This is a genomic window from Deltaproteobacteria bacterium PRO3 (genome assembly GCA_030263375.1).
Classification (GTDB): domain Bacteria; phylum UBA10199; class UBA10199; order DSSB01; family DSSB01; genus DSSB01.
On record SZOV01000016.1, the window covers coordinates 1 to 44,393 of the forward strand.

The 44,393-nt window shown below is 64.9% G+C and carries 41 protein-coding genes, 2 pseudogenes and 1 riboswitch; of the genes and pseudogenes, 14 read left to right on the forward strand and 29 right to left on the reverse strand.

Annotated features, from left to right (window positions below; translation table 11 throughout):
* Positions 1–6: 6 nt before the first annotated feature.
* Entirely contained in the window at positions 7–1,386 is a 1,380-nt protein-coding gene (locus tag FBR05_04450) for a hypothetical protein (protein MDL1871436.1), read from the reverse strand.
* Positions 1,106–3,346, reverse strand: coding sequence for a DUF11 domain-containing protein (locus FBR05_04455; GenBank protein ID MDL1871437.1), 2,241 nt, complete (start codon positions 3,344–3,346; stop codon positions 1,106–1,108). The genes FBR05_04450 and FBR05_04455 overlap by 281 nt, the downstream gene beginning before the upstream one ends.
* A 228-nt stretch (positions 3,347–3,574) precedes the next feature.
* Between FBR05_04455 and FBR05_04460 the strand changes: the two genes are divergently transcribed.
* Positions 3,575–4,060, forward strand: coding sequence for a flavin reductase family protein (locus FBR05_04460; GenBank protein MDL1871438.1), 486 nt, complete (start codon positions 3,575–3,577; stop codon positions 4,058–4,060).
* Positions 4,061–4,072: 12 nt separating this feature from the next.
* Here the strand turns inward: FBR05_04460 and FBR05_04465 are convergent, their stop codons facing one another.
* Entirely contained in the window at positions 4,073–4,312 is a 240-nt protein-coding gene (locus FBR05_04465) for a hypothetical protein (protein ID MDL1871439.1), read from the reverse strand.
* A 119-nt stretch (positions 4,313–4,431) separates the two neighbouring features.
* Positions 4,432–5,595, reverse strand: coding sequence for an A/G-specific adenine glycosylase (gene mutY / locus FBR05_04470; protein MDL1871440.1), 1,164 nt, complete (start codon positions 5,593–5,595; stop codon positions 4,432–4,434).
* On the opposite strand from mutY, the gene FBR05_04475 reads away from it, so the two are divergent.
* Positions 5,560–6,273 (forward strand): amidotransferase, encoded by a 714-nt coding sequence (locus FBR05_04475; protein ID MDL1871441.1) that lies wholly within the window; start codon positions 5,560–5,562, stop codon positions 6,271–6,273. The genes mutY and FBR05_04475 overlap by 36 nt on opposite strands.
* 138 nt (positions 6,274–6,411) lie before the next feature.
* Here the strand turns inward: FBR05_04475 and FBR05_04480 are convergent.
* Positions 6,412–6,488 (reverse strand): annotated as a pseudogene (locus FBR05_04480) (polymer-forming cytoskeletal protein).
* On the opposite strand from FBR05_04480, the gene FBR05_04485 reads away from it, so the two are divergent.
* Positions 6,485–7,570, forward strand: a complete 1,086-nt coding sequence (locus FBR05_04485; protein ID MDL1871442.1) for a PQQ-dependent sugar dehydrogenase — start codon at positions 6,485–6,487, stop codon at positions 7,568–7,570. The pseudogene FBR05_04480 and the gene FBR05_04485 overlap by 4 nt on opposite strands.
* Positions 7,571–7,706: 136 nt before the next feature.
* On the opposite strand, the gene FBR05_04490 is transcribed toward FBR05_04485, so the two are convergent.
* Positions 7,707–8,681, reverse strand: coding sequence for a slipin family protein (locus FBR05_04490; protein ID MDL1871443.1), 975 nt, complete (start codon positions 8,679–8,681; stop codon positions 7,707–7,709).
* A gap of 65 nt (positions 8,682–8,746) precedes the next feature.
* Here FBR05_04490 and FBR05_04495 point away from each other — a divergent pair, with 65 nt between their 5' ends.
* Positions 8,747–9,391, forward strand: coding sequence for a hypothetical protein (locus FBR05_04495; GenBank protein ID MDL1871444.1), 645 nt, complete (start codon positions 8,747–8,749; stop codon positions 9,389–9,391).
* On the opposite strand, the gene FBR05_04500 is transcribed toward FBR05_04495, so the two are convergent.
* The 3 genes from FBR05_04500 to FBR05_04510 all read right to left on the reverse strand — a co-directional run bounded on the left by FBR05_04500 (position 9,366) and on the right by FBR05_04510 (position 14,128).
* Positions 9,366–12,506 (reverse strand): efflux RND transporter permease subunit, encoded by a 3,141-nt coding sequence (locus FBR05_04500; protein ID MDL1871445.1) that lies wholly within the window; start codon positions 12,504–12,506, stop codon positions 9,366–9,368. The two genes, FBR05_04495 and FBR05_04500, sit on opposite strands and share 26 nt — an antisense overlap.
* Positions 12,507–12,518: 12 nt before the next feature.
* The gene (locus FBR05_04505) at positions 12,519–13,784 is read right to left on the reverse strand and encodes a hypothetical protein (protein ID MDL1871446.1); all 1,266 of its coding nucleotides are present in this window, start codon (positions 13,782–13,784) and stop codon (positions 12,519–12,521) included.
* Positions 13,785–13,849: 65 nt separating this feature from the next.
* On the reverse strand, positions 13,850–14,128 hold the full coding sequence (locus FBR05_04510) for a hypothetical protein (GenBank protein ID MDL1871447.1): 279 nt from the start codon (positions 14,126–14,128) through the stop codon (positions 13,850–13,852).
* A gap of 296 nt (positions 14,129–14,424) precedes the next feature.
* On the opposite strand from FBR05_04510, the pseudogene FBR05_04515 reads away from it, so the two are divergent.
* The 6 genes and pseudogenes from FBR05_04515 (at position 14,425) to FBR05_04540 (ending at position 17,609) form a co-directional block, all read left to right on the forward strand.
* Positions 14,425–14,559, forward strand: a pseudogene (locus tag FBR05_04515) (DUF305 domain-containing protein).
* A 160-nt stretch (positions 14,560–14,719) separates the two neighbouring features.
* On the forward strand, positions 14,720–15,715 hold the full coding sequence (locus FBR05_04520; protein MDL1871448.1) for a transporter: 996 nt from the start codon (positions 14,720–14,722) through the stop codon (positions 15,713–15,715).
* Positions 15,716–15,754: 39 nt separating this feature from the next.
* Complete coding sequence (locus FBR05_04525) at positions 15,755–16,564, forward strand: hypothetical protein (GenBank protein MDL1871449.1); 810 nt, start codon at positions 15,755–15,757, stop codon at positions 16,562–16,564.
* 131 nt (positions 16,565–16,695) lie between these two features.
* Entirely contained in the window at positions 16,696–16,896 is a 201-nt protein-coding gene (locus tag FBR05_04530; protein ID MDL1871450.1) for a type II toxin-antitoxin system VapB family antitoxin, read from the forward strand.
* Positions 16,893–17,303, forward strand: coding sequence for a PIN domain nuclease (locus tag FBR05_04535; GenBank protein MDL1871451.1), 411 nt, complete (start codon positions 16,893–16,895; stop codon positions 17,301–17,303). Before FBR05_04530 ends, FBR05_04535 begins: the two co-directional genes overlap by 4 nt.
* A gap of 63 nt (positions 17,304–17,366) precedes the next feature.
* Entirely contained in the window at positions 17,367–17,609 is a 243-nt protein-coding gene (locus tag FBR05_04540) for a galactosyldiacylglycerol synthase (protein ID MDL1871452.1), read from the forward strand.
* A gap of 10 nt (positions 17,610–17,619) precedes the next feature.
* Here FBR05_04540 and FBR05_04545 read toward each other — a convergent pair whose 3' ends face one another.
* Genes FBR05_04545 through FBR05_04555 form a run of 3 tightly spaced genes read right to left on the reverse strand, consistent with a single transcriptional unit; the run spans position 17,620 to position 20,065 of the window.
* On the reverse strand, positions 17,620–17,958 hold the full coding sequence (locus tag FBR05_04545) for a P-II family nitrogen regulator (protein ID MDL1871453.1): 339 nt from the start codon (positions 17,956–17,958) through the stop codon (positions 17,620–17,622).
* 26 nt (positions 17,959–17,984) lie between these two features.
* Positions 17,985–19,283 carry a patatin-like phospholipase family protein gene (locus tag FBR05_04550; GenBank protein MDL1871454.1) on the reverse strand — a complete coding sequence of 433 codons (1,299 nt, stop codon included), beginning with the start codon at positions 19,281–19,283 and terminating at the stop codon, positions 17,985–17,987.
* Between the two features lie 53 nt (positions 19,284–19,336).
* Positions 19,337–20,065 carry an MBL fold metallo-hydrolase gene (locus FBR05_04555; GenBank protein ID MDL1871455.1) on the reverse strand — a complete coding sequence of 243 codons (729 nt, stop codon included), beginning with the start codon at positions 20,063–20,065 and terminating at the stop codon, positions 19,337–19,339.
* Between the two features lie 126 nt (positions 20,066–20,191).
* On the opposite strand from FBR05_04555, the gene FBR05_04560 reads away from it, so the two are divergent.
* Positions 20,192–22,123, forward strand: coding sequence for a hypothetical protein (locus FBR05_04560; GenBank protein MDL1871456.1), 1,932 nt, complete (start codon positions 20,192–20,194; stop codon positions 22,121–22,123).
* On the opposite strand, the gene FBR05_04565 is transcribed toward FBR05_04560, so the two are convergent.
* The 3 genes from FBR05_04565 to gshB all read right to left on the reverse strand — a co-directional run bounded on the left by FBR05_04565 (position 22,084) and on the right by gshB (position 24,820).
* Complete coding sequence (locus FBR05_04565; protein ID MDL1871457.1) at positions 22,084–23,022, reverse strand: RluA family pseudouridine synthase; 939 nt, start codon at positions 23,020–23,022, stop codon at positions 22,084–22,086. The genes FBR05_04560 and FBR05_04565 overlap by 40 nt on opposite strands.
* A 3-nt stretch (positions 23,023–23,025) precedes the next feature.
* A complete protein-coding gene (locus FBR05_04570; GenBank protein ID MDL1871458.1) occupies positions 23,026–23,544 on the reverse strand; it encodes a hypothetical protein in 519 nt (172 codons plus the stop codon).
* 148 nt (positions 23,545–23,692) lie between these two features.
* Positions 23,693–24,820 (reverse strand): glutathione synthase, encoded by a 1,128-nt coding sequence (gene gshB / locus FBR05_04575; GenBank protein ID MDL1871459.1) that lies wholly within the window; start codon positions 24,818–24,820, stop codon positions 23,693–23,695.
* On the opposite strand from gshB, the gene FBR05_04580 reads away from it, so the two are divergent.
* Positions 24,678–25,637, forward strand: a complete 960-nt coding sequence (locus tag FBR05_04580) for an RluA family pseudouridine synthase (protein MDL1871460.1) — start codon at positions 24,678–24,680, stop codon at positions 25,635–25,637. The genes gshB and FBR05_04580 overlap by 143 nt on opposite strands.
* On the opposite strand, the gene FBR05_04585 is transcribed toward FBR05_04580, so the two are convergent.
* The 6 genes from FBR05_04585 to FBR05_04610 form a co-directional block, all read right to left on the reverse strand.
* The gene (locus FBR05_04585) at positions 25,634–26,815 is read right to left on the reverse strand and encodes a methyltransferase domain-containing protein (GenBank protein MDL1871461.1); all 1,182 of its coding nucleotides are present in this window, start codon (positions 26,813–26,815) and stop codon (positions 25,634–25,636) included. The two genes, FBR05_04580 and FBR05_04585, sit on opposite strands and share 4 nt — an antisense overlap.
* 127 nt (positions 26,816–26,942) lie before the next feature.
* Complete coding sequence (locus FBR05_04590) at positions 26,943–27,779, reverse strand: energy transducer TonB (GenBank protein ID MDL1871462.1); 837 nt, start codon at positions 27,777–27,779, stop codon at positions 26,943–26,945.
* Between the two features lie 111 nt (positions 27,780–27,890).
* Positions 27,891–28,676 carry an ABC transporter ATP-binding protein gene (locus tag FBR05_04595; GenBank protein ID MDL1871463.1) on the reverse strand — a complete coding sequence of 262 codons (786 nt, stop codon included), beginning with the start codon at positions 28,674–28,676 and terminating at the stop codon, positions 27,891–27,893.
* Positions 28,670–29,680 carry an iron ABC transporter permease gene (locus tag FBR05_04600; protein ID MDL1871464.1) on the reverse strand — a complete coding sequence of 337 codons (1,011 nt, stop codon included), beginning with the start codon at positions 29,678–29,680 and terminating at the stop codon, positions 28,670–28,672. The genes FBR05_04595 and FBR05_04600 overlap by 7 nt, the downstream gene beginning before the upstream one ends.
* A gap of 257 nt (positions 29,681–29,937) precedes the next feature.
* Positions 29,938–31,761 (reverse strand): ABC-F family ATP-binding cassette domain-containing protein, encoded by a 1,824-nt coding sequence (locus FBR05_04605; GenBank protein ID MDL1871465.1) that lies wholly within the window; start codon positions 31,759–31,761, stop codon positions 29,938–29,940.
* A 141-nt stretch (positions 31,762–31,902) separates the two neighbouring features.
* Positions 31,903–31,977, forward strand: a riboswitch (cyclic di-GMP riboswitch).
* A 67-nt stretch (positions 31,978–32,044) separates the two neighbouring features.
* Complete coding sequence (locus tag FBR05_04610; GenBank protein ID MDL1871466.1) at positions 32,045–32,980, reverse strand: MerR family transcriptional regulator; 936 nt, start codon at positions 32,978–32,980, stop codon at positions 32,045–32,047.
* Positions 32,981–33,197: 217 nt separating this feature from the next.
* Here FBR05_04610 and FBR05_04615 point away from each other — a divergent pair, with 217 nt between their 5' ends.
* Positions 33,198–33,716 (forward strand): fasciclin domain-containing protein, encoded by a 519-nt coding sequence (locus FBR05_04615; protein MDL1871467.1) that lies wholly within the window; start codon positions 33,198–33,200, stop codon positions 33,714–33,716.
* A gap of 336 nt (positions 33,717–34,052) precedes the next feature.
* Entirely contained in the window at positions 34,053–35,564 is a 1,512-nt protein-coding gene (locus tag FBR05_04620; GenBank protein MDL1871468.1) for a hypothetical protein, read from the forward strand.
* A gap of 19 nt (positions 35,565–35,583) precedes the next feature.
* Here FBR05_04620 and FBR05_04625 read toward each other — a convergent pair whose 3' ends face one another.
* The 8 genes from FBR05_04625 to FBR05_04660 form a co-directional block, all read right to left on the reverse strand.
* Complete coding sequence (locus FBR05_04625) at positions 35,584–37,455, reverse strand: ABC transporter ATP-binding protein (GenBank protein MDL1871469.1); 1,872 nt, start codon at positions 37,453–37,455, stop codon at positions 35,584–35,586.
* Between the two features lie 33 nt (positions 37,456–37,488).
* The gene (locus tag FBR05_04630; GenBank protein ID MDL1871470.1) at positions 37,489–38,925 is read right to left on the reverse strand and encodes a hypothetical protein; all 1,437 of its coding nucleotides are present in this window, start codon (positions 38,923–38,925) and stop codon (positions 37,489–37,491) included.
* A gap of 62 nt (positions 38,926–38,987) precedes the next feature.
* Positions 38,988–39,734 carry a TerC family protein gene (locus tag FBR05_04635; GenBank protein ID MDL1871471.1) on the reverse strand — a complete coding sequence of 249 codons (747 nt, stop codon included), beginning with the start codon at positions 39,732–39,734 and terminating at the stop codon, positions 38,988–38,990.
* Positions 39,735–39,785: 51 nt separating this feature from the next.
* A complete protein-coding gene (locus FBR05_04640) occupies positions 39,786–40,160 on the reverse strand; it encodes a hypothetical protein (GenBank protein MDL1871472.1) in 375 nt (124 codons plus the stop codon).
* Positions 40,157–41,071 (reverse strand): hypothetical protein, encoded by a 915-nt coding sequence (locus FBR05_04645; protein ID MDL1871473.1) that lies wholly within the window; start codon positions 41,069–41,071, stop codon positions 40,157–40,159. The genes FBR05_04640 and FBR05_04645 overlap by 4 nt, the downstream gene beginning before the upstream one ends.
* Before the next feature lies 1 nt (position 41,072).
* Complete coding sequence (locus tag FBR05_04650) at positions 41,073–41,858, reverse strand: tetratricopeptide repeat protein (protein ID MDL1871474.1); 786 nt, start codon at positions 41,856–41,858, stop codon at positions 41,073–41,075.
* A gap of 401 nt (positions 41,859–42,259) precedes the next feature.
* A complete protein-coding gene (locus FBR05_04655) occupies positions 42,260–43,687 on the reverse strand; it encodes a hypothetical protein (protein ID MDL1871475.1) in 1,428 nt (475 codons plus the stop codon).
* A gap of 20 nt (positions 43,688–43,707) precedes the next feature.
* Positions 43,708–44,244 carry a hypothetical protein gene (locus FBR05_04660; protein MDL1871476.1) on the reverse strand — a complete coding sequence of 179 codons (537 nt, stop codon included), beginning with the start codon at positions 44,242–44,244 and terminating at the stop codon, positions 43,708–43,710.
* Positions 44,245–44,393: the final 149 nt, after the last annotated feature.

The following is a 44,393-nucleotide window of genomic DNA, read 5'->3' on the forward strand; positions in this document are numbered from 1 at the left end:
TCGCCCCTACAATTTCTCGAGGAAAACCTTTCCGTGGCCTCCAGCTGCAAAGACCTTTTTGGGGTTCTCCCACGCGCTCAAGGCCACCGTCGCCAGGCCGATCCACCCGCCGTACCTCGGCGATTCCGCCGCCGAAGTCAACATCCCGACCTTTTTATCGCCTTGAAACACTTCTACGGGCAAGGGCCCGGAAAAAGCCTGGTCGAGCCGCACCCGGGTCAGCTTGCGGTTGACGTGGCCGCGGCTCTGCACCCGGGCGGTGGTCTCTTGGCCGAGATAGCAGCCCTTGTTGAAGCTGGTCGCCCGCTCGTCGAGGCCGACCTCGGCGACCAGGTTGTCCTCGCCCATGTCCACGCCCAACCTGGGGAGGCCCAGCTCGAGGCGCCGGAGCTCGAGCGCCTCGGGAGCGGCCTCGTCCAACTCGTCCGCCGCGCGCCAGGCGGAGATCTGCTCGCGCAGCATCGAGGCCGTCGCGGCGGGGGCCAGGAGGTCCCAGCGCTCCGGATCGTCGACGTGGGGAAAAAGCAAGACCTCGGCCTCGCCCCAGCGGGCGCGCGCGACGGTCCGGGCCTCGGGCGCGAGCGTCAGCCCGCAGCGGGACTCCAACAAGGCCCTGGTCTTGGGTCCCGCCAGGGCGAAATGGGCGAACTCCCCATCGATCCGCTTCAGGGTCGCGTTGGCGAACATCAAGTAGGTGGCCAAATGGGCCTCGGTCTTTGCGCCGTAACCCCGTGGGAAGAGCAGGAGGATCCGCTCGGGCAGGTTGAGCGCTCGGACCGTGCTGACCAGTTTTCCTTTTTGGGTGAGAAAGGCGGCGGCGGTCGTGCGGTCGACCGCCAAATTCTTGATGTCCTGGGTGACGTAGGCATTGAGGAAATTTTTGCGGTCGGCGCCGCTCAGCTCGTAGAGCTCTTCCTGGTTTTCTTCCCAGGCGAGGGTCCGCGCCGTCGGCGAGGCCTCGATGGGGATCCTGGTTTCGGCGCTTGGCATCGCGACACCTATATAATGATCCCTGGGGCCGGTCAATCCGCGGACTGCAAGGGTGTTGGCGCGAAAAAAAAGGGCGCCTCCGGCGAGGCGCCCTAAGGATTTCCTAGAGGCGGAATTATTCCGCGAATCGGCTCCGGCGCAGCCGCCAGGCTGCGACGAGCAAGGCCGCCGCACCCAAGGCCGTCCAGGCCCCGTATCGCGAGGGCGTCGCGGGGGATACCGCGCAACCGCCTCCGGAGAGATCGGGGTTGGCCGGTCCGACGCTGACGAGCACCGAGGAGGTGTTGTTGGCCGGGTCAGGATCCTGCTCCGAGCCCTGGACCGTGGCGGTGTTCTCGACGTCGCCTTCCTCGTTCGCCGCGACGATGATTTCCACGACGAAGGAATCCCCGGCATCGAGTTCGGCTAAGGTGCAGGTGACGGTGTTGCCGGCGGAGCTGCAGTCCGCCTGATCGGAGCCGACCGAGACCAAAGCGAGTTCCGCCGGGACGGCGTCCGAGACCTCGATGTCGAAGTTTTTGCCGGGGCCGTTGTTGGTGATCGTGAGCGTGTAGGAGAATTCGTCGCCCGTGTCGACTTGGGCGGCGCTGGCCGTCTTGACGATCTCGAGATCCGACGAACCCAGCTCGAAAGCGCCGATGTCGCAGCGCGGGCCGCTGGGACGGATCTGGCCGCGCTGGTCGGTGGTGACCGCGGAGCCGTTGCCGTCGACGCAACCTGCGGGGTCGCCGCCGTCGATCGCCGGGCTGCCGGCGAGCAGGGCGCGAGTTTGGGTGGGTCCGCCGTTGTCGGCTAGCGGGCCGAGCAGGGGATCAACGCCGTAGAGATCGGTCGAGGCCGGGTCGCCCTGCGGGGGCGTAATGGTGCAGTCCGCGTCGGAACCGATGATGTTGTAGCCGTCGGAGGTAATGGGCCCACCGAAGCAATCCGGCCCCATCCCGGCGTTGGCCGTGTTTTGGGCGAGGATGCTGTTGCGGAGGGTGAGGGTGCCCGAATTGAAAAGACCGCCGCCGCTGCCGGATCCGTTGTTGTCGGAGTCGGCCTGGTTGTCGACGATCGTGACATTGCTGAATTGGGCATCGCTCGCGCCGACGTAGACGCCGCCGCCGTCGAAGAGGGCCAAATTTCCGCTCACGGTAATATTGGTGAAATCGACGTTGGTACCGCTCGCGAAAACTCCCGCCTGAACGTCGGCACTGTTCCCGTCGACCACGGAGTTGAGGAGGACGACGTTGCTGGCGGAAAGGTAAAGGCCGCCGCCGGAACCGCCGCCCTGGATGGAGTTTCCGGAGGCGGTGGCGTCATTCACCGTGACGTTGCTGCCGCTGATAAAGGCACCGCCGCCGGAACCACCGCCGGGCATTTGATTTCCGGTGACCGTCAGGCCGGAAACGGTGATGTTGCTGCCGCTGAAAAAAACGCCGCCGCCGGTGCCGCCGTTGTCGACAGTGTTGGTATTGGCGGTCAGGTCGGTGGCGATGAGGGAGCTGGCGCCAAAAAACACCCCGCCGCCGGAGCCGCCGTTGGTGAGGGTGTTGTTGGAGGCCTCCACTTGGCTGAGCGCGATGGGGCTTCCGCCGCTGCAAAAGAGGCCGCCGCCGGAACCGCTGTCCATGGTGTTTCCGTTGAACTGCGACTCGGTCGCCTCCAGCGTTCCCCCCGCGGAGAAAAACAATCCCCCTCCGGTTCCGCTGTTGGTGACGGTGTTGCCGTTCACGGTGCTGTTGCGGATGTTCAGGCCGCCGCCGCTGCTGAAAAAAACGCCGCCGCCCGGACCATTATCCAGGGTGTTGCCGTCGATGTTGGAATTTTCGATCGTGGCGGGAGAAGAGAGGTAGAGGCCGCCCCCGCTGGTTACGGCTTGGTTGCCTGTGATCTCGCAATCGGAGACCGTGACCAGGTATCCGTTGCTGGGCACGTAGATCCCGCCGCCGTCGCCGGCGCTTCCGTTCTGGACGGTCAAGCCGCTGAAGGTGAGGACCCCGCCCGCCCCGCCGGCTTCGAGGATGCGGTCGTTGAGTGCCGGCTGGACCCCGTTAATGATGGTGACCCCGGGGCCTTGGCCTTGAAGGATCACGCCGAAATCCACGTCGAGGTCGCCGCTTTCGGGATTGCCGGCCTCGGGGATGCTTAAGTCGTAGGTGCCGGCATCCAGTTGAATGGTGTCGAGATCGGGCAAGGCGTTGGCGGCCAGCACCGCCTCGCGCAGGGAGCAGGAGCCCCCGGTATTGCAGCCGTTGGGGGCCGGCAGGGGGGCCGGGTCATCGAATCGGTTGACCACGAAGGTCGCGGCCTGGGCCGCGCCGCCGATCATCATAGGCAGTGCCAGTGCCGCTAGGGATAATTTCCACCGCATGAGGAGCCTCCGAAATAAGGTTTTAGGTAGGGATCGGAACGAGCGGATATTAAGACCGGGAAAGACCCGCGGTCAAAGGATTGTTGGAGAATTTTCTGGCCTTTTCAAGGGAGGGGAGAGATCCTTAAAATGGAAGCGATACGGGTTGATAAAGGTTGTAAAATCGTTGCCAGTGCCCGGATAAAATAGAATCACGTCGCTTTTCAAAACCTTGAGAGGAGCGCATTTATGTCGGAACCCACTCCTAAAGACAAAATCGGCCAGGCCCTGGGACGCATCGCCAGCGGGGTCGCCGTCCTCACCACGCAAGACAAGGACATGCCCGGCGCCATGCTGGCCTCGTGGTTCCAGCAGGTGAGCTTCGAGCCTCCGATGGTCTCCTTCGCCGTGAAGCGGGGCCGTCCGGTGGCCGAGATGATCCAGCACTCCAAGAAGCTCGCCCTCAACATCCTGCACACCGGGCAGAAGGACATGCTATCCCATTTCGGCCGCGGCTTCGAGCCGGGCCAGGATCCCTTCTCCGGCATCAAGACCGAGCGGCAATCGCTGGGCGTGCCCATCCTGAAAAACTGCCTCTGCTTCCTGGAATGCGAGCTGCGCCACCAGTACGACGCGGGCGACCACCAGATCTTCGTCGCCGAGGTGGTGAACGCCAGCAACGAGGAAGAGGGGCAGCCGATGGTGCACATCCGCCGCAGCGGTTTCAATTATTAGGCAATGGTTCGGCTAGGATTGCGGCCGAAACAGTTTGGAGAAGGCCGGACGCGGCGTTTCGGCCACCCGGCGCGCGGGGTCTTCGCCGGAAACGTAGCGGGAGCGGCCGTTTTCCGTCGCGGCGGCCTCGCCGGTAGCGGGGCCTGCGGAGTCATTCGAAAAAATCAGCGATTCAAAGGGAAGGCTCTCCGAACCCAGGACGGAACCCGGCCGGATCTCGGGATGGGCGGGATGGGGGACTTTATGGGTCATAGACGACACACCTTTGGAGGCCCTCGATTCGGGGGGAATCCCAGGCCTCTGTACTCATTTTCGGCCCTTTTCCCCACGAGAGTTGCGACCCTGCCACAGCCCCGCCCGGAAAGTCCATCCTAGATTAGCTTTGCCGCCGCCAAGACCTTGCGGTCGAAATTGGGCAGGGCGGCCCCCGCCAGTTCCTTTTTCGTGAAAAATCGCGCCTCCTCGTAGGGACCCGCAGCCTTGAGGCGGCCCCGGGCCTCCCCGCTCCAGGCCCAGGTGGTGATGCGGTGCTGGGTGATCGCGTGGGTGGTGGCGGGCAGGGCTTGGGGCCGGAGGAGGGCCAGGCCCAGGTGGCTTCGCAGGCACTCGCCCAGCGCGGTCTCGGTGGCCGGCGCCTCGGCACAATACTCGTGGGGCAGGCCCCAGAGGCCCTGGAACCAGCGGGCGGCGCGGGGCTTGACCAGCAGGACCGACCCGCCCCGCAGGGCAACGGCCGCCGCGCGTTGCAGCCTCAGCGTCTTTTGCGGCGGGGGACTCTCGGGAAAGGCCTCGGGCTCGCCGTCGCCGCGGGCCGCGCAGAGGCCTTGGACGGGACAGCGCTCGCAGGAGGGCAGGGCGACGCGGCAGAGGGTCGCGCCCAGTTCCATCAGGGCCTGGTTGAAGTCGCCCGGGTGCTCGGGGTCGACCAGGTCGGCGGCGAGGGCCCAAATTTCCTTCTGCAGGCGTGCATCCTTCGCATGGCCCTTCCGCGCGAAGACCCGCGAGAGGACACGGACGACGTTGCCGTCGACCAAGGGGCTGGGCCGCTGGAAGGCGATGGAGGCGATGGCGCCCGCGGTGTAGGGCCCGATGCCGGGGAGTTCCCGCAGGGCCTCGGGGTCGTCGGGGAGCCTCCCGCCGTGGCGCTCGGCCACGGCCCGCGCGCCGCGCTGCAAGAGCTTGGCGCGTCGGTAGTAGCCCAGGCCGGCCCATAGGGCCAAGACATCCTCTTCCTCGGCGCGGGCGAGGGCGGCGATCGTCGGGAACTTTTTCAAGAATCGTTCGTAGTAGGGAATGACGGTGGCGACCTGGGTCTGCTGCAGCATGATCTCGCTCACCCAGATGGCGTAGGGGTCGCGGCTGCGGCGCCAGGGGAGATCGCGCTTGTATTTTTGGTACCAATCGAGGAGTTTTTTGCGGAAGTTTTTTTGAAACGTAGCGTCCATCTCGGGCGACCCCTGTAGGGGCCGTTCGCGAACGGCCCCTACGGACTTGGCTCTATGCCAAAGCTCCTGATCTTTCAACACGTCCCTCATGAAGGCCTCGGCGCCTTCGAGGCGGCCTTCCGCGAGGCGGGCCTCGAGCTGCAAACGATCGAATCCTGGCGCGAGGACCTAAGCCGCCTCCAAATTGCCCCCGGCGCCTACGACGGCGTCGTCGTGATGGGCGGACCGATGAGCGCCAACGACGCGGGACGGCTTCCCTTCATCCGTGAGGAGCTTCGCTTGATCGAGGAGACGCTCCAGGCGGATCTGCCCTTTCTGGGCGTCTGCCTGGGCTCCCAGCTCTTGGCGAAGGCCTTAGGCATGCGGGTCTATCCCGGGGCGCAAAAAGAGATCGGCTGGTATCCCCTCTGGACGCGCCCCGAGGCCCGGGGCGACCCGCTCTTCGGCGATTTTCCGCCGCGCCTTGAGATGTTCCAGTGGCACGGCGAGACCTTCGAGCTGCCCTCGGGCGCCCAGCTCCTGGCCTCCTCCGAGCTCTTCCTCCACCAGGCCTTTCGCTACGGGGACAAGGCCTACGGCCTGCAATTCCACGCCGAGATGACGCCCGCGATGATCGCGGAGTGGCATCGCGAGGGCCGCGCCGAGATCGCCGCCGCGGGCCTGGAGGAGAAGTGGCGCGATATCGAGGCCTTGACGGCGCGGCATATCGGTGTTTTGAATCGCTGCGCCCGACAAACGGCGCGGGGCTTTGCCTCGCTCGTGAAATAGCTTAACCTTTCGCCCGGCGCTCCGCGCGAAACAAATTGAGGTAATTATGCGCAATCGATGGAAATACGTCGCGACCTGTCTTCTGACCGCGGGCTCGCTCGCCCTGGGGGCCTGCGGCTCCGGCGGCACCGCCGACAACGGTGGCGGGGGTGGCGGAGGGGGTGGTGGGGGCGGAGGCGGTGGCGGCGGCGGGGGCGGCACCACGACGCAGGTGGTTTTCACCGAGGTGGGCGTGCCCTTGGCCTTCGATTTGATCGACCTGGAATTCCTGCCGGGGCGGGGCGGCGAGGCGATTATCATCACCTGGGGCAACGACGGCACGGGCACGGTCTACTATCTCCGCTCCGACCTGACGCCGCTCTCGCAGACCGTCTCGATCAGCGTCGGGACGGGCAACGAACAGGGCCTACTCAACGTGGCGGCGGATCCGGACTACGCGCAAAACGGCTATGTCTATTTTTACTACACCCTCCCCGATGGCAGCGGAAACCGCGTCGTCCGCCGGCAGGTGAACGTCAATGTCGCCGGCGATACTTTTTCCCTGGGCGCTGAGGATGTTCTCGCTACCTTCCTGAAGAGTGAGGTCAGCAATCCCGGAGAAAACCATAACGGCGGCAGCATGGTCTTCGGCGAATCCAAAAACCTCTTCGTCGGGGTTGGAGATGGGGCCGGCGATCTTAACGAGGCCGTTAGTCAGGATCCCGGCAATCCCCTCGGCAAGATCCACAGGATTCGCTTCGACCGCAGCAACCCGTCGGCGCCGACTCCGATCGCCGAAGACACGGTCTACGCCCTGGGACTCCGCAATCCCTTTACCTTGGTGGTGGATGACGAAGGCGACTTGTTCATGGGGGACGTCGGGGCCGGAGGTTTCGAGGAGATCAACTGCCTCTACTTCGCCGGCGAAAACTACGGCTGGCCGAACTGTGAGGGTCCCTGCGTGCCCAATAACCCGAGCTTCGTCAACCCCATCCACGGCTATCGCCACGGCGACAACACCTTCAACGACCAAGATCCCGAAGACAACAGCTCGGGCGGCGAGTCCATCATGGTCGCGGCCTACTACACCGGGGATCAGTACGGCGGGGTTTTTACCAACAAGCTGATCTACAACGAATTCTTCAAGGGCTGGGTTCGCCTGCTGACCCTGAACATCTTCGACCAGGTCACGGCGGACGAGCACATCGGCCACATCGAGGGCCTGACCGGGTTGCAGGAGAATCCCGCGGACGGCCTGCTCTACGGCGTCACGCTGTTCGGCGGCAACCGGATCGTGCGCATGGATTTGGCGCAGTAATCCCTCGACCAGACCGTGATTAAAAAGGCCGCTGCCATCAAGGGCAGCGGCCTTTTTCTTGACGTCGCAGTAGCGGAAAATAATAAGGGCCGCCCCCTTCCACGCGGGAGCGGCCCGAGATGACTTGCTTTTCGAATTATCCGGCCTGCTTCTTGAAAGCCTGCCCGGCGAACTTGGCCAGCTCCATGAGCTCGATGGGCACCGCCAAGACCACCGTGTTGGACGCGGTCGGCCCCAGGCCATCGATGGTCTGAAGGGTGCGCAGCTGCATGGCGCCGGGGCTGGTGGCCATCGTCGTGGCGGCGGCGGCCAGGTTGAGCGCAGCCTCCTTGTCGCCTTCGGCCTTGGTGATCGTCGCGCGCTTCTCGCGCTCGGCGCTGGCCTGACGGCTCATCATCTTCTTCAATTCTTCCGGCATGTCGATGTCCTGCAGCTTGATCGTGTCGACGTCCAGGCCCCAGGCCGCGGCCTGGGACTCGACCGCCTTGCCGATCTGGTCGCTGATTCGCTGGCGCTCGGAGAGCAGCTCGTCCAGGGTCATCTCGCCGATGATGTCGCGGAGCACGGTGAGGGCGTACTGCATCATGGCGACGCGGTAGTTCTGTACCTTGATGATGGCGTCCTCGACCTTGCTGACCTTGAAGTAGACGACGCCGTTGATCGAGACCGGCACGTTGTCGCGGGTGATGACCTGTTGCGCCGGGATGTCCATGGTCAGGATGCGGGTGTCGACGAAGATGGCGGTGTCGAGGATGGGCACGATGAAGAAAAGGCCGGGCCCCTTGGTGCTGGAGTATTTGCCCAGGCGCAGGATGACGGCCCGCTCCCACTGGTAGGCGATCTTGATGGCGATGGCCAGGAAGAGGGCGATGAAGAAGGCCCCGACGCCCAGTAGGCCGCCCAGGGCGGGATGCACCGCGGCGCCCACCGCCACGGCGATCAGTTCGCCGATGACCAAAAAGATGATGAAAAATAGGAAATTGACGGCCTTCATGAGGACCTCCGCCTGAATTGAATGTGAAGAGCCCGGATCGGCGCGAAAAATATCAGCAGGCGGCGTCGAGACCAAGGGAAATCTGCGAACCTGGTGTTCGCCCCTACAGCCTAACATTTCAGGTTTTTCCCAAGTCCCAAGGCGTAGTAAGATAAGCCCCAACCTAAGACAGGGAGCCCCCCATGAAGACCTCTTGCCTCCGATTTCTCTCGTTTTTTTCGATCCTGCTCGCCGCTTCAGCGCTTCACGCCGAGACTCTGCGCGGGATCGTCCGCAACGTCAATTACGGCAGCCACAGCTTCGGGCTGGACGTCCCGCCCGTCACCCGGGTCTACGTCACCGGAGGCACCCGCTTCAGCACCCTGCAGGGGAAGGCGACCTTCCAGGACATCAAGGAGGGCGACAGCGTGGAGGTCGAAGGACGCTCGGGAGGCCCCGGCGTCTTCACCGCCACCAGCGTCAAGGCGACCGGCAACCTGGCGCCGGTCAAGGACCTCGCCAGCAACGAAATCAATATCGAGCTCAACCAAAGCTTCTTGATCGGAGTGAACCAGACTGCCGTGGTGAGAGACACCTCGAAGCCCCTCAAGCTCCAGACCACCGAGTTCATCAACACGCTGTGCAAGGGCGGCTACGACTGCGGCGGCGAAGGCGAGGTCGGCATGCGCATCAAGGTCAGTCAGGCGGGCGAGGAGAACGAGATCATCCTCACCAGCAAAAACCACCGCAAGCCGACCAGCCCGGTCAAAGTCCAGCTCTTCGGCTACGAGATCCAGCTGATCGAGGCGGGCGAAGACGTGGTCATGTTGGTCGTGCGGCGCGGTTGAGCTTGCCGCGATCCAACAACGAGTAGGCCGCCGGCAGGAGCAGCAGGGTGAGCAGCGTCGACGAGATCACCCCGCCGATCACCACCGTCGCCAAGGGTCTTTGCACCTCCGCCCCGATGCCCCGCGAGAGCATCATCGGCAAAAACCCGAAGACATCCACGAGGGCCGTCATCAAGACCGGCCGCAGTCGCAGCAGGGCCCCCTGCCGCGCCAACTCCTTTCCGCCGAGACCTCCGCCGCCCAGCTGATGGTAGGTGCTGATCAGCACCACTCCGTTCAGGATCGCGATGCCGGAGAGGGCGATGAAGCCGACCCCCGCCGAGATGCTGAAGGGCATGTCGCGCAGGTAAAGCGCCAAGACGCCGCCGACCAAGGCGAAGGGCACTCCGGTGAAGATGAGGAGGGTCTGCGTCGCGCTGCGAAACACCACGTAGATCATGACGAAGATGAGGGCCAGGACGATGGGGCTCAAGACCATGAGGCGGTTGCGGGCCTGCTGCAGGTTTTTGAAATTTCCGCCCCACTCGAAATACATCCCCTCCGGCAAGGGGAGCCGCTCGCGCAGGACCCGCTGGGCCTCCAGGACGAAGCCCTCCGTGTCCCGGTCGCGGGGGTTGACCAGGATGGCGGTGCGCCGCCGACCGTTTTCGCGAAAGATGGTAGCGAAGCCCTCCACTTCGGCGACTTCGGCCAGCTCGTCCAGGCGAAGCGTGAGGTTGGGGCCCACCTCGACGGGGATGCGCTTCAAGGTCGCGACGTCGGAGCGGCTCGCCTCATCCAGGCGCAGGACGATCGGGAAGCGCCGCACCCCCTCGAAGAAATATCCCAGCTCCTTGCCGCCCAAGGCCGTCTCCACCGCCTCCAGGACCACGCCGGTGGAAAGCCCCATCGCCTCGAGCGTCGCGCGCCGCGGTCGGATCTGCAGGACCGGCGAGGTGTCGGACATCTCCGCCTCGACGTCGCCGGCGCCCGGGATCTCCTTGAGCAGTTCCTCCGCCTTCGCGGAGAGCTCCAGGAGCTGATTTAAGTCGTCACCGAAGAGCTTCACCGCCACGTCGGAGCGGGTCCCTTCGAGCAGCTCGTTGAAGCGCATCTGGATGGGTTGGGTGAGGATCGCGTCCTGCCCGGGGATCTCCGTCTGGAGCTTGGCGACGACGGCCTCGGCCAGCTCGTCCTTGGTCCGGCGCCTGCCGTCGACTTTGGGCCATTCCTTCGACTCCTTCAGCATGAGGAAGGTGTCGGCCAGGTAGATCCCCATCGGGTCGGTGGCCGCCTCGGCGGTGCCGATCCGCGAGAAGACGCGTTTCACCTCCGGAAATTCGCGGATGATCTTTTCGGAACGAGCCTGCATTTCCACCGCGGCGTCCACGCCGATGTTGGCGTCGCGGTGGAGCATGATCACGATCGAGCCCTCGTTGAGCTGCGGGACGAATTCGGAGCCCATCCGCAGGAAGAGCCACAGGGCCAGTCCGACCAGGATCGCGCCGAACGCCAGGACGGGGCCGCGAAAGCGCAGCGAGAAGTCCAGCAGCGGACGGTACAGCGCCTGGAAGCCGCGCATCAGCCAAGGTTGGCGCTCGTGGGGCGAGCCCTTCAGCAGGAGGCTCGCCAGGGCGGGGGCGGTGGTGAAGGAGAAGATCAGGGCCCCCAGGATGGCGAAGGCGAAGGCGGCGGCCATCGGTTGGAACATCTTCCCCTCGATCCCGCCCAGGGCGAAGATCGGGATGAAGACGACCAGGATGACCAGCTCGCCGAAGCCGGCGGAGCGGCGCGTCTCGACGGTGGCGGTAAGCACGGTGTCGCGGACCTCGGCCCGGGTCAGCGCCGCGCCTTTCTCGAGGGCGCGCGCGTGGGTGCGGCGCACGCAGTTCTCCAGCACGATCACCGCGCCGTCGACGATGATGCCGAAGTCGAGGGCCCCGAGGCTCATGAGGTTTCCGGAGATCCCGAAGTAGTTCATCAGGATGAAGGTGAATAACAACGACAACGGGATCATGGCGGCGGTGATGAGGGCCGCGCGCAGGTTGCCGACCATCAGCAAGAGCACGGCGACTACCAAGAGCGCCCCGGAACCGAGATTTTTCAGGACGGTCCTAAGCGTGGCGTCGACCAGCTCGGAGCGGTCGTACAGCGTTTCGATCCGGATGCCGGGAGGGAGGACCTTGCGGATTTCCTCGACCTGTGCGTCGACCGCGCGGGCCACCTTGCGGCTGTTGTCCCCCGCCATCAAATAGACCATTCCCAGGATCGCCTCGCGGCCGTCCACCAGGGCCGCCCCGACCCGCAGCGGGTAGCCCAGCTCGACCTTGGCGATGTCGCCTAGCTTCACGGTTTTGAGATTGCTCAGCGTGAGGACCGGCACCTGCGCGATGTCCTCGGGGCTCTGGAAGAGGCCCAGGGCTTGAATGATCAGCTGCCGCCCGTCTTGCTGGATGTAGCCGCCGCCGGCGTTGCGGTTGGCGGCGGCGAGGGCCTTTTCGATCTCGTCGAAACCGATACCCAGCTCGGACATCCTCTGGATGTCGGGTTGGACGTGGAATTGCTTTTCGTAGCCGCCCGTCGTGTCGACGCCGGCCACTCCCTTGACCGTCAGCAGCCGCGGTCGGATCAGCCATTCCTGCAGGGCGCGCAGCTCCATCAGCTGGCGGCGCCGGGCTTCGCCGGTTTCGACTTTTTCGGCCTCCACCGTGTAGAAGTAGATCTCGCCCAGTCCCGTCGTGATCGGGCCCAGGCGGGGCTGGAGTCCGGGAGGCAGGCCGGGCAGGACCGTTTGCAGGCGTTCGGCCACCTGCTGCCGCGCCTGGTAGATGTCGGTGCCGTCTTCAAAATTCACGGTCACCTGGGAGAGGCCGAATTTGGTGAGCGAGCGGAGGTGCGTCACGCTGGAGATGCCGTTCATCGCCGCCTCGATCGGCGCGGTGACGTAGCGCTCGCTCTCCTCGGGCGCGAGGCCTTCCACCATGGTGTTGACCGTGACCTGGACGTTTGTGATGTCCGGCAGGGCGTCCACCGAGAGGCGTGTGTAAGCCAGACCGCCGGCGGCGAGGAAGATCGCGGTCAGTACCAGGACGACGACCTGGTTTTTGACGGAAAATTTGACGATGCCTTCGATCATGTTTCGCTCCGTTCAGATTTTTTCCGCGAAGGCGCGGCCTTCGAGGATGTAGAGCCGCCACAGCGCCTCGAGGGCGGCAAGCTCCTGCTCGTGATAGGTTTGGGCGACGTCGTTGATCTGGCGGTGGATCTCGATCACCAGCGTGCTCGGCACCAGGCCCTTTTCGAAAAAGGCCTCGACCTGGGCGTGCCGCGGGCCCAGCGCCGCGGGCGAGGGCGTCTGCGCGAGGGCCTTGCGGGCCGCGCGGTAGCGCGAGAGCCAGCTTTCGCGGTCGACGGCCTGCCTGCCGCGCTCCGCGGCCAAGGCGCTTTCGGCGCGGATTTTTTCGGCCTGAGCGTAGGCTTGGCCCCCGGCGTTGCGGTTGAGGACGGGGAGGGGTAGGGCGAAATGCAGGCCGCCCGTGGTCTTGGTCGCGTGGGAGAGGGATTCGGTCTCGAGGGTGGGGCCGAGGCGCAGGTCCGGCCAGGCCTCGGATCGGGCGAGGCGGGCCTTCGCCTCCGCTTCCTCCCGCGCGGCCTCGGCCTTCTCCAGCGCCGCGTTGCTCGGCGGCCCGCCGGCCGCGGGTCCGTCGAAGGCGGTCCAGCGCCGCGGAGCGGGCGGCAAGAACCTTTCGACATCTTCCAAGGGATGCCTCGTGGCGATCCGAAGGGCGCCCAGCAGGTTGAATTTATCTTGAGTCAGCCGGCTTCTCCTCAGCTTGTAGTCTTCGCCGGCCAGTTCGAAGGAGGCCAGCGAGACCTCTTGCTCCGGCGTGAGGAAGGGCCGCCCCCGATAGAGCCGGAGGATCTTGCCGAAGACGGCGAGGGTTTCCTCGATGTGGGCGAGCTCGGAGCGAATCTGCCGCAGCCGATGCAGCGCCAATACCGTCTCGAGCAGGACGCGCTCGCGCACGGCCAAGGTCTCGGCCCGGGCGGCGCGGCCCTGCGCCTGGGCGGCGGCGACGCGGGAGCGGCGCTTCCCGCCCAGCTCCCAAACGGTGAAGAGGGTGGTCTCGGTGGTGACGAGCGAATCGTCGGCGCTCTTGCCGCCCAGGATCCGGCTGTCGAGCTCGGGGTTGGGTCGCTGCCGCGCGATGTCCGGCAAAGTCCGGTCGCGCGCCTCGGCCTGGGCCGCGACGGCGAGGTCGGGGTGTCGTTCCAGGGCGCAAGCGACCAGCTCTTGGGCGCTGTGAATCGCGCAGGCGGTTTCACTCGCGGCGCGTTGGGGTAGGGCGGCGAGGGCGACGGCCAGGACAAGGGCCCAGGCCCCTGCCGAGCGTCGCCATGTGCGGGCAAACATAAGCGTACCTCCGCGGGAATTCCGCGATCGTTTTGTTTAAGGCTAAATGAAGAGGCGAAGCGGGGTCAGGCGATCGGAGGCCGGTCGACGCGCCGAGGATGGGTCTCGAGGTGCGGCAAGGGAGGATCGGGCGCCCGCCGATCCACCGGATCGGGATGGCTCAGGAGCAAGCGAGATGCCGCGACGGGCGCCAGGTGGTGCGAGGGGCAGCATTGCACGCAGCACTCCTGGCAAGGGCCTTGGGCGGAGATTTCGTGGTCGCGGTGCCACTCGACGGAGGCGAGACAGAAGGCCGCAAGGAGGGCCAGCAGGCAGAGCTTGAATGGAAGGCTAAAGCGCCGCACGGTCGCAGCCTGAGCAATTTCGAAATTTTCTGCAAGCCCTTTCTGGGCGATTTTCCGAATGGCTTGACAGCCCTTCCTTCGGTCGCGTAAGGCCCGGATCGATGGGTCTTTTGCGTCACAAGTGGTTTGTCGTCCTCTTTTTCTTCCTGATCAGCTTCGGGCAGGCCTATCCCTATTCCTACGCCTTGGCCCTAGGACAACATGAAGCCTGCGGCTGCAACCTCTCGGGGCGCCGGTGCATCCACGGCTGCGACTTGAAGAAGCGACCCAGAGGACCAAGTTTTAAGGCCGAGGCCATGGATCACCGCCAACATGCTGGCCACGCGGGACACGAAGTTTCTCATGCGCAGCCGGGCGCGGGACATGAGGCCCACGGCGCGACGGCCGAGGCGGGTCCTGCGCACCATGAGGGTCCGGCCCACAACCACGCCCTCGAGGCTCGCGTTGCCGACGAGGAAGTCCCCGTCTGGGTGAATCCCGACTGCTCGCGCCAGCAGCGCCGCGAGGTCTTGAGCTTTCGCGGCGAGCCCTTCCTTCCTCAGGAGTCCTTGGTTGTATTCCAGCCCCGCTCCCTCTGTTTCGAGCTGGGCGATGTCTTCGCCTTGGTCGGCGTCCCCGCCGGCCTCGATCCGCCCCCCCCCAAGGCTTAATCCCCTCTTTCTAATTTTATTTTCGAACATGATGCATCGCCGAGGCGCGCGCCCATGCGCCCGCGTCCTCGGCCCCAAAGGAATAGTTATGCAACGCCTTGTCGCGCTGCTCTGCGCCGCGCTCGTCGTCACGACGGGACTCGGCCAGGCGGCGGCGCACCACGTGTCCGGCCACGGCGGCGGGGGATCGAATTTCTACAACCCCTTCTCCACGCAATCGCGGCCGCCGCGAACCTTCTTGTCCTTTACCTTCAACGTCGACGCCCTGGACGATGGCTTGGGGGAGGTCCTGCGCTACCAGCTGGCGGGGGAATATGCCGTGCACCGGCGCTTCAGCGTCGGGATGCGGCTGCCCTTCCTCTCGATCCGGGAGAAATTTCTCCCGCGCTCGGACGGGATCGGGGATATCTCCCTGAGCTTTAAGGGCCTGCTGTGGTCGCAACCGAGCTCGCGGATGAACCTCACCCTCGGCGGCGGCTTCTCCTTCCCCACTGGCGACGAGGCCAAGGGGCTGGGCGCCGGCGACGTGCTGGTCTCCCCCTTCCTCAACTACACGGCGGGTTTGGGCCCGGTGGATTTCTACACCACCGTGGGCACGACGCTGGCGGCCGCGGACCAGGTGAGTCCCACGCTCGACTACCAGGTGGGCGCCAACATCCCGGTGATCAAGGGCAAGATCCCCCTGCATCTGTTCGTGGCCTTCCAGGGCTCGACCAGCATTCGCGACGATGTGTTCGCGAGCGGCTCGACCAAGGCCTACGTCACTCCCGGCCTCATCCTCTACCTGCGCGACGACCTGATCACCACCTTCGGTGCCCGGGTCTCCGTGCTGGATACCCTCGAAGTGAAGCCGGGCGTGGCCCTGTCCAAAACCTCGACCTCGCTGCTCAGCGACGTGCTGGCGGGGTTCAACTTCAACGTCGATTACTTCTTTTAACCGAGGGGCGAAATTCGCCCCGTTTGAAACGGAGCCTTTATGAACCTGAAACGGAAAACCTTTACGTTACTTTCCTGCGCCGTGCTTCTCGCGGGCTGCAGCGGCAACAGCCTGATCGACGACGCCAACCCCGGCGCCTCGGCCGAGATCGGCGAGCTGCAATTCTCCGTCGTCCAACACCTGCACGATGGCAGCGAGTTGGCCGCCGACGTGGATGGCAGCAAGAGCTTCGTCAACGACTTGGGTTACACCGTGAAGCTGAAGGAGGCGAAGGTGAACTGGAAGTCTTTCAAGCTGATCTCGGACGGCGAGGACCCCGAGTGCCAACCGGGCCTCGATCAGACCCTTGAGATCAACTCCAGCCAGGACTACCTGGGTGAGGACCTGATCAGTCACCTGCTGGGCGAGCACGAGATCCCGAAGGTCGCCTATTGCGCCTATGAGCTGACCCTGGCCCCCGGCGCGGAGGGCGCGGCGATCAAGAATCACGAGGGCGAGGACCACGGCGGCGGCAGCTCGTCCTTCCCGGAGAGCTTCCACCTGGCCGGCACCTGGACCAAGGACGCGGCGAGCGGCGACTTCCACATCGACACCGTCGAGCCGGTGGTCTTGAGCGGGGCCTTCCATTCGAGGCACGACGGCGAGACGGTCGAGCATCCCCTGCACTTCCACGAGGGTGAGGATTCGAAGCAGGTCCTGATCGGCACGAAGTACGACCTCCTGCTCACGGGCGTGGACTTCCTGGCCCAGAGCGAGGACGCGCAGCGGGCCCAGGTGATCGCCAATTTCCCGAACGCGGTGCATCAGCATCTGGGCGCCACGCACGGCGGCGGCGGAGATTCGCACTGAGTTAGGTCAACACAAGGTCATGATTATCTCCGTGACCACGGGGGCCCCCGAGGCCCCCATTTTTTCACGCCGGGAGCGGACAAATTGACAGGCATACATTTTGGGTATAACAAGCATATCGAGGTGATCCCATGAGAACTTCGATGAACCTGCCCGAAAAACTGCTCAAAGAAGCTGTCCGGTTGAGCGGGGCCCCCACACAGACCCAAGCGGTGGTCATGGGCCTCGAGGCCTTGATCCGAAAAAAACGCGTGGAAGGTCTCCTGAAGTTCAAGGGTTCCAATGCCCTTAAATTGACCCAAAAAGATCTCAAGAAGATGCGCGGTCGATGAGGGTCTTGGTCGATACCTCCGTGTGGATCGAATTTTTCGGCCCTAAAGATTCCGTTTCGCAACGAGCTCTCGAGTTCCTGATTCAAGAGGGATCCGTCGTCACTTGTCTCCCGGTTCGCGCGGAGGTTTTCTCCGGGAAAATCAACCCGAAACTTAGAGACCGCCTTCAAAAGTCTTTTGACGCGATGGACAGGGTCGATCCCGATTGGAACCTAGTCGCTACCTGGGATGTGATCGCAAACTTCGCCGCTCGGGCGAGAAAGTCCGGAATTTCAGTTCCGGGCCTGGTGGACCGCATGATTTTGGCATCGGCCCTTCAAGGCGAGGCCCGCCTGTGGACCTTGGATCTCGGGCTGCAAAGGCTGGCCAAAGTCTTGGGTCTATCCCTCTTTTTTCCTGAAAAGTAAAAATTCCCCCTTCTGTTCCTCCTTGCCGGAAGGTTAGAATCTCCGAAACGAAGGAGGTCTCCCATGGTGAAGCTCTTCGAGAAGGACCGCGAACGATTGGTGGCCGAGATCACCGAGGATCAATTCCGCTTCTTGGCGGATCACCTCGAGGAGGAAGCCGACTCGGACCGGGACTATTACCTCAATATCGATACCTTGGATTACCTGGAAGAGGAGGGCGCCGACCCCGAGTTGATGGGGGCCCTGCGTCGCGCCATGGAAGGCCGGGAGGAGATGGAGATTCGCTGGGTGCCCGCGCCGCAGTGAGCGGCTCGCGTCAAATGGCGTTGCCGCCGGTCTCGCCCGTGCGGATGCGAATGACCTGATCCATCGCCGAGACGAAGATCTTGCCGTCGCCGATCTGGCCGGTCTTGGCGGCCTTCTCGATGGCCTCGATGACCTTGGGCACGTCCGCGTCGTTGACGACGATGTCCAGCTTGATCTTGGGCAGGAAGTCCACCACGTACTCGGCGCCGCGGTAGAGCTCGGTGTGGCCCTTCTGCCGGCCGAAGCCCTTGACCTCGGTCACGGTGAGTCCCATGACGCCGGCGGCCTGCAGGGCCTCTTTGACGGGATCGAGCTTGAAGGGCTTGATGATCGCTTCGATTTTCTTCATGGGGTCCTCCTGACCGCCCTTTTATACTACTCCTCCATGAACTCCTTCAACTGATTATGGTGCCGCTGGGCGTCCTCGTAGCCCAGGTCCAGGAGGTGCTTGAGGTAATCCGGCGTGAAGCTGATGTAGGAGAGAAAATCCACGCCGCTCTCCGGGTCGACGTCGAGGAAGCGGATCAGGAACTTCTCGAAGGTGGAGAGGTGCTTGCGGTCCTTGTGCTTGAAGCAGTAACGAAACAGCTCGCCGATGTCCTGCGAGGGCCGGATGCGCAGGTAGCGGATTTTCTTCAGGCCCCGGTCGGCCACATCGCCCTTGATCTTCTTACGCCCCAGCATCTTGTTCAAGTCCGTCAGGTAATTCTTTCCGTAGAGGTCTTCGGTCCACTCGATGATCTTGTTGATCCGGTCGAGTTGCTCGATGTCGTACTGAATCTTATCGAGAAAGACCGAGTTCATGACGCGCCCCAGGACCTGCCCCAAGGCCGCTTGCCGCCCCAGCTCGCCGGAGAGCGGGATCTTCTCGCCGGGCAGGGCGCGGTGGTTGAGTCCGACCACCAGGATCTTGTCGGCGCCCAAATGGATGGCGGGGGAGAGCGGGGTGTTCAGGCGCAGCCCGCCGTCGGTGTATGGCACGCCGTTGATTAGCACCGTCGGGAAGATCACCGGGATCGCCGCCGAGGCGCGGGCGTGCTCGGGGCGGATCTTGACGTAGTTGACGACGTGCTCGCCGTTGTAGACGCACTCGGAATTCTTTTGCAGGAAGAGCTCCATGCGCCCGGTGAAGACGTTGGTCGCGACGATCGAGAGCGCCTGGATCAGGCCTGACTGGATGTTCTTGGTGATCATCTTCCATGGGAACAGGTTGGCGATGAAGGGCAGGAAGGGCTCGGTGTCGAGGAATCCCGGGAAGTGCGGCGAGCCCGGGCCGCTGCCCCGGATGAATTTCCAAACCACCCCCGCCGAGCTCTTGGTCATGAAGGAGAGCAGGGCCTTGAGATTGGTGCGGTAGATGTTCTCGTCGCGGACGTTCTCCCAGAGGCGCCGCATCTCGCGGGCCTGCATGTCGAGGTCGTGGGTGGTCGCGGCCATGAAACAGGTGTTGATCGCTCCCACGGAGGCGCCGCATTGGATGTCGAAGCGGCGGCCGCGCTGCGCCGTCGGCAGCCGGGTTCGGATGTAATTCAGTACCCCTGCCTCGTAGGCCCCGCGGGCGCCGCCGCCGGAGAGCACCAGGGCGAGCTTGGATCGTTTCGGTTCGGGCATTCTTTGATTATAGCGTGATTTGCGGACCCCGTGGCGAGGAAGATCTTTAACGCGTCGCCCCATGTCGGTTTTTTTCGCGGCCCTTCGATCGCGCGGGAGGGAGCCGGGAATCCTCGCTAATCGCCGGAAAGCCGTCGAGCCAACTCCGTGAGCAGCTTTTCTCCGTCCCCCTTCCAGGCGCTCCCGTGCATGCAGGCCAGCGTCGTGGGCCGGGTCTGGGCCAGCGGGGCCATGAGCTGGGCAACGTTCTTCGCTTGGGAAAAATAGTCCAGCTGCTTGCGGTAGGCCTCGCTGGGTTCCAGGATGTCCGATTCCGTGACCGGGGGATGGTAGGCCCCTCCTTGGGTGAAGAGGTCCCCGCACAGAAGGGTCTTGGTCGCGTCTTCGAACAGATAGCCGCACTCCCAGGCATGGGGAAGATGGGGTGCGTCGAGCCATTGAACCCGATGCTTCCCCAAGGCAAGGGCTTCCCCGTGTCGCAGGGCCTTGGGGGGCCGGTCGAAGAGATCGCCGTTGATCATGGCGTTGATCTCCCCGCAAAGCGGAACGGCATGGGGACAAAGGGCCAGAAACTCGTTGACCGAGCCGCATTCGTCGGATTCGCCATGGGAGAAGGAAAAATAGCGCATGCGCTCCAAGGGCAGGACCTTGGCGACGGCCTCGCGCACCAGGGGGAACATCCGACGGGGACCGGAGTGGAAGAGGAGGGGCTCCTCGTCGACGATGAGGAATTGATTGAAGGAAAATCCCCCGCTTGTGGCGGAAGGGGGCACCGGCGTGTGGATCCGGAAAATACCTTCGGAGATCTCTTCGATATTGGTGCCCGATTCGGAATTGGTGATCATATGGCCTCCTTTCGGAAGAATTTTATGCGATGAGGCTGGAATTTTACAAGGAGGACGAGACCTCGGTCCGCCGGAAATTGGCAACCAATTTCGTTTGTTGCCGAAGAGGCCGGCAGGTGGGCACTCATGGTCTTCTTTCTCCCTGTCATTGTCATTGCGGGCGCGGCCGGTCTCTCCTTGTTGGCCTCGGGGTGCGGCGGGCGCCCCACTCCGCCCCGCGCGCCGGCCAAGGGCGGCGGCGCGCCGCCTCCGCTCCCGCCGGGATTTCCAAAATCGGCCCTGGAGACGACCGGCGCCGACGGCTCCGCCGTCGATGGATACCAGGCCCTGCTGACGGCCCTCGAGCGGAGCGCCTTGGGCAGCCCCAGCCGGCCGCTGTCGCTGGACGCCCTGCTCAAGGGCAAGGACCCCGAGGTGAAGCTCGCCTCGCTGTTTAAGGACTCGCGGCAGGTTCAGAAGGCTGAAGAATTCCTCGAGCACCTGGCGACCCACGACGAGAAGCCGGACGACGTCTCCCTCTACGATATTTATTTCGAGACCAAGCACCTCTACGGCGACGAATGGGGCGAGGATTGGCAGGCCAAGCTGCTCGGCAAGGGATTCCAGGCGCCGCTGCAGCGCCGCGTCCGAGCTTTGGGGGCGCCGCTCCTCGCGCCCTCCAGCCCCGCGACCCTGACCACGCCGGCGCGCGACCTCCTGCAGTCGCTGGCCGATTACGCGAAGCTCGCGCCGCCCTCGCGCCCCGAGGCCGCGCTCGTCGCGGGTTTGGATTTCTACCTGAGCACGCAGGAGCCCAAGGTCTTCACCGATTATCTCAAGGGCTCCTACGCCGATTTCGTCGGCATGGACGGGGCCGCGCAGTCGGAGCTGTTCCGGAAGGCCGTCGACGCGGCTTTCCCCGACTACGACACGGCGGACAAGCTGCTGCGCTACCTGAGCCGGGACGAAGGTCTGCGCTTCATCCGGGAGTGCCTGCGCAAGGACCCGGCGGCGGCTTTGAAGCTCTTCGAGGGCTTGCGCCTCCCGCCCTGGGAGGCCGATCCCGACGCCGTTTCCGGCGAATCCGAATTCTTTCCTAACCTCCCGCAGGACCTCTCGTACGCGAAGCGGCAGAAGAAGATCGACGCCTTCTTGGGCGAGCCGGAATTGACCTTGAAGCGCAAGTACACGGGTGCGGACGGAAAGAAGATCCGCACCACGGTCCAGAAATACCGCTGGGTCGGGGATACCGAGGTTTTTTCCGTGGAATCGGAGAAGCCCGGCCCCACCACCCTCGTCTTCGCCCCGCACTACCACGAGCAGAACCCCCGCAAGGTCTTCCACTGGATGAAGGATCTTCCCCTCAAGAGCGGCCGCGTGATTTTCATCCCCGAGGCCAATCGGGCGATGGGCCGGGCCGACGGCGCGACCGTGCCGATGAACAGCCTCTTCAACAAGGCCTTCACCGACGACCGCGTCGATTACCTCGTGGTGCGGCGGACCGAATACCTGATGGGCCTGGTCGACGGCATGATCGGGCTGCACGACTGGAGCAGGCATCAGCCCTTCTTCATTTCGGACCTGGTCCTCGATGCCGAAGGGAAGAGCGCCGGCCCCGTGGCCTCGCCCTGGCTGCCCAAGAAGGTGACGGAGGTGGCGAAGTTCTCGCACGACGCGGAGCTCGAGTCGGACTCGCGCTCCAAGACCAAGGCCGACGCCTCGCTGCTGGACGAGAAGCCCCAGGCGCAGTGGCAGGTCGCCGAATATGCGGCCACCAAGCTCGCCACTTTGAGCGGCGGCAGCTTCTCCTTCACCTTGACGCCGCTGGATCCCAAGGCGCGGCGGATCGACCAGGCCACCGCCTACATGAATTATTTTTTGAAAAAACCGGCCATGACCTTCGAGGGAACGGCCGAAGAGGAGCAGGGCCAGCTTTTGGCCCGAGCGACCTATGCGATGCTGCTCGGATTCGGCCATTCCATCGACACGAAATTCGAGAAAAATCTGGAAGACCCCGACCCGAAGCGGGAGCCGGAGCTCTACGAGGGCGTGCCGACACGCGGATCGGTGGCGAAATAAGCCCACTCCTTGGGCTGCGGCGCGGCGATGACCGTGGGCGTCCCGGTAAAGGGGTGCGCGAAGCGGATTTCGGCGGCGTGCAGGCAGTGGCGCCCCAACCCCGCGCGCGGGGCGGCCCCGTAGAGGACGTCGCCCACGATGGGATGCCCCAGCGCCGCCAGATGCGCGCGAATCTGGTGGCGGCGTCCCACCCGGATCGCGACGCGCAGCAGCGTTTGGCCTTGGAACTCGGCCAAGGGCTCGAAGACCGTCTCGGCGGGCTGTGCGGGCAGGCCCCGCGCCGGACCTTCCTGCGCCACGACCCGCATTTTTTTGCGGTTTTTCGGGTGATGGGCGATGGGCCGGCGCACGGTCCCGCCCGCGGCTAGGCTTCCTTCCACCAAGGCTAGGTAGATTTTCTCCATGGCCCCCGAGCGGCTGAGCTTGCGAAACGCCGCGAGGGCCTCGGGGTGGCGGGCGAAGAGCAGGACCCCGCTCGTGTCGTTGTCCAGGCGGTAGACCAGCCCAGCCTCCCGCGCCGGCCGCAGGGAGCGCTGCGCCGGGTAGCGCGCCGCCACGGCCTGGGCCAGGGTCCGGGACTCCCCCGGGCGCAGGGGATAGCAAGGGAGCCCCGCCGGCTTGTCGACCGCCAGCAGGTGCGCGTCCTCGTAGAGCAGGGTCAAGGGCAGGTCGGGATCGGTGAGGATTTCGGCGTCGGCGGGCGGCGGCGTCTCGCTCAACTCGAGGGTCTCGCCTCCCGACAGCAAGCGGCCCTTCGCCGCCTTCTTTCCGTCCACGCGGACGGTGCCTTCCAGATATTTGCGCCAATAGCCGCGCCCACTCTCGGGGAATTGCCGAATCAGAAATTTATCGAGACGCTCGGGCGCGGGCAGGGGCGGGACTGTGAGGGTTCGCTTCACGCGCTAGGGTTTCCCCTCGAGCTGGACCTTGCCGGTGCCTTTGCAGTAGGGGCACCGCTCTTTCAGGCCGAAGGTCTTGAAGATCGAGCGGGTGAATTCTTCGTGTTCGTAGCCATGGTCGGCGTACTGGAAGTGGGCGATCTCGTGGGCGAGGGTGTCGAGGATCCGGGCCTTGGGGAGGCGGACGATGTTTTTTATCTTCAGCTCGCCCTTGCGGTTCATGTAGGTGGTCTGGGTGTGGGTCGCGATGACCACCGTGCGGTTGTCGAAGTAGGCGTTGCCCAGCACCCGCATGATCTTGGTCTTCGTCGGGCGGAAGGAGCGGATGCGCCGGGGCAGGACTAAATTGGGCATCTTGAGCTTGGCCTTGCGCAGGTAGGGGTACATCCAATGGAGCTGCGGGGACAATTCGGTCTTGAGAATGAGCTGGACCTTGCTGCGCTTCTTCCGCGTGCCGCCGCCCTTCTTCGCCCCCTGCCGGGCGGTGCTTTTTCGGGTCGTGTTTTTCTTCCGGGCGGTCATGAGATCCTTCGTCCTTTCGCAGACGGCGGGCGTGTATAGGGCAAGCCCTACAACGCGCGCAACCCTAAATTTAGCCTATCCGAAGGGGCTTTTGGAGGGCCTTATCGGGGAAATATTCGCGGGGCGTCAAAGGGGTGGGGCGGCGGGGCTATTGTAATTTTTTCTCAATAAAATCAATAACTTTTCTTTGGCTGTGCGAGCCGCCGGTCGCGTTGATCTCGGCCAGTCCCATCGGCGAGGTGACATTGACCTCGGTGAGGTAGTTGCCGATCAGGTCCAGGCCCACGAAGTCGAGGCCCAGGCCCTGCAGGCTGGGGAGGAGGGCCGCGACGATTCGGCGATCCGAGGCCGTCAGGGGGCTGGGGTGGGCCGAGCCCCCGGAGTGCAGGTTGGCGCGGTGCTCGCCCTCGGCCGGCTTGCGGATGAAGGAGCCTAGGACCTCGGTGCCCAGCAGCATGACGCGCTTGTCGCCCTTGCGGATCTCGGGGAGGAAGCGCTGGGCGATGACGTGGCGGCTGAAATCGTCGGTGGCGGTCTCGAGGACGACCTTGAAATTTTCGGTGCGGGTGTTGCGCAGGTAGAAGATCCCGCGCCCGCCGCTGCTGTTGATGGGCTTGATCACCGCGCCGTTCGGCTGGGCGCGGATGAACTCGCTCAAGGTCGCGAATTCGGCGCTGACGAGCGTCGGCGGGATCAGGTCTGGGAAGTGCAGGGGCAGGAGCTTTTCGTTGGCCTCGAGGACCCCGCGCGGGTGGTTCATCATGTAGACCTCGTCGGCCAAGAGCTCGAGGAGGTAGAGGTGGTGCAGGTAGTTCTGGTCGAAGGGCGGGTCCTTGCGCAGCAGGATGGCGTCGAAGCCGCGCAGCTCGCGGCGCCGGCCCTCGAGGACGCGGTGCCAGGGTCTTTTACCGATGCCGAGGATCTTGAGGCGCTCGACGTAGGCCTCGGGCTCGCGGCCCCGGCTGCTGAGGCGCTCGGGGGTGGTCGCGAAGACCTGATGGCCGTGGCGCTGGGCCTCGTGCATGAGGAAGAGCGTCGTCTCGCGCTCGGGGTGAAACCCGGCCAAGGCGTCGGCGACGAAGAGCAACTTTAGGGATTTGCGGCGGCGCGGCATCCGTGCCATACCTTCCGCCATGGACAGCTTCAAGGTCAAGCCCGAACAGCATGAGATGCGCCTCGACCAATTCCTGGCCCAGGCGATGGGCGCCAGCCGCAAGAAGGCCAAGCAGCTCATCGACGAGGGCAAAGTCTTCCTGGGCGACCGCAAGGTGATCATCGGCTCCTGGCAGGTGCAGGCGGGCGAGACCTGGGCCCTGAAGGATCCGAACGAGGCGACTCTCCCGCGCCGCAAGCGCTATCTCAAGGTCTACTACGAGGACCCGGACCTGCTCGTCGTGGAGAAGCCGCCCGGCGTGGCCTGCGAGCGCAGTGCCCAGACGCTGACCTCCACATTGGTCGACGACATCAACGACTACCTGCGCCGCGCCCATCCCGAGATCGAGCATCCCTACGTCGGCCTGATGCACCGCCTCGACCGCGAGACGAGCGGCTTGATGGTCTACACCCTGTCGCGCGCGGCCAACGCGCTCTCCGAGCAGTTCAAGCGGCACACGGTGGGGCGGCGCTATCTGGCCTTGGTCGAGGGGCAGCTCAAGAAGTCGGAGGGGACGATCGAGGCCGCCATCGTCAAGGACCTGGAGGCGAAGGCGAAGAAGATGAAGACCCTCGGCGGCCGCGGCGGCAAGGAGGGACGGGCGAAGACCCATTTCTTCGTCCTCGAGCGCTACCCCGGCGCGACGCTTGTCGAGGCCCGGCTCGAGACGGGGCGCACCCACCAGGTGCGCGTCCACTTCGCCAGCCAGGGCCACCCGGTGGTGGGCGACAGGCTCTACGGCAGCAAGCTCGCGGCGCCGCGCCAGGCGCTGCACGCGGCCTACCTTGAGTTCCGCCATCCGCTCACGAACAAGAAACTGGTGTTCCGTTCCAAGCCGCCGAAGGATTTTCTGAATTTGCAGGAAAGATTTCGCTCCGAGGCCCTGGGGACGCAGCGTCCCTCGCGGGCCAGGCCTTCGACCAAGGCCGGCCGTCGCTAAGGAATTCTTTTCACCGTCCATTTGGGGTCCAGGCGCAGGGTCCAGGACACCTTGAAGCCCTTGCCCTTCCAGCCCTGCAATCGCATCAGGTCGCCGCGGCGGATCTCGTCGAGGTCCCGATTTTCGGCGCGCCGCTCGCGGTCGAGGCGGTAGAGACTGAGGCGCCCGGGGGCGCCGCAGAGCACGACCTCGATCTTGCCGCGCGTCTGCATGCGGTTGCTGACCACTCGGAACAGATCGCGGTCTTGGGGGCGCGCCTCCTGCCAAGCTTTCTTCCGGCCCAGTAAGAGATAGGCGACCTTCAGGAAGCGGTTGTCGTTTTTCACCAGCCGGTCGAGCTCTCGCAAATATTCGGGCTCTTCACAGTCCACGTAGAAGTGGCACCAGTCGCCGCGCGTGGCGGCCAGCATGGGGCAGACCTGGTCGTGCAAGCAGGGCGCCAGCACGCCGAGCTCGCCCGATTCGACCAGGTGGTCGCGCAGGGCCATCAGCTCGCGGGTCGGGCGCCGCAGCGCCGGCTCGAGAAGGGCGACCAAGCCGTCTTCGGCAAGATGTTCGTCCAGCCGAGGGGAGAGCCATTCGGCGCGATCCTGGGCCGAGAGTTGGACGAGCTCGTTCAAGACGTGGCTCATCAGGATCAGGTCGTATTTTCCCTGGAAGCGGAAGCCGTGCAGCCAGAGCGGGAAGGCGCGGACCTGGAGCTTGAGCCCGGGCGCGGCGGCCTCGAGGAGCCGCTGCGCGTCTTTCAGGATGTTGGCGTTTTGCTCGACTAGGACGAGCTCGAGCTCGGCGCCGGGATTTTTTTCCGACAGCATCCCCGCAAAGGCCAGCGAGGCCGAGCCGGGCCCGCAGCCCAGGTCGAGGACGCGGAATTTGTCGCGTCGCCAGAATTTTTCGGGGATCTTCTCCAGGACGTAGCGCGTCTTGGCGTAATTGATCGGCAGGAAATACAGCAGGTAGGCCGCGCGCAGCTGCGGCTGGTTCAGGTAGCCGGCCTGCAGGTTGGCGCGGTCGGAGGTGAAGAGCTCGGAGAGCTGCGCCACCCCCTTGGCGAAGAAGCGCAGGTCCTCGCCGCCGAAGGGTCGCTCGGCGAAGGAAGCACGGCGCGTGCCGCGGTAGAACTCGCGCTTGAGGAAGGGGAGGAGGAAGTCTTCGAGGGGTTTTGGAAAACGGATCATGAGGATACCTAAAATCGGCGGCTTGGTCCTCGCCGCGGAATCCGTAGGGGCCGTTCGCGAACGGCCCCTACAAGGGTCGCAAGGATTCCATGCACAGGCTAAAAAAATTCCGTCGAAAAAAACGCAATTACAAATTGTCCTTCAAGCTGAAGCGCAGGCTAAACCGGATCGGCCCCGCATAATAGGGAAAAGGCGCGGCGCGCCGCACCGTCGCGACGGCCTCCTCGTCCAGGATGCGATGCCCGCTGCTGCTGGTGAGGTTCACGTAGGCGACCGAGCCGTCGGGGTTGATCTCGAATTGCAGGCCCGCGACGCCCTCCAGTTCCTCGGAGCGCGCCTGGCGCGGGTAGCGCTTGGCCCGCGCGATCTTCTGCCGGATGCGCGCCAGGATCGCCGAAGCCTCGCCGCCGCTGCCGGACCCGCCGCTGCCCGGCGCGCCGACTCCGCCGGGGCCCTTGCCGCCGCCGCTGCCGGTACCTTCGCCGCCGCCCAGTCCCGCGCCCTCGCCGCCGCCCGGCCCCGTCTTCGCGCCGGAGACGTCCCCCTCGCCGGGACCCGGCAGGCCGGGAGGGAGGGAGGTCTTTTCGCTGGGGCGTTTCGCGCCTTCCTCGGCGACCGACGGCTTGGGGATGATCTTGAGCCGCGGCGGCTTCGCGGGTATCGCCTTGGCGGGCCGCTCCGTCAAGGCCTCGTCGGATTTTTTCGCCGGCTTCGGCGGCCTCGGCGCTTGCGCTTCGGATGTCGGCGCCGTGGCCTGGGGATCCGCGGCCTGCGGAGCGCCCAGCCCGCCCTCACCGCCGCTGCCTGCGCCGCCGGGGTTCAGGTTGTACCAAACCACCCCGCCGGCGTCGCTCAAGGTGGCAACGCGCCGCTGCGACCATTGGCTGACCCAAAAAAGAAAAGCGAGCAGGCCCAGGTGAAGCGCGATCGAGGCGCTCAGGGTGATGGCGAGGCGGCGGGACATCCGCTAAGAAATACCTCGCGCCGCGGCCCGCGGCAAGCGCGGCGACGGGCGCGCGGTCCCCGGAAGCCACCGCCAGCCCAACGACCGGTTGTTTTTCAGGAAACCGTTCTCTTAGGGAAGCTTGGGTAAAAAATAAGGCCTGCCGGTCTCGGGATGGGTGCCGCTCAAGACCTCGGTGCCGAAGACCTCCCGCAGGGTCTCGGGCCGCATCACGGCTTCCGGTTCTCCGTCGGCCTTGAGTCGACCTTCCGCAAAAAGCAGCAGGCGTCCGCAGGCCGTCGCGGCGAAGCTCAGGTCGTGGAGGACCACGACGAGGGTCAAGTCGCGCTCGGCGTGCAGGCGCTTCAGGAGGCGGTAGATCTCGGCTTGGTGCTGCAAGTCGAGGTGCGTCGTCGGCTCGTCCAGCAGCAAGACCTTCGGCTCCTGGGCGAGGGCCCGCGCCAGCAGGACCCGCTCGCGCTCGCCGCCGGAGAGCAGGCGGATATCGCGCTCGGCGAAGCCGAGGCAGTCGGTGAGCCGCATCGCCTCGCGCGCGATCTGGAGGTCGCGGGGGCTTTCCCATTGGAAGCTTCCCAGATAGGGGGCGCGTCCCATCAGGACGACCTCGAGGGCGGTGAAGGGAAACTCGATGAAGGTCTCCTGCGGCAGGACCGAGATGATCCGCGCGGCCTCGCGGCGCGAGTAGGCGCGGAGCTCGCGCTCGTAGAGCCGGATCTCTCCCGCCGTAGGTTGCAAGACGCCGGCCAAGAGATTGAGCAGCGTGGTTTTGCCGCAGCCGTTGGGACCGAGGACGCCGACAAACTCGCGCTCGCGGATCGCGAAGCCCAGGTCCTTCAGCACCGGCAGGGCCTCGTAGGAGAGGGAGACGTTGTCCAGCGCGTAGACCGTCGTCACCAGGCACCTCGGCTCGAGGGTTTTTTCACGAGGTAGACGAAAAAGGGCCCACCGATCAGGGCGGTGAGGACGCCGACCGGGATCTGCGTCTGGTAATCGGAGCCGCTTAAGACCGTGCGCGCGGCCAAGTCGGCCAAGACGAGGAAGGCGGCGCCGAACAGGGCCGAGGCGGGCAGCAGCAGGCGGTGGTCGGAACCGAGCCTGAGCCGCACCATGTGTGGGATGAAGAGGCCGACGAAGCCGATCAGGCCCGAGAGGCTGACCGTCGCGCCGATCATGAGGGAGGCGGCGAAGAAGATGTGGCGGCGGAATTTCTCGACGTCGAGGCCCAGGTATTGGGCGCTGGAGTCGCCCAGGGCCATCAGGTTCATTTTTCCGGCGTGCAGGAAGAGAAGCAGGAATCCGGCCAGGACGAAGCCGCCCGTCACCGCGATCTTCCCGTAGCTCTCGGCCTCGAGCGAGCCGACCATGAGGTACCAAATGCGGTGCGCCTGCTCGAAGCTGACCAGCGAGTTGATGAACATGATGAGCGCGAAGCTGAAGGCGTTGAAGATGACGCCGGTGAGCAGCAGGGTGTAGACGGGCAGGCGGCCCTTGGTCTGGGCGATCCAGTAGATCAGCAGCAGCGAGGCGAGGGCGGAGACGAAGGCCACCGAGCTCACCCAGGTGAAGGCGAGCCCCAGCGAGACCGCGACCACGCTCCCGAGCGCGGCGCCGCCGGAGACGCCCAGGATGTAAGGGTCGGCCATCGGGTTGCGCAGCAGGCTCTGGAAGGCGACGCCGCCGCTGGAGAGGGCGAAGCCGACGATGAGGCCCAGCAGGACCCGCGGCAGCCGCGAGTAGAAGAGGATGTCGTGCTCGGGGCTCGCGGTATCGCCCCAGGCCGCCGCCAGATCGAGGCGCCCGCCGCCGAAGGCCAGGCTTAGGGCGACCGCCGCGGCGAGCAGGAGCACCAGGCCGGAGAGGACGACGGCGAAGCGGCGGAAGTTGAGGGGCGCGGCGTTCATGGGTGTAGAAGTCGTAGCACCACCCTGGGTGCCGGGCAAATCGGAAGTTTTTCGGGAAGAATTCGATTATTTTAAGGTGAATCGATTGTAGGGGCGAACCTTGTGTTCGCCCTCCCCTGGGGTATGTCGCGGCAACTGTAGGGGCCGTTCGCGAACGGCCCCTACGGCTTCCGCAAAGGCCCGAAATTCCGAATTCTAAACAACCGCCGCGAAGGGCGAACACAAGGTTCGCCCCTACGGAGTAATCCCAAACGACCCTAAGCCTTGGCCTCCAGCTCCGCCCAACGCCGGTACAGGGCCTCGACCTCGCCCTCCGCCGCCGCGAGTTTTTCGCTCAACTCCAGTAACAGCGCCGCCTGGCTGGCGTTGGCGGGCGATTCGAGCTCGGCGCGCAGGGCGGCGGCCTTCGCCTCCGCCTCGTGGATCTTGGCCTCCATGCCGTCGAACTCCCGCTGTTCCAAGTAGCTCAATTTTTTCTTCTTCTCCGCTTCTTCGCGATTGGCGGCGGCCGCCTCGCCGCGCGGCGGCGGGGCCTCCCATTTCAGCGCCGCGTGCCAATCCTCCCACTGCTCCAACGAGGCGAAGGCGACGATCTGTCCCGCGGCCGAGCTGCCCGGAGGCCCGAAGGCGAGGATGCGGTTGGCGATCTCGTGCAGAAAGTAGCGATCGTGGCTCACCAACAGGACCGCCCCGGGGAATTCCGCGAGGCAGTTTCTCAGGACCTCCAGCGTGGCGATGTCGAGATCGTTGGTCGGCTCGTCCAAAACCAGGACGTTCGCGGGGCGCAGCATCAGCTTGGCGATCAGCAGGCGGCTCTGCTCGCCGCCGCTCAAGCGCCCCACCGGCATCTCCATCTGCGCCGGGTTGAAGAGAAAGCGGTCGAGATAGCCGCGGACGTGGACCGGATTTTCGCGGTATTCGACGTGGTCGCCGGCCGGGCAGAGCGTCTTGATCAGGCTTAGGCCGGGATCGAGGGTCTCGCGGTTCTGCTCGAAGTAGGCGACGCGCAGCGCCTCGGCGTGTCGAACCGTCCCCGCGTCCGGCGGCTCTTGGCCCAACAGGACGCGCAGCAGCGTGGATTTTCCGCAGCCGTTGGGGCCGATCAGGCCGAGGCGGCTCTGCGGGGTGACCAGCAGGTCCAGTCCGGAGAACAAGGGCCGGCCGCCGAGGGACTTCGCCACGCCTTGCGCCTCGATCAACTTTTTCGGGCGTTTCTCTTCCGCGGCGAAGTCGATGGCGACGCCGCGCGTCCGGTTGCGCGCGCTGACCTGCTCCAATTCTTCGGCGATCTCTCCGGCGCGCTGGATGCGGGCCTGCTGCTTCGTCCCGCGGGCCTTGGGGCCGCGGCGCAGCCACTCGGTCTCGCGGCGCAGGGTGTTCTTCAGGACGAGCTCGCGGCGCTCCTGCGCGGCGCGCAGTTGCTCCTTGGCCTCCAAATAGCCGGCGTAGTCCCCGGGGACGCTCAGGATGCCTTCCGGCAAGGCGGGGTCCAGCTCGAGGATGCGGGTGGCGACCCGTTGGAGGAAGAGTCGGTCGTGGGTGATGGTCAGGCTGGCGAAGGGCGCCTTGGCGAGCAGTCCTTCCAGCCAGAGGATGCTCTCGACGTCGAGGTGGTTGGTCGGCTCGTCCAGCAGCAGGAGATCGGGGCGCTTGGCCAGCTCGCGGGCCAGCGCGACGCGTTTCTTCCAACCGCCGGAGAGCTCGGAAACCCGCGTGGCCGGACCGACGCCCTCCCGCCCGTCCAGCGAGAGCTTGGAGAGCCACTCCTGCAGCGTGGCCTGGAACTCCCAATCTTCGGGATCGGGATGCGCCTCGAGGATCGCCGACTCGACGGTCGCCTCGGGGGCGAAGGCTGGCACTTGCTCCAGCCAGCCGACGCGTAGCCCGCGGCGCACGGAGATCTCGCCGGCGTCGGGCCGCTCGCGGCCCGCGAGCAGGCTCAGCAGGGTGCTCTTGCCCGCGCCGTTGGGGCCGATCAGGCCGACGTGCTCGCCTTCCTCGAGGGCGAAGCTCAAGTCCCGAAACAGCGGCCGGGCCCCGTAGGATTTGGCGATTTTTTGCGCGGCGATCAGTATCGGCATGGCGGGGGATCTCTCGCATGTCCTTGGGGTTTTTCCAAGCCCCGCGCGGCCTCGGAAAAACCCGGAAATGCATCTTGTCACTCGGCGGGGACGGCGCTACACTTTTCAAGTCGGACGCCGTTGACGGGAGTCCGGACGTCCGGCCGAAAAAGGCAAACTCCGAGCAATCGGAGGACGCAAAGCCTCCGGTCCCTAGGGGATAGCGGGGCTGCCAAAAGCTTCCGCCTGGCTTTTTCAGGCCGACGCAACCCACCTACCGTAAGCGCTAGGTGGGTTTTGGTTTTTAGAGCTTTTCTCGCAAGTATTTCCGAAACAGGCCGAGATCGCCGATCACCCGTCCTCTTCCCGTCTCGACCGCCTCGCGAAAACGCTCCGCGGCGCGTCCCCCGCATACCCAAGCCGTATCTTTCGGCAAGAGACGCGACAGCCTTTGCAGTTCGGCTGCGAGTTCGGTCTCTTCCGCGGGAAAGACGATGCTGAGCGCCAACAGCCGCGCCCCGGCATTGCGGACCGCGGCCGCGATCTCTTCGGCGGGGAGATTCGCGCCGAGGTAGATCACCTTCCATCCCTCGATGGCCGCCATCTTGGCGGCGAGCAAGGCACCCAGCTCGTGGATCTGGCCGGCCGGCGTTGCGACGACCACGCTGGCTCCGGCTCCGGCCTCGGGATAGGCCGGTTTGAGACCGCCGACGAAGCTTCGCATCACCGAGGAGGCGAGGTGCTCCTGCGCGATGCGGAAATCGCCGCGCTGCCAGCGCTCGCCGACCGCCTCGAGCAGGGGCGAGACGATCTCCTCGAGCAGGACCTGTTGGCTGAAGGCCAGTGAGGCGCGGTCGAGCAGGTCTTCCAACCCCTTGCCGTCCAATCCTTCGATCTTTTCCAGACAGCCTTCGAGATAGGGGAGCGGGTCTTCTCGGGAGGAGGGGGGCTTTTCGGTCGCGGCTTGGGGTTTGGTGGCCGACATCGTCGGGGGCAGGTTTGCCGCCAGGGCCGCAAGATCGGCATCCGGCAGTTGGGCGATCTGGCTGATGCTGTGCCCGAAGTCGGTGAGACGGGCGAGCCGCTCGAGCCGAGCGACCTCCGCCTCGCTGTACATCCTCCGATTGGTCGGGCTGCGGTCGGGGGTCAGGGCCCCGTAGCGACGCTCCCAAACCCGAATCACGTGCGGGCTTAGGCCCGTTCGCTTGACCACCCATTTCATCGGATACCGAGTTTCCACGCTCCTACCTTAGGCGAAAAAGCAAATCCTGACAATATTTTACACAAAATATAGAAATAATTTAGACAAAATATTGACAAATACTCGTAAGTGGGTAGGATGACCGAAGTAGAACCACCAAACTGCTCCATAGAACGATCGGGTAAACTCACGGAGCAGGGGCGCCTGCCGAGGTCGAAAGACCTTCGGCAGGCCCATTTATAAAAAGGAGCACGTCATGAAGATCCCGAAATTACTCATATTTTCTGCTTTTGCCCTAAGTCTGGCCGCCCTTCCCACCCCTCGAGCGGCCTGGGCCGGAGACGCGAAACCCGCGGCCTCCGCCGGCCCCGCCGACATCGTGGACACCGCGGTGGCGGCGGGCAATTTCAAGACCCTGGCCACCGCCCTGCAGGCCGCGGGCCTGATCGAAACCCTCAAGGGACCTGGCCCCTTCACCGTCTTTGCGCCGACCGATGAGGCCTTCGCAAAGCTGCCGGCGGGGGCCCTCGAGGGCCTGCTCAAGGACAAGGCGAAGCTGAGCGCCGTCCTGACCTATCATGTGGTTCCGGGTATGGTGACGGCCTCCGAGGTCGTCAAATTGAAAGAGGCCAAGACGGTCAACGGCCAGGCCGCCAAGATCACCGTCCAGGGCAGCGAGGTGATGGTGGATGGAGCCAAGGTGGTCAAGACCGACATCAAGACCAAGAACGGCGTGATCCATGTGATTGACGCGGTGATTTTGCCCAAGTCCTGATTCTTCGCCTCCTTAAGCAAGACCGAGTACGCTCCGGCGCCCGTACCTAAAGACGGGCGCCGTTTTTTATTCTTGCGGGCAAGGGGAAATGGCTTCCCATTCGCATCTCCCTTGATTTAGATTGAAAGGACGCAGCTGGAACACGCGGGCGAGAAAGAGGTGGTTTTGGCCCGCCCGCGATGTCCAATGACCCAGGCGGCTTCGCATCGGGGTTCGCCCCACCCGCGGACATGGGGCGAGGTCGTCCTTACACCTCCCCTTCGCCGCAAGGCCAAGGGGATGTGGTGGGGTGGATATAAATAACCACCCAACACCAACCAATTTGTCGCTTGCAGGATGGCGGCGTTCCGGCGGCGTTCGCAGGCCAAGGCCGGGATGGGGAAAAGCTTTTCTATCCCGGCCTCACCACCCTTTAAGGTCTCCTTGGGTAAGCTCTTCGCTCAGATCGTCTCTCCCGAAAACATTCGCGAGGCCTACCGCCTGATCCGCGAAAAGCACTACGACCCCTATCTTCAGTATTACAAGAAGTTCGCCTCGGGGATCGACGGCGTGGACCTGCGCGACTTCGACGACAACCTGGAAGCGCAGCTTAAGGCCTGCCGCGATTTTCTGCTTGCCGAAGACCGGCCCTTTTATCCCCAGATCCTGCGCAAGGTGCCCAAGGACACGCCGGGGAAGTTTCGCGAGATCTACCTCGTGGCCCTGCGCGACAAGGTGACGCAGAAGGCGATGGCCCTGCCCTTGGTCGAGCGCTTCGAGAAGCTTTACTACCCGAATCTTTTTTCCTATCGGAACGGGCGCTCCTACGGCACCATTGCCGCCGCGCGCCGCGTTCGCAAGCTGCTGCAGGCGCATGACGGAAGGCTCTTCGTCTACAAGACCGACATTGCGGATTACTTCGACAATATCGACCAGGGCCGCTTGTTGGACATGCTGCGCGAGGCGCTGCCCGACGAGCCGGAAGTCCGGGGCCTGGTGCGGCAGTTCGTGCATCAGCGGAAGTTTTGGGACGGGCATCTGATCTCGCCCATTCGCGGCATCCCCGCCGGCTCGAGCCTGTCGACCGTCTTCGCCAACTTCTACCTCTGGCCCTTGGACCGCGAGATGTTCCGCGGCGACTACCATTACCTGCGTTACGGCGACGACATCCTATTGCTGGATCCGGATCCGGCGAGGATCGAGGCCGGGAGCCGCCGCATCGCCGAGGTCTTGGCCGGCCACGGGCTCAGCTCCTCGCCGCACAAGACCCTGCGCAAGGCCCCGGGCGAGGCCTTCGAGTACCTGGGCTACCGTTTCGCGGAGGGAAAGATCCACATTGGGAGCGTCGCGATGGGGCGCTTCAAGCAGTGGGCCTACGAGCAGCTGGTCGTCGACCGTTACCGCGACTATTCCAACAAGACCGACGAGGAGCGCCGGGCCTTGCTGAAGAAGATCATCCTCGACATCAATACCGGCCTCGCCGCGACCTTGGGCCTGAGGCAGCTGCCCTGGGTGCGCGCCTTCCCGGTGGTCGACGACGACTCGAGCTTCCGCCGGATGGACGCCTTCATCAAGGACCGCATCCGCCTCACCATCCTGCGCCGACCCTCGCCGCGCAACCGGCGGTTGATCCCCGAGGCCTGGTTCCGCGAGTTGGGCTACAAGAGCCTGACCGGCGCCTACCACCGCATCCTGCGCCGCCGCAGTCTGGCGCCCTACCGGGGCTGGCGGCGCTACTTCGGGACGAACTTCGAGATGTTCCTCCAGGGGCGGGAGAAGAAAGAGGGACTTGCGCGAAAATGGGCCAACTTGAAGGGCAAGTTGCGCTACGTTCGGCAGGCGCTGAACGGGGAGATCAAGTTCGACTGAGGAAGGGACCTCCGTCCGCTCAGAGGGCGGGGACGGGGATAGGCTCTTCCCCGCCCTGCGCGAGCAGCTCGCGGTAATAGGCGGATCGGGCGATCAAGTCCTCGTGCCGGCCCTGGGCCTCCACGGTGCCCTTCTTTAAGACCACGACCCAATCGGGATGCAGCTGGGGCAGCGGACGGTGCGAGATGATCAGCACCGTCTTGTTTCGAAAATGTTCGGCGATGATCTTTAATACCCCGCGCTCGGAGCGGTGGTCCAGCGAGGCGGTCGGCTCGTCCATCAGGACGATCGGCGCGTCCTTGGCGGCGGCGCGCATCAGCGCCAGCTTCTGCAGCTCGCCGCGCGAGTAGCCCAGGCCCTCCGCGCCGACCTTCTGCCCGAACTTGCGCTCCAGCGAGGCGATGAAGCGATTGAGCTCCATCTGCCGCCCCAGGTCGAGGGCCTTCTCGAGCTGGGCCTCCATGTCGGGCCCCTTGTTCCCCATTTCGCCGAAGAAGACGTTGCCCAGGATCGTGTCCTCGACGTGGAGCTGGTCCTGGGCCACCACGCTGAAGTAGGCGCGTAGGTCGTCCAGGCGCATCTTGCGGATGTTCACCCCGTCGATCCGGATGCTTCCGCGGTTGCCGTCGTAGAGGCGCATCAATAAATTCAGCAGGGTGCTCTTGCCCGCGCCGCTCTGGCCGACGATCAGGACCTTCTGCCCCGGTTCGGCGCGGAAGCTGACGTTACGCAGCCCGCCGATCCCGCGGGCGTATTGGAACCAGACGCCGAGGAATTCGACCCTGCCCTCGCGGCGTTCCGGTACGACGGGGTGCTCGGGCTCGGCGATCGGGGTGGTGTTTTCGAAGATCGAAAAGACGGTCCGAATGCCGATCAAGCCCGCCTGCAGGTAAGCCGTCGCGCGGACGAACTGCGAGAGCGGCCGGAACAGCAGCCCCAGGCAGATCATGTAGGCCAGGACCTCGCCGTGACTCAGCTGCCCTTGGATGATCTGGCGCCCGCCGTACCACAGCGCCGCCAGCAGCACGGCGGAGGCGAGGAAGCCGATCAGGATGGCGTTGCCGGCGTAGACCATCGTGCGTTCGATGCGGAATTTCTTGTCTTGATTCAAGACCTCCTCGAAGCGGTCGCCCTCGCGCAGCCCGCCGCCGAAGATCTGGAAGAGCTTGGCGGAGTGGTAGGCGCGGTCCAGGATTTTCAGGATTTGGTCGTTCTTGGTCTGCAACTGGGAGGCGACCTCGGCCATGTAGCGGTTGAGGCGGCGGATGTAGAGGACGACGAAGGGCACGAGGGCGGAGAGGATCAGCGTCAGCCGCCAGTCGATGACGGTGGCGGCGACGGTAAGTAAAAGGATGTTTACCGACTCGCGCAGACAGACATAGGCGAAGGTCTCGACCAAGACCTTGATCATCATGACGCTGTAGGTGAGCTTGGAGACCAGCTTGCCGGCGGCGTTGTTTTCGAAATAGGTGAGCGGCAGGCGCATCTGGTAGCGGAACAGGTCGCGGCGGATCTCGGTGACCAGGTCCATCGAGAAGGTCGTGACCAGGCGCTGCTCGTAATAGCGGAGGACGGCGTGGAGCAGGTAGATCCCAAGTCCGCCCAGGATCACCCAGTTGAGCAGGGCGTAGTCCTGCTTGGGGACGATGTAATCCAAGACGAACCGCGACAGAAAGGGCAAGGCGAGGCCGAGGACGCCGCCGAGGACGATCAAGGCCGAGATGCCGAGGATCGTCTTCTTGTGGCGGCCGACGTAGCCCAAAAAACGCGCCCAGTAGATTTGGTCGCGCAGGGCCTTGAAGCGCTTGGCGCGGTCGCGGCGCTTGGTTTCGCGCGCGGCGCGATGACGTTCGCGGTGGGTCGGCTTTTTGAAAAAGGGGAGCGTGATCAATGCCGCGAAAACTCGCCCATCCCCGCGGGGGAGTCAAGGGGCGATCGCCAGTGCCTTCATTTCCTGAATCGTCTCCGGCGTCCCGATAATCCCCACCCCGGGATCCGTATCGTCCGCGTCGCGGAATTGGAAGAGCAGCTGCACGATGGGCCGGACGGGCTCGTAGCTCGGCCCGCGCGGGAAGCCGTCGCCGTCGGCGTCGACGTAGGGGTCGTTGAGGCGTACCTGCGAGACCTCGATCTCGGGGACCGAGGCGCCGAGGGCCTGGTTGATCGCGCGGATGAAGAGATTGGCCGTATAGGCGTGCCCGCTGTGCGAGAAGTGCACGCCGTCCAGGCAGAAGAACCCGCCCGCGCCCCATTCGGCGGTGTAGGTCGTGCCCTCGACGGTCTGCGGCGCTCGCAGAGAGGCGTTCAGGTCGACGAGATGCAGGGAGTGCTTCGCCGTCAGCTCGGCGAGGATTTGGTTCAAGGCGGCAATCCGCGCCTGGATCGGTGCCGCTTCTTCGGCGGTCAGGACCGAGCTGTCCACCAGGTGCTCCGTCAGCGTCGCCTCCCACTCGCGGCCGGCGAGTAAATCGGTGTAGATACGCAGGGCGGCGGGGAGGCTCATCCGGGCGCCCTCCGGCAGACGGTCGGCGGGGACCGTCAAGCCCGTCCAGCGTTTCACCGTCTCGCCCGAGACCAGGTAGGCGATCTGCGTGATGTCGGGGATGTTGCCGACGAAAACCTCTGCGCCGGTCGCGGCCAATTTCCCCAAGACAAAATCCATGTTCGCCCGGAATTCCTCCGGAGGCGTCATCGCCGCCGCGACGCCGGCGGACGTGTAATTCTCGTTGCCGATCTGGACCACCGAGCCCAGCACGTCGTTGTTGAGCCAAAGGGTCATGATCTTGGGCGTGGCGGGATTCGCGTCTTTCCATTTCTCTGCCAGCCAGAGCGCGGCATCGAGCTGGCTGGTGGGCTCTCCGCGGTATTCGGAAAAGGCGATCGGCGCCAGGGTGCGGTCGCGGAGACTGCTCGCGGAGCTCAGCGCCTCGCCCGTGGCCTTGGTCTCGAAAATGCTCTTGGAGTCCTCGCCCGAGATGCCGAGGAGGGTGGGGATCTTGTCGGGGTTTTTGCGCGGCCCGTCGACCGCGAGCAGGGGCATGGTCAGCGTGCCGCCATAGGCCTTGGCGAGCTGCTTGGCGAGGATCGCCGCGTAGCTGTGCGGCTGGGTGTGCTCGTTGGTGGTGCCGTCTTGCACCCCGGCGGCCAGGCTGTCGCCCAGGGCGACGTAGTTAAAGCTGGGCGAGGCCGGCGGCGCCGGGTTCTCCGGGGCGTTGGAGGCGCCTCCGCCGCAGGCCAGTAGAGACAAAGTGGCGAGGCCGGCGAGGGCCTTGGCGAAATTCCGTGACATGGGATCCCCTCGAGAATTGCGGTGTCGTGGCGTGGGACGCTTATCGTCCGCGGGTCCACGGGATTGCGTCATTTCTTAGTTTTTGGAAGGATTCGGCAAGTACTACCTATGATTCCCTCGAACTTCCGTCGGGACTAAGCCTGCTCCAGCTTCGGCTCGTCCCGCAGCTGCACCGGCTTGCCGGGCTTGTGCAGCTTCATGTTCAGAAGCTCGACGAAGAGCGAGAAGGCCATCGCGAAGTAGATGTAGCCCTTGTTGATGTGCTGGCCGACGCCCTCGATGGTGAGCATCACGCCGATCAGCAACAGGAAGGCCAGGGCCAGCATCTTGAAGGTGGGATGCCTCTCGATGAAGCGGCTCACCTTGCCGGCAAAGACGATCATCACCCCCACCGCGATCACCACCGCCGCGATCATGATCTCGATGTGCTTGGCCATGCCGACCGCCGTGATGACCGAGTCCAGCGAGAAGATGATGTCCAGCGCCAAGATCTGCAGAATCACCGCGCTGAAAGAACGCACCGCGACTTTTTTGTCCGCGTGCTCGGCGCCCTCCAGCTTGTCGTGGATCTCGTAAGTGGCCTTGGCGATGAGGAAGAGGCCGCCGATCAGCAGGATCAGGTCGCGCCCCGAGAAGCCGTGATCTAAAATTTCGAAGAGCGGCTTGGTCAGGCCCATCACCCAGCTGATCCCCAAGAGCAGGGCGATCCGCATGGCCATCGCCAGGAAGAGGCCGATCTGCCGGGCCTTGCCCTGCTGGTGCGCCGGGAGCTTCCCGGTCAGGATGGCGATGAAGACGATGTTGTCGATGCCCAGGACGATCTCGAGGCTGGTCAGGGTGAGGAGGGCGACGAGGTTTTCGGGGGTGAACAATTCGGCCATGGCGGCTTCATAGCCGGAAGTCCCGATTCGTCAAATCAAAAATAACCGCGCTCAATCGCGGCCGTAATAGGCCTTGGTCGGGGGTTGCAGCCAGTAGATCAGCAGCGGGACGCAGATCGGGATGAAGCAGGGGCTGCCCAGGCCCAGGCAGATCAGGATGATGTGGTAGATCCAGGCCCCCGGGGAACGCGGCAGGAAGAAGGTCGCGACGAAGACGCCGATCAGGGCCAGGCTCATCATGCCCAAAAAGACCAAGTAACCGGTCATCAGCCAGGGAGGCGCGTCGGGCTCGACCATCCAATGCTTGGCGAAGACTAGCCCCAGGACGGAGAGGGCCAGCGTCAGGGTATAGATGAAGATCATGACGGCGCAATAAAAGCGGTACCATTTGACGACGCCGGGCGTGGGGATGGCGGGAAGATTCATGGGGACCTCGGGTGCAGGAGCGTGAAGAGCCCGCGCAGCGTGGCCGGCAGGCTAGGCGCGGCGCGCATCGTCTCGATGTCGAGGGCGTGGATTTGGCCGTTCTTGACGGCGGGGATCGAAGGGAAATTTTTCCAAAAATCCGCCCTGCCCCGCTTCGCGGCCTCGCCGGCCTCCGAGCCCATCGCGAAGTCGAGGATAACGTCGGGCGCGGCGCGGATCAACAATTCCGTCGTGTAATACGGGTATTTCAGGCGGCTCTCCCTGGCGACGTTCACCGCGCCGATATAGGCCCCCGCTTCGTCGAAGAAGTTGTTTCCCCCCGCCACGACCAGGGGCTGGTAGCCGACCACGTAGAGGACGCGTCGCTTCGGCACCGCCGCGGCCGCGGCCTTCAGGGCGGAGAGCTCCGCCCGCATCTTGGCGACGGTCGCCCGCGCCGCCTCGGCCTTGCCGAGCAAGGCGCCCAGGGCCTCGATCGAGCGCATCGTTTCTTCAAGGCCTGCGAAGCCCAGGGTGTCGACCTCGAAGCCCTGCGCCTGCAGCGCCGCGACCTCTTTGGGCGAGCTGTTCGCCGCGCTGCCCAGGGTCAGCACCGGCACGCCGCGCTCGAGGAGGAAGCGAATCTCCTTCTCCGATCCGTTTTCCTTCGTGCCGATCACCAGGTCGGGTTTTAGGCGCAGGATGGGCTCGGGAAAGGCCTTCAGGTAGTCCGCGACCTTGGGCAAGGCCTGCGCCGCCTCGGGGCGCCGGCACCATTGCGTGACGCCGACCACTTGGGCGCCGAGGCCCAGCTCGAAGAGGATTTCGGTCAAGTTGGGCTTGAGCGAGACGATGCGGGAATAGGCGAAGGCGGGGAGGGCGGGCGCAAGCCAAAGCAGGACGGCGAGGGCCAAGCTGAGCGCCGCGCGCATGTCAGGCCGGGTTTTCCTCACTCGGGGCACCCATTTCGTCGAGCCATTTTTCGAAAATCTTGTCCTGGGTCTCGAGGAAGAAGCTCATGCCCTGGATCTCGGCGCTGTTGTGGCCGCGGATGTCGCGCATCAGGGCCTGGGTGCGCTGCCGCAGGCGGCGGATCTCGGAGATGCAGGACTCTTGGGGCAGGTCGCGGGTGAAGAGCTGATCGCGGTCCAGGTAGATTGCGACGAAGCGCTCGTAGATCGCCAAAATCTCGGAGAGGCGCTTGTGCTCGACGTTGCTCGCGCGCAGCCGGGCCTGGGCCGCGGCGAAGTGGGCCTGGGCCTGGGCGTAGTCGGCCCGGCTTAAGGCCAGTTTTCCGTACATGAAGTGCGGCTCGGGGGCGTCGGGGTGCTTGTCGGCCACGCGGTTCAGCAGGCGGGTCGCCTGGTCGGCCTGGCCGTATTGGCTTAAGGCCCGGGCCTTCATCATCAAGACCTCGCTGGAGCCGCTCAGGCGGAAGGCGAGGTCGTAGAAACGGATGGCCCCCGGCATCTGCTGGAGCTGCTCGAGCTTGTTGCCGATGCTCTTGAGATATTCGGCGACGCGCGACTCGCGGTCTTCGACGCGGACTTCCGAGACCGTCTTGTCTTCGAAGCTGTCGATGGGGGAGGCGAAGGAGATGCCCTCGAGGTTGTTGGGGAGGGCGGAGCGAAGCTGGGCGATGTCCTCTTCCGCGATGCGCGGCGTGCAGAGCTCGACGCATTTTCCGCGGGTCCGGTTGTAGATAAAGATGGAGGCCATGCTTAATGCCCGTTACACCCTGAGATTACAGCACACACCCACCTGATCGTGACGCGTCCTGGAACCGCCCCGCGTGAGGGGCGGATAACCCTTCTGTACGTCCTTGTCAACCGGCCGCGTAACCGAAAGGTTACCGGTGGGCACCCGTCTGACGCTGCATTGCGTCAAACGTCACAGGCGGCCAATTTCTATTATCGGCGAGCAGCGAAAATAGATTCGGGGCAATACCTTATGACCGACCTGCAGCGGGGTTTAAGGTTTTCGGCCGACCGCAACCGCAAAATCCTCTAAAGACAGGGCCGTCGCCTTTTTGTGAAGCGGGTATTTGTCATTCCCCGGATACAAAACATCCTTGAAAATTCAAATGGAATATTTGAATTTTCAAGGATTCAATTCCTGCCTTATCGATCGGCTTGCAGCCGGAGCAGCCGCGGCCCCAGGCCGACAAAGTAATCCGCCCCTATCCTCAAGCCGTCGCTCAGGCCCTCGCCGTCGGCGGTGTCGCCGTCGATGGCCAGCGGCGGGGCGCTCAGGGTCCCGGAGGTCAGGTCGAGGGGATAGACCTTTCCGTCGTTGAAATTGGCCGCGATCCCGTAACGCCCGTCCTCGCCGACTTGCAGGCTGGGAAAGAAGATCCGCGCGCCGGAGACCCCGGCCGCGGTCATCGAGATCTCCCGCAAGGTGCCGTTGTTCAAGTTCACCGCCAGGATGCGCCCGCTGTTGTCCGCGGTCGGCAGGTAGGCGGTGCCGCCGTCCGGGCTGAGGCTGATCTCGCCGGAGACCCCGGCCCCGCGCTGCCCCAAGGGGATGCTGCGCACCAGGTCGTGACTCAGGGGATCGAAGACGTCCAAAAACCCGTCGGTCGTCGCCAGTCCGTTGCGGTCCACCGCGCCGCTGCTGACGACGAGGAGACGGCCGTCGGCCACGCCGACCGAGGTGGGGTTGTAGCCCGAGGTGCTCAGGACGCCGAAGTTCCCGGTCGCGCGCTGGAAGGCCAAGACGGTGCCGGGTTGGTAGTCGTCGTGGACCTCGTCGTAGTTGGAGGTGGCGATGAAAACCTGGCCCTCGATCTCGACTAAGCCCTTCGGATAGGCGGGCCGAATCGCCGCGAGCGCCCGGCCGCTGGAAGATGTGGCCGAAGTCGGGAGGGAGGCGGGGAAGGGGTGATGCGACTCCGAGCCCTCTTCCGGCCGGACGGCGGCCAGGCCGGGATTTTGGTGCGTCGTGATGAAGATCTCGCCGTCCGCGGCGCGCAGGACTTGGTCAGGGGCCCAGGTAAGCGGGATGATCGAGGCCGCGGCCCCGGGACGAGCGGGGTCCCAGGAGAAGAGGTGGTGGTCGTTCGTCGCGTAATTGGCGCAGACGCCCAGGCCCTCGTCCAGGTCGGTGACGAGACCGGCCGCGCCGCAGGGGGCCGTGTCGTGGGTCGTAAAGCCCGTGAGGCTCAAAGCAGGCGGCGTCTCGGCGTCGCCGCCGTCGAAGCCTCCCTCGGAGGAGTCGCCGCCCGCCTCGTTATGGAGCGGCGGGTGGCTGTCGCAGGCGGCGGGAAAGAGGGCCCAAAGGCTGTAGGCGACGGGGCTGTCCCAGTGCGGGGCCTCGTGTCGCGGCAGGGCGCCGAAGGCGTCGCGGAGCAGGGCGGCTCGGAAGGTCGCGGAGTCGCGGACGGCGAGGCGCGAGGCGGGCGGAGGGGGCGGCAGCGTCGACACGAAGGCATCGCCGGTCGGGGAATTGGCGGGCGAGGCCGAGGGCAGTGTCTCGAGGGGCGCTTCGCAGACCTGAGGCGTTTCCAGGTAGTAGGTTCTGGGGTCGATGCAGATTTCTTGGCTCATGGTTTTCTCCTTAAAAAAAATTACCGATGCACGACGCTCAGCGCGTCGAGGTCGAATCCCGCGGAAGTCCCGGTGCCCTCCGAACTCAAGTCGCGGATGCGGATGAAGCGCGCCCAGGGCAGGCCGAGCTCGCCCAAGTCGAAGGTGTCGCCGCCGGCCGCCGCGGGATCGGTGGGGTCGACGGTGTTGAGCTCGGCGTTGGCGAGCACGGGGTGTACGCCCGCGCAGCCGGGGTAGAGTTCTTCGCGGTTGCCGCTGGCGCAGGGGAAGGCGAAGAACTGAATCCCGTCCTGGCTGACGGCCACCTCGCCGGGCTCGGCGAAGGGCGCGGCGGGGTTTCCGCCCGCGTAGAAGGCGTTCTCGAAGACGATGAAGTCGGGCCCGGGGCCGTCGAGGATGGCGGCGTCGGATTTCAAGACGATGCTGCCTCCGGCTCCCAGGGAAAGGACGTCGAAGCCGCCCTGCTGCAGCCCTCCGCCCTTGGGAGCTCCGAGGACGATGTCGGGCAGGCGGTCCGCGCCGAAGCCGGCGCCGGGCCCCGGCTGAAAGGAGACCACCGCGTCGGCGAAGGGGTCGGAGGCGACGGGCGTGGGGAGCGGCGTCGCGGTCGCCGCGGGGCTGGGGCTTGGGGTCGCGCTGGGCGAAGGCAGGGGACTCGGCGTAGCGACAGGTTCCGCGCTGGGCGTGGGGCCGGGCGAGGCGAGGG

Excerpts from the sequence above, each read along its gene's own strand:
- FBR05_04645 (MDL1871473.1), bottom strand. The coding sequence starts at position 41,071 with ATGCGCGCGGCGCTCAGCTTGGCCCTCGCCGTCCTGCTTTGGCTTGCG.
- FBR05_04490 (MDL1871443.1), bottom strand. The coding sequence starts at position 8,681 with ATGTTAGGCTGTAGGGGCGAACACCAGGTTCGCAGATTTCCCTTGGTC.
- FBR05_04650 (MDL1871474.1), bottom strand. The coding sequence starts at position 41,858 with ATGGCCTCCATCTTTATCTACAACCGGACCCGCGGAAAATGCGTCGAG.
- FBR05_04590 (MDL1871462.1), bottom strand. The coding sequence starts at position 27,779 with ATGTCCCGCCGCCTCGCCATCACCCTGAGCGCCTCGATCGCGCTTCAC.
- FBR05_04605 (MDL1871465.1), bottom strand. The coding sequence starts at position 31,761 with ATGCCGATACTGATCGCCGCGCAAAAAATCGCCAAATCCTACGGGGCC.
- FBR05_04550 (MDL1871454.1), bottom strand. The coding sequence starts at position 19,283 with ATGGGGCGACGCGTTAAAGATCTTCCTCGCCACGGGGTCCGCAAATCA.
- FBR05_04640 (MDL1871472.1), bottom strand. The coding sequence starts at position 40,160 with ATGAATCTTCCCGCCATCCCCACGCCCGGCGTCGTCAAATGGTACCGC.
- FBR05_04600 (MDL1871464.1), bottom strand. The coding sequence starts at position 29,680 with ATGAACGCCGCGCCCCTCAACTTCCGCCGCTTCGCCGTCGTCCTCTCC.
- gshB (MDL1871459.1), bottom strand. The coding sequence starts at position 24,820 with ATGATCACCTTGCGGTCGCCCAGGAAGACTTTGCCCTCGTCGATGAGC.
- FBR05_04505 (MDL1871446.1), bottom strand. The coding sequence starts at position 13,784 with ATGTTTGCCCGCACATGGCGACGCTCGGCAGGGGCCTGGGCCCTTGTC.
- FBR05_04655 (MDL1871475.1), bottom strand. The coding sequence starts at position 43,687 with ATGAGCCAAGAAATCTGCATCGACCCCAGAACCTACTACCTGGAAACG.
- FBR05_04560 (MDL1871456.1), top strand. The coding sequence starts at position 20,192 with ATGGTCTTCTTTCTCCCTGTCATTGTCATTGCGGGCGCGGCCGGTCTC.
- FBR05_04620 (MDL1871468.1), top strand. The coding sequence starts at position 34,053 with ATGGCGGCGTTCCGGCGGCGTTCGCAGGCCAAGGCCGGGATGGGGAAA.
- FBR05_04630 (MDL1871470.1), bottom strand. The coding sequence starts at position 38,925 with ATGACGCAATCCCGTGGACCCGCGGACGATAAGCGTCCCACGCCACGA.
- FBR05_04475 (MDL1871441.1), top strand. The coding sequence starts at position 5,560 with ATGCCAAAGCTCCTGATCTTTCAACACGTCCCTCATGAAGGCCTCGGC.
- FBR05_04500 (MDL1871445.1), bottom strand. The coding sequence starts at position 12,506 with ATGATCGAAGGCATCGTCAAATTTTCCGTCAAAAACCAGGTCGTCGTC.
- FBR05_04495 (MDL1871444.1), top strand. The coding sequence starts at position 8,747 with ATGAAGACCTCTTGCCTCCGATTTCTCTCGTTTTTTTCGATCCTGCTC.
- FBR05_04635 (MDL1871471.1), bottom strand. The coding sequence starts at position 39,734 with ATGGCCGAATTGTTCACCCCCGAAAACCTCGTCGCCCTCCTCACCCTG.
- FBR05_04535 (MDL1871451.1), top strand. The coding sequence starts at position 16,893 with ATGAGGGTCTTGGTCGATACCTCCGTGTGGATCGAATTTTTCGGCCCT.
- FBR05_04520 (MDL1871448.1), top strand. The coding sequence starts at position 14,720 with ATGTCTTCGCCTTGGTCGGCGTCCCCGCCGGCCTCGATCCGCCCCCCC.
- FBR05_04555 (MDL1871455.1), bottom strand. The coding sequence starts at position 20,065 with ATGATCACCAATTCCGAATCGGGCACCAATATCGAAGAGATCTCCGAA.
- FBR05_04570 (MDL1871458.1), bottom strand. The coding sequence starts at position 23,544 with ATGACCGCCCGGAAGAAAAACACGACCCGAAAAAGCACCGCCCGGCAG.
- FBR05_04455 (MDL1871437.1), bottom strand. The coding sequence starts at position 3,346 with ATGCGGTGGAAATTATCCCTAGCGGCACTGGCACTGCCTATGATGATC.
- FBR05_04465 (MDL1871439.1), bottom strand. The coding sequence starts at position 4,312 with ATGACCCATAAAGTCCCCCATCCCGCCCATCCCGAGATCCGGCCGGGT.
- FBR05_04545 (MDL1871453.1), bottom strand. The coding sequence starts at position 17,958 with ATGAAGAAAATCGAAGCGATCATCAAGCCCTTCAAGCTCGATCCCGTC.
- mutY (MDL1871440.1), bottom strand. The coding sequence starts at position 5,595 with ATGAGGGACGTGTTGAAAGATCAGGAGCTTTGGCATAGAGCCAAGTCC.
- FBR05_04540 (MDL1871452.1), top strand. The coding sequence starts at position 17,367 with ATGGTGAAGCTCTTCGAGAAGGACCGCGAACGATTGGTGGCCGAGATC.
- FBR05_04525 (MDL1871449.1), top strand. The coding sequence starts at position 15,755 with ATGAACCTGAAACGGAAAACCTTTACGTTACTTTCCTGCGCCGTGCTT.
- FBR05_04585 (MDL1871461.1), bottom strand. The coding sequence starts at position 26,815 with ATGATCCGTTTTCCAAAACCCCTCGAAGACTTCCTCCTCCCCTTCCTC.
- FBR05_04530 (MDL1871450.1), top strand. The coding sequence starts at position 16,696 with ATGAGAACTTCGATGAACCTGCCCGAAAAACTGCTCAAAGAAGCTGTC.
- FBR05_04615 (MDL1871467.1), top strand. The coding sequence starts at position 33,198 with ATGAAGATCCCGAAATTACTCATATTTTCTGCTTTTGCCCTAAGTCTG.
- FBR05_04460 (MDL1871438.1), top strand. The coding sequence starts at position 3,575 with ATGTCGGAACCCACTCCTAAAGACAAAATCGGCCAGGCCCTGGGACGC.
- FBR05_04450 (MDL1871436.1), bottom strand. The coding sequence starts at position 1,386 with ATGCCGGGGATTCCTTCGTCGTGGAAATCATCGTCGCGGCGAACGAGG.
- FBR05_04580 (MDL1871460.1), top strand. The coding sequence starts at position 24,678 with ATGGACAGCTTCAAGGTCAAGCCCGAACAGCATGAGATGCGCCTCGAC.